Consider the following 57,671-nt stretch of genomic DNA (forward strand, 5'->3'; position numbering starts at 1 on the left):
GCCTATTCGATCTGGCAGCTGCTGCCCGCCCAGCGCCGGTCCGATCGGCAGCGGCTGCTGCGGCCGTGGGCCGTGGCCGCGATGCTGCTCAACGCCGCGTGGATCTGGGTGGTGCAGTTCGGCTGGCTGAACCTGAGCCTGGTGGTGATCGTGGCGTTGCTCGCCGTGCTCGGCCGCATCCTGATGCTGCTCGTCCGTACCGCGTCGGAGGGCAGGGCTGATGCCCTGATCACGGACGGGACCTTCGGCCTGTACCTGGGCTGGGTCACCATCGCCACCGTGGCGAACACTTCCGCCGTGCTGGGTGCCGCCGGCTTCGACGGCTTCGGGCTGCCGGTCACGCTGCTGTCCTCGGTGGTACTGGCCGTCGCTGCGATCATCGGGGTGGCCACCGCCTGGCGCAGCGGCGGGAAGATCGCACCCGCCCTCGCCCTGGCCTGGGGGCTCTCCTGGATCACCGTGGGCCGCCTGGACGGCGGGCTGGAATCGACCGGCACCGCGGTGGCAGCGGGAGTCGCGGCAGCCGTGGTGCTGATTGCGGCTGTGGTGTTCCGGGTGGCGGCGGAGCGGTGGGCGGAGCCAGCCGAACGGGCCGGCCGGCGTCGTCATGGCGGTTGAGGTGCGGGTCTGAAGGCCCCCGGCTGAGCTGGCGCCGGAACCTGCCGCACGGCTGCGCGGTACACCCGGCCGGGTCCGGCCCTACGATGGGGGACCACCGTCGGAGGGAGCCCGTCATGTCCGAGCAGTCCGCATCATCCGGGGCGGCCGGAACGGCCGGTGCACCGGCCCCCACCCACGGCAAGACCCCGAAGAAGGCGGCGCTGGCCGCGTGGATCGGCTCCGCCCTCGAGTACTATGATTTCGCCGTCTATGGCACCGCCGCGGCGCTGGTGCTCAACCACCTGTTCTTCGCCGAGAGCACGTCTCCGGGTATCGCGATCCTGCTGTCGTTGGGCACCGTGGGCGTGGCCTATGTGGTCCGCCCGCTGGGGGCCCTGGTGATGGGGCCGCTCGGGGACCGGATGGGCCGGAAGTTCGTGCTCATGCTGACCCTGTTCATGATGGGCGGGGCCACCTTTGCCGTCGGCTGCCTGCCGACCTACGAACAGGTCGGGCTCCTGGCACCGGCCCTGCTGGTGCTGTGCCGGGTCATCCAAGGGCTGTCCGCCTCGGGGGAGCAGGCCGGCGCCATCTCGGTGTCCCTGGAGCACGCCGAGGAGAACCATCGTGCCTTCACCACCAGCTGGACGCTGCAAGGCACGCAGTTCGGCACCCTGCTGGCCACGGCCGTGTTCATTCCCTTCACCTCCCTGCTCACCGAGGAATAGTTGTTCTCCTGGGGCTGGCGCGTCCCGTTCTGGCTCTCTGCCGTGGTGGTGGTCGTCGCCTGGCTGATCCGGCGCCGGCTGGAGGAACCGCCGGCCTTCGAGAAGGCCAAGGCGCAACTGCCGGAGGAGAAGCCGGCCACCCCGCTGAGGCTGATGGTCAAGTACCACAAGACGGCCGTGCTCCGGATCGCCTGCGCGGCCATGATCAACACCGTCAACGTGGTGTTCCTGGTCTGGTCGCTCTCCTTCGCCACCTCGGTGGTGGGCCTGGACCGGTCGACCATGCTGCTGGTCGCCGTGGTGGCCAATGCCGTGGCCCTGGCGGCCATCCCGCTGGGCGCACTGCTGGCAGACAAGATCGGCCGGAAGCCGGTCTTCATCGCCGGCGTGGTGGGACCCGCGGTGATGATGTACCCCTATCTGGGGGCCGTCGCGGCGGGGGACTGGACTCTGATCTTCGTCTACGGCGCCATCCTCTCGGGCTGTCTCTACTCGCTCTCGAACGGCATCTGGCCCTCGTTCTACGCCGAGATGTTCCCCACCCGGGTCCGCGTCACCGGCCTGGCCATGGGCACCCAGATCGGCTTCGCCGTCTCCGGTGGCCTCACCCCGGTCCTCGCCTCGGCCGTGGCCGGTGCCCAGGGCACCAACTGGCTCGCCGTCTCCCTCGTGGTCAGCGGTGCCTGCCTGATCTCCGTGGTGGCAGCGCTGACGGCCAAGGAGACCAAGGACAAGACGCTGGCGGGCATCGACGAGTTGCACACCACGCGCACCGAGGCCGCGGATCTGGCCAAGCTGGACCGCACCGCCTCGTAGCCCTGGCTCACGCGCCTCTGTCACATGTGACGTGCTCCAGGTCACATCCTTGGTACACTAAACATCACCCATTCGTGTTAACGGTCAAGCAGCGGCCGCGAACTCTTCGAACGACTCTCGAGGAGGCCTTCGTGCCCAACGCTGTTCCACTGACCACCACCTTTAGTGCTTCTTGCCATGGGACGGCTGGTCTCATCGAGCCCGCCCGGTTCCCATGGGCACGCGCACTGCCCGTGCTCATGGTGTCGTCCAGCCTGCGGGGGATGTGACGATGGGCATCGCCGGCGAAGTCTCCGTCCGCGGGGCGTGGGCCGATACCGCCAGTGTGGACAGGATGATCCAGGCCATGGACGCCGCGAGGGACGCGGGCGGACCAGCGGATCCGGGCATCTGTGACTGGGGTTGGGTGGCGGTGGGCCATCGCCCGACCGAGACCGGCGAGCAGGCCGGGGCCACGGCCCAGTCCATGCTCGATGAGCGGCTGGGCTGGTGCCTGATGTTCGACGGTCGGCTGGACAATGGACCGGACCTGCGTGACGACCTGGACGAGTGCTTCCCGTTCCGGTCGGGTTCGGACGCTGAGGTCGTGCTCGCGGCCTACCACCGGTGGGGTGAGCACTTCGTGGACCACCTGCAGGGGATCTTCGCCCTGGCCCTCGTGGACGCACCCCGTGAGAAGGTGCTGCTGGCCCGGGACCGGCAGGGAGCCCGGCTGCTGTACCTGAGCACCGGGGCCGGACGGCTGCGCTTCGCCTCCACCCTGCCCAGCCTGTTGGCGGCTGACGGTACCGACACCTCGGCCGGCCGGGCCGCGCTCGAACGCGATCCGGACCACCGCCGCATGGTTCCGCCCTCGCGGACGAGCCTCTCCGGCGTCACCTTGTTGCCGACCGCCACCCTCCGCGTGCTCGAGGCCCGCGGCCGCGCGCGGGACCGGGACTTCCACGACGACGAGGCCGTGCCGCGGCTCGGAGGCGTTGGAAGGAGTTGAGCCGGCCCCGCCGGACCGCATCGACGAGCTAGGAGAAAAGCTCCCGTGGTGGTGTGGAGGTCAATGAGGGTGAACCATCCGGTGTGAGCAGCCGGTCCGAGGCCGCGAAGGTGTGGTGGAGCACCAGGGGCGCCAGCTCGGGCTGGTGCCGTTCGATGATCTTCCGGACGGCGTTCTCCGCGGAGGGCCCCAGGCCGTCATAGAACAGGGCGGTCGCCGTGGCGGCGCGGCGCAGCGGCGGCTCATCGGGCAGCAGGGCGTTGGGAAGCCGGGGGTCCTGGTGGGCGAGCGGCCGCCATTCGGAGAGGACCTCCGTGCGCAGGCGCAGGGCCTCCACGCCGGTAGGCCACTGGTCTCCGAGGTCCCGGGCCCGGGCCTCCCACCGCAGGGCGAAGGACAGGTACTCCTCGTCCAGGGCGTCCGCATCGAAGGCACGCCTCAGCTCCAGGGGAGAGACGAAGTCCGGCAGCCGGGCCCCCTCGAACAGGGACACGAGTGTCAGCACGGGTTCGTCGCCCTGCTTCAGGTGGGCGAACGCCTCCTCGGCGTGGCTGCCCGGCTTGATCCAGACCCCGTCATTGAGGTGACCGAACCGCAGCTGGCGCAGGGTGTCCCGCACGGCCCGGCGCAGGGGGGCCGCGGTCTCCGGCACCCGGTAGGTGATGATGGTCCACGTCCCGTCCCAGGGGCGCTCGCGGTGCGCCTGGAAGATCCGCTCGACGCGCTGGGCCTGGGTCTTCCGGCTGCCGGCGTGGACGGAGTAAGAGGTGCGCCGGCCATCCTTGTGGGCCACGAGGAACCCCCGCTGGGCCAGCCGTTGGATGGCGGCCCGGGCGCTGGAGGGCGTGATCTCGAGGGCACCGAGCAGCTCCACCAGGGCGCTGGAGGGCAGGGGTTCGCTGCGGCCGAACCAGTAGTCGCCGAGCAGCACTGTGAGCATGCGCTGCGGTGCCACACCGGATTGGTAGCGGGGGAGGTTCCCGCGGCTCGGATCCGTGGGGCTCACGGCATCCCGTCAGCGGGGCGCAGGGTCAGCGGAACGGAGCGGGGGCCGTATTCGAGCCAGTTCATCATCACGATGTCCCCTGCCAATGAGAAGGTCTCCGTCCGGGCGAGTAGCTCCTCGAGGGCGATGAGCAACTCGAGTCGTCCCATCGTAGCGGCCGGGCACTTGTGGGAACCGCGCCCGAAGGCCAGGTGCGAGTTCTGCTTGCGCCGCAGGACGAAGGTGTCCGGGTCCTCGAAGCGGGTCTCGTCCCGGTTGGCGGAGGGGAAGATCAGGGCGATGGGCTCGTCCTGGGCCACCGCCCGACCGTGGATCACGGTGTCCCGCTTGGCGGTCCGCGCGAACACCCGGTACGGCGCATGCAGGCGGAGCATCTCCTCGATCGCCGAGGGCAGGTCCTCCGGATGGGCCCTCAAGTGCGCCTGGAGATCGAGGTCCGTGGCCAGGTGGGCGATGCAGCTGCCCAGCACGGCCTGGGGTGCTCCCATCCCGGCCACGATCAGCTGCCGGATGGTGGCGACGGCACTGGTCTCCGTGATGGCCGTGTCCGGGTCCAGGGCGGCGCGGTGAAGGCCGGCCACCAGGTCCCGGGACGGGTCCGGGTCCTCCGCCAGCCGCCGGTCGTAGATCTCGCGGGCGATCTCATAGAGCCGCTTGCTGCACTCCTCGATCACCGAGTTGTCCATGTCCTGGATGGCAAAGCCGTAGCGCACGCCGATCTCGCGGATCTCCCGGGTCTGGTCCCGGGCCAGTCCGAGCAGGGAGGCGAAGCAGTCCATGGCGAAGGGGGCCGCCAGATGCCGGACTCCGTCCGGGGAGGACTCCGTCAGCATCCCGTCCACCAGCCGGCGGGCGCTGTCCCGGAAGGCGCCGGCATGCTCGGTAACCACCGAGCGGCGGAACACCGGATCGATGGCGGTGCGGTAGTCGGTGTGCTCCGGCGGATCGAAGTGCAGCGGCGGCCGTCGGGACGCCCGGGGGACGTGCGGCACCACGTTCTGCTTGGCCGTGCTGAACAGTTCGTCGTCCTGGGTGATGGCCAGGATGTCCTCATAGGTGGTGGCCGCCCAGAACCCGCCGTAGTCCGCGCTCCAGGGGAACGGGTTCTGCTCGCGCAGGGCCGCATAGTCGGCGTGGGCGGAGCCGAACGTCTCGTTCCGGTCGGGGGACCACTCGGATTGGCGCGCCTCGCCAGAATCCTCGGGAGCTGAGTTTCCGGTGAACGGGCAGCGGCCGGTGCCGGCCGTCGTCGTGCTCGGGGGGTGTGGGGTTGTCATCTCAGATGACCTTCCTGCGCGCCCAGCGCGCCATTTGCTCGACCGCGACCACCACGACGATGAGGCCGATGAGGATCCCGGCGGTGGACTGGTAGTCGATCGAGGTGACGGATTCGTGGAGCAGGAAACCGATGCCGCCGGCGCCGACGATCCCGAGGACCGCCGATTCGCGCAGCGCCAGGTCCGCGGTGAACAGGCTGTTGCCGATGCAGGAGGGGACGAACTGGGGCCAGGCGCCGGACACGAAGGCCTGGAGCCGGCCGGCGCCCACGGCCTCGAGGGCGCGGATGGGGCTCGGGTCGATGTTCTGCAGCGCATCCGTGAAGAACTTGGAGGCCAGCGCCGTGCAGGAGATGGCTAGCGCCAGGAATCCGGCGAACGGTCCCAACCCCAGGGCGGCCACGAACACGATCGCGTAGACGATGTCCGGCACGCCGCGGACCACCACGATGACACCACGCAGCGCCCAGCCGAGCAACGGCACCTTCACGAGGTGATCCGTGGAGAACACCGCGATGACCAGTCCGATCAGCACGCCGAAGGTGGTGGCCGTCAAAGCCATCACGAGGCTCTCGAAGAGGCCCAGGGCGATCTCCGCGGTGAACACCGGCGGCACGAACCCGGTGAGCATGGCCACGGCGTTCTCCCAGCCCCGGGCCAGCCGGTCCGGGGAGATGCTCAGCGCGGACAGGGACAGGATGAAGAGCACGACGCCGGCCAGCAGCCCGGCGCTGCGGCCCACCCGGGGTGCGTTCCAGCCGGGGGAGGAGAGCTCCTTGCCCGGTGGGAACGTCATCGAGTGTTTGGTGTCCCCGGCATGCTCGGACACGACGCGCTGCACCAGGTTCGAGATGAGCTCGAGGACGAGCAGCAGGACGATGATGACGGCGATGATCCCGGCGGCGCGCGGGTAGTCCAGGCTGCCGATGGAGCGCTGCAGGGCCACGCCGATGCCGCCGGCGCCCACGAGGCCGAGTATGGAGGACGCGCGGATGTTGATGTCCAGGCGGTAGAGGACGAACGAGGTCATCTGCGGCAAGGCCTGGGTGAAGGTGGTGGCGACGAAGACCTGGAAGCGGTTCGCCCCGGTGGCGTTCACGGCCTCCCGGGGTGCGGCAGAGATCTCCTCGAAGACATCCGTCATCATCTTGCCGATCATGCCCACGGAGTGGAACGCGATGGCCAGGGCTCCGGCTGCCGGGCCGAGCCCGAAGATGCGCACGAAGATGATGGCGAAGACGAGGGAGGGCACGGCGCGGCTGACCACGATCAGCGTGCGGCAGAGCCACTGGACCCAGCGCGGCCCGGTGAAGGTGTTCGCCGCGCCGGCCGCCAGCGGGATGGAGACCAGGGCCGCGATGCCGGTGCCGGCGATCGCGATCTGCAGGGTCTCGAGGACGAGTGCGGCCAGTTCCGGCACGGGGCCTGTGGTCGCGGGGAACATCCGGCCCAGCAGCCGGGTGATGTCCTCGAAGCCGGCGGCGATGGCCGCGGGGCGGACGTCGATCCACCACAGTCCGAAGACCGTGACGGCCCCCAGGATCAGCGGGATCACCCAGGTGGCGGCGGGAGCCCGGGGCGGCCGGGCCAGCGCGGGCTCCGGAGTCCGGCCCCGGGTGCCCGGCGGCATGAGCGTGGTGGGCATGTCAGGCACCCCGGTGGGCTTGGTAGATGGCGCGAATCTCCGGCTCGTCCGTGGTGTGCGTGGGCTTGTCCAGGATGAACTGCCCGTCCCGCACCGCCACGATTCGGTCCGAGACCTCCAGGGCGAGGTCCACCTGGTGCAGGGAGCACACCACGGTGAAGCCGTCCTCGGCGCTGAGCTTCTTCAGGGTCTCCAGCACGGAGATGCTGGCCGCCGGGTCCAGGGAGGCCACGGGCTCGTCCGCGAGCACTAGCCGGGCGTCCTGCATCAGCATGCGGGCGATGGCCACGCGCTGCTGCTGGCCGCCGGAGAGGGTGTCACACCGCTGGAAGCGCTGGTCCACCAGGCCGACCCGCTCCAGGTTCTCCACGGCGCGTTCGCGCAACCGCTTCGGGTAGGTCGTGATCCCGTAACGGGGCATGCTCAGGGAGCCCAGGGCACCCATCAGCACGTTCTCCAGCGCAGTCAGCCGGCCGACCAGGCCGAACTGCTGGAACACGAAGCCGATCTCGGTGCGCAGGCGCCGAAGCTCGCGCCGGCTGCAGCGGGCCGGCTCCCGGCCGAGGACCTGGACGTGGCCCTCGGTCGGTGAGTGGCTGCCGTTCAGCAGGCGCAACAGGGTCGACTTGCCGGCACCGGAGGGGCCCACGAGGGCGATGAACTCGCCGGGGTGGATCTGCAGGTCCACCCCGTGCAGCACCGTGTTATCCCCGAACCGCTTGACGACCCCGTCCAGGGTGATGCTGGGGGAGTGTTGCGCGGTCTCGGCCGCGGGCTTCTCAAGCGTCATCACGGCAGACCTCCGCCTGGGTGGTCTCGCAGATCTCGCGGATCGGATCGTAGTCGGCGTCCGTAGCCGGCTCGAAGGCGAAGGCGCCCGTGCCGCCCCACTCGCAGGCGGGGCTGCCGGCCACGTCCTCGCCCCACGGGGCCGGGGCTTCACGCTGGGCGCCCTCCTCGCAGAAGCCGGCCTCCACGGCGGAGACGGCGTCGTACTTCTCCATGGCGCGGGCCACGCCGTCCTTGATGTCCTGGGAGAGCCAGGAGCCCACCACCATGGGCGTACCCGGGATGGGATCGGAGGTGAAGAACGTCTCCGTGTCCCCGTCCTGGATGATTCCGCGGGCCGGCAGGAGCTCCGTCACGAAGGTCTCGGCCACGAACGCCGCATCGCAGTCACCGGCGATCATCTGGGTGACCGCGACGTCATGGGAGCCGGCAAAGACGGGGTTCAGGTCCTCCTCCGGGTTGATGTCCGCTTCCATCAGGGCGGCCGCAGCGGCCAGGTACCCGGTGGTGGAGGCCGGGTCCGTGAAGCACACGTCCTTGCCTTTGAGGTCTTCCAGTGAGCTGATGCCGCTGCCGGGTGCGGTGACGCCGAGGGAACTGACCGAGCCGGAACCGGGCTCGGGGGAGAGCTGGTCCTTCGCCACCGGCTCGACCTCCGCCACGTCCGAGGCCAGGTAGTAGGAGAACGCTCCGTAGACCGCGATGTCCACGCGCTCAGAGACCTGGGCCTCGATGACGCCGGCGTTGTTGCTGACGGCCTGGATCTCCACCGGCAGGCCTGTCTCCTCCTCGATGGCCGCGACCACCGGTTCGAAGGAGGCCAGCAGTTCCTCGCTGTTGTCCGTGGGGACCACGGCGAAGACGAGTTCGGCGGGGGCATCACTCGTGGTGTCTGCCGGGCGGGCGTTGGGGCTCTCGCCGCAGGCTGTCAGGGCGATCGCGGCTGCGGCCAGGAGGCCCAGGGTCTTGAGATGGGTGCGCATGGTCTCTCCTCGGGAAAGTCCAGATGGGGGTCAGGGGTGGTTCCGGCGTGGTTCTGCTGTGGGCCAGGCGTGCGTTCAATGGAGGTCAGGTAAATGTCTGGTCGGTTGAATAAGTGTGGCCAATTGATGCGAGTGGCAGGAGGTGCAGGGTGAACGTGTTTGGTATCACACCAGAATCAGTTGTAGATGTCAATGGAAATCTCGGAGGAGTAGGCGTTGACAGCCGCGCAGAGGCGTGCCACGGTATGAGCCATCCCACGCATGTCCTCGACGACGATGGCGGTCACCAGCCGCAGTTAGTCATTGAAGCGGCACAAAATATGCAGTCTGTGTACCTCTGGCACCCCATGCGCGTCTCGTGGTCCTCATTCCTCGTATCTCCTGCACCGAAGGCGAGCCCGAAACATGTCCACTGCCCCTCCCCAGAACTCATCTGACCGAAATGACGACCACAGCCGTCGCCGGCCCCACGCCCGCACCTTCCTGACTCGCACGGATCAGACGCCGGGGAAGCCGCGCGGACGCGTTCTCGCCGGCGCCACCCTGGCCACCGCGCTCACCGCGTCACTGCTGGGTCCCGCACCCGCGCTGGCCGGGCCGGTGGGAGCGGTGGGTTCCGGGCCGACGTCGTCCACGGCCAGTGGACCGGGCGCCTCCGAAACCGTCCGCGGAGACCTGCCGAACGGCGGGCACTACGTGCTGATGACCCCGGAGCGATGGAACGGCACCGTGCTGATCTGGAACCCCGGCTACGGGGGCGGCGGATCCAACCCATCGGCCGGACCCAGTGAGGGACTCGTTGACTGGCTCGCGGACCGTGGATATGCGCTCGCGGGGACTTCCGCGGCCGAGGGCGGATGGGCCGTGGAGGGGCTGCTGGAGAACCAGCCGCTGGTGATGGACGCCGTCCGTGACCGGCTGGGGGAGCCCGAGGACGTCATCGCCTGGGGCTCGTCCATGGGCGGGCTGACCTCGGTGGCCGCCCTGGAGCAGCATGCGGATGTCATCGATGCGGCCTTGCCTCTGTGCGGTTCCGTGGCCGGGGCTATCCCCATGCTCAACGGCAGCCTGGATGGCACCTTCGCCCTGCGGACCCTGCTGGCTCCCGGGGACGAGCGCCTCCAGCTGGTCAACATCAGTGATGAGGCCGAACGCCAGGCAGCCTTCCGTGAGGTGCTGGATGCGGCGCAGGCGACGCCGGAGGGCCGCGCCCGCATCGCGCTCGCCGCGAGCCTGGCGCAGATCCCGACGTGGACGCAGGCGGAGGACGAGAAGCCCTCGGCGAGCGACTGGGCCGCCCAGCAGGACCAGCTCTACCAGGCGTTCATGTTCGGGGTGGTCTCGCCGCGGCAGCCCCTCGAGGACCGCGCTGGCGGCAACTTCTCCTGGAACACCGGAGTCGACTACACGAAGGCCCTGCAAGGCTCGGACCAGCAGCAGCTGGTGCGGAACCTGTACCGCCAGGCCGGCCTCTCTCTGGACCGGGACCTGGAGAACCTGGCGGACGCCGAGCGGATCTCCGCCGATCCGGAGGCGGTCGCCTACATGCAGCGGAACGCGACGCCGGCCGGCGAGATCGACGGCCCCGTCCTGTCCCTGCATGAGACCGGGGACACCGCCCCCACCGTCACCCAGGCCCGCACCTATGCGGACCGCGTGCGGGAGAACGGGGACCAGTCCCTGCTGCGGCAGGCCTTCGTGGACCGGCCCGGCCACTGCGACTACGCCGATGCGGAGATGGCCGCCCTTGTGGAGGCGCTGCAGCAGCGGTTGGACACCGGGCAATGGGGCTCCACCACGACGCCGTCACACCTGAACCGGTCCGCCGACCGCATCGCCAGCCGTGACGGACTGGACCGGGGTGGCTCGTTCGCCGCCGCCCGCCCTGACCCACAGAACCGCCCGGAACGGGGACCGGCTCCCGCGGCGGTGTCCCACCAAGGGACACTGGACGGGGACCGGGCCTACTCCCTGCACAAGCCGGCGGAATGGAACGGTGACCTGGTGGTGATGCCAGGCCGGGATGACCTCACGGGGACCACGGCTCAGTGGCTGGCCGAACAGGGATACGGGGCCATCGGCTATGAGTTGAGCGACGGCTGGGACCTCGTGCTGGACGAGTCCAATGCCGGGGCAGCCGTGGAGACCTTCGGGCGGCTGGCCGGTGACGCCGATGACGTGGTGGTGGCCGGCCGGTCCCAGGGCGGGCTGACCACCAGGATCGTGGCGGATGCCGCGCCGGAGTGGTTGGCCGGTTCCCTGCCGATGTGCGGTGGGGGTGCGGGAGCCATCAGCACGTGGAACTACAAGCTGGACACCGCCTTCGCCCTGCGCGAGCTGGTCGATCCCGACTCGGCCATGCAGATCCAGGGCATCGAGGACCGTGCGGCCGAGCTGCAGGCCATGAACGACCTGGTGGCACTGGCCGATTCCACCGAGCACGGCCGGGCCCGGGCCGCTCTGGCCGCTGCCCTGAGCAAGATCCCGGCCGTGGACCCGGAGACCGGGCAGGAGATCCGCCGCGTCCAGCTGGATAAGCGGATCGACCGGTACATCGAGCACCTGCCGTTCGCGATGGGCAGCCACGTGCGTGCCGGCTATGAACAGACCGTGGGCGGCACCTTCTCCTGGAACACGGGCGTGGACTACCGGCGCGAGCTCCAGCGCTCGGGTCGCTGGGCCGAGGTGAAGCAGGCCTACCGGGCGGCAGGGCTGTCGCTGACCGAGGACCTGGACACCCTGGACCGGGCCGAACGGCTCTCAGCCGATCCTGAGACGGTACGGCTCGTGGAGCAGACCGCCACCTTCACCGGACGACTGGACGCCCCGGTGCTGTCCCTGCACACCACCGGGGACGGGGCCGGGACCATCGCCGACGACGCCGCCTACCGGTCCACCGTGACCGCCGCCGGGTCCGCGCGCCAGCTGCGCCAGACCTTCGTGGCCTCCGAGGGGCACTGCACCTTCACCCCCGCGGAGGAGGCAGCGGCCCTGACCGCCCTGTTCGACCGGATCGAGACCGGCCGGTGGCAGTCCACCTCGCCGCGGCAGCTCGACCGCCTCGCCGCCCGTGTGGACGCCGGCTCGGACCTGGACCTGGGCGTCGCGCGGTTCACCTCGGGCGAGGCACCGGGCCAGCCGGCACGGATGTGGGATGTGCGGGACTGGGGTGACTACCGGGCGAAGTGATCGCTAGGAGAACCGCCGGAGGTGCCGCGCGGTGGCGTTGCACCTCAGGCGGGTCCCGTCCTAACCTGCCGGCAACATCTCTCTGTCACCGGGCAGAACCGGAGGCCAGCCGCCGTTCCATCTGATCTGCGTACGGCCTCAGGCGGTGAGCCAGGGAGCGAGCGTCGTCCGACCGGCTGAGCCGGAGGTACGGAACCATGACCGTCACCGCGGCCACCGTCTGGCCGAAGCCGTCCCGCAGTGGCATGGCCAGTGCGGCCACCCCCGGTTGTGCCTCGCCGACCTGGATAGCCCATCCCCGGTTCCGGACCTTCTTGATCTCGGCCTTGAGCTGGGTCCAGTCCTGGATGGTTCCCGGCTGGACCGTCTCCAAGGCGGCGCCCTCATACCGCGCCGCCAGGTCGTCGTCGGTCAGCCCCGCCAGCATCGCCCTCCCTGCCGCCGTGGCGTGAGCCGGGGTCACGGTCCGCACCGGACGGGCGATCCGCACCAGATGGGTGCCCTCCTCCGTCAGGATGAACCGGATGTTCCGGCCCTCCAGGACGGCGAGGCTGGTCGTCTCGAGCATTCCCTCGGCGACCTGCCGCAACACGCCTCCGAGCAGATCGGGCAACGTCGAGCCGCGGGCCACATCGGCGGTGATCTGCCGGAGTACGGGGCCGATCGTGTACGGGCCGTGGCGTAGTTCTTGATCGAGGTAGCCGGCCTCGGCGCATGTGCGCAAGAGCCGGTGCGCCATGGAGGCGCTGATCTGGAGGGCGCCGGCCGCCTCGGTGAGGGTCATCTCACCCCGCGAGGCGACGAGCCGGACGAGTCGGAGGGCGCGGTCAACGGTCTGGAGCATCCTTGCCACCTTTCCACATAGAGGAAAGAGTGCCAGGCGTCTGTGCCGCGATACAAGGGGTGATCTGGATCCATCCGCCGGCCCCGATTCTGGCTCTTTCCGCATGGAGGAAAAGGCCGTGCATTCCATTGTCGATTCCCCGGTTCCGGTCTTTACTTCAGGAATCACCCGCTCCCGTCCCTGACTAAGGAAGCACCATGACCTCCCACGCTGCATCCATCACCCCCACGATCCGCCGGGGCCTGGTCGCCGCCCTCGCCGCGGGCACCCTGGTCCTGGCGGGGTGCGGTTCCGGGTCACCGACGGGCGCCGAGGGGACCGCCTCAGAGGCCGGCTCGAGCCCCGTGGCGGCGACTTCCGGGGAGCTGACCAGCATCTCCGTGGGCACCATCGCCATCGCCTCCTCCACTGAGCTCCGCTACGGCGTGGCCGAGGGGATCTTCGAGGACCACGGCCTGGACGTGGAACTCATCGAGGGTCAGGGCGGCGCGGCGCTGTTGCCGGCGGTCCAGAACGGATCCATGCAGTTCGCTGTGGGCAATCCGATGTCCGTGCTGACCGCTGCGGACCAAGGCCTGCCCATGAAGGTGGTCTCCGGGTATTCCTGGTCCTCCGCCGAGGGCGATGACATCAATGCCGTGATCGCCCGCAAGGATTCCGGCATCACCGGCTTCGACGATCTGGAGGGTCAGACCGTGTCCGTCAACGCCGTCCACACCTTGGGCGACCTCTCGATCATGGAGGCCGCGGAGATGGCCGGGGCTGATCCGGAGAAGATCAACTTCAACGAGATGCCCTTCCCAGACATGCTGGCCCAGCTCGAACAGGGGAACGTGGACGCCGTGTGGCTGCCCGAACCCTTCATGGGCCGGGCCATGGCCGATCCCGAGAACGTGGTCGTCGGGTATCCGAACCAGGAGGTCATGGACGGTATGCCCTTGACCATCCCCTTCACCAGCGCATCGATCGCCGAGGAGAGCCCGGAACTCGTGACCGCCTTCCAGGAGGCGCTGACGGAATCGGCCGAGCGTGCCGCCCAGGATGAGGAGGGCGTCCGGGCCATGCTGCCCGAGTTCCTGAAGATGGACGAGGAGACGGCCCAGTCGATCCGTCTGGAGCCGGCGCACACGGATCTGCCGGTCGAGAAGATGCAGACCATCTATGACCTGATGCTCAAGTACGGCATGGCCGAGAACCCGCTGGATGTCGAATCCCTGTACGTCCAGCCGTAGGGCTCTTGCTGTCCGGACCACCGTTGTCACCTTGGAGGAGTAGGAATGAAAGTTGCTGTGATCGGAGCAGGCATCGGGGGGTTGGCTGCGGTGGCCGCCCTGCGGCGGCGCGGTATCGACGCCGAGGTGTTCGAGCAGGCCCGGGCGCTCGGGGAGATCGGAGCGGGCATCTCGCTCGCGTCCAACGGCTGGCGGCTGCTGGAGCGCCTCGGTCTGCTGGAGGAGATCGAGCGGGTCGGCTCGCACCTGGACCAGGGGTATTTCCAGCTGCGGGAGGACGGCACGTTCATCTCCACGCTCCGTGAGCCCGGTGCCGCGTGGGACCGCCGGGTCTTCGGGGTGCATCGTGCCGACCTGATCGAAGTGCTCGCCTCCACGCTGCCGGGCTCCGCGATCCATACCGGCCATCGGCTGCTCGATCTTGAGCAGGACGACTCGGGGGTACGCCTGCGTTTTGAGAACGGTGAGACCGCCCGAGCCGATGTGGTGATCGGCGCAGACGGCATCCATTCCGTCGTCCGCCGCAACGTCATCGGGGAGGTCGCCGCCCCGCGATCCTCCGGGACCGCGGCATACCGGGCTCTCGTGCCCGTCACGGGGGCGGAGGACTGGGAATGGGGCACCTCGAAGATGTGGATCGGCCCGGGGAAGCACTTCCTGGTGTATCCCATCCGGGCGGACCGGCTGATCAACATCGTCGCGGTGGTTCCCGCCCACGGGGGCGAGCGGGACTCCTGGACAGCGCCCGGCGATCCAGAGCAGCTCGCCGCGGAGTTCGCCGGCTGGGATCCCGTGGTCACCGGGCTGATCGAACGCGTCACGGACACGTTCCAGTGGGGGCTGTTCGATAGGCCGCCGCTGACCAGTTGGACCAGCGGACGGCTCGCTCTGCTCGGCGACGCCGCCCACGCCATGCTGCCCCACCTCGGCCAGGGTGGCAGCCAGACCATCGAGGACGCCTTCGCCCTGGCCGCCGCGCTCGAAGGGTCCTCCGTGGCGGACGCCCCCGCCGCCCTGACGCAGTATCAGGCGTTGCGCCTGGAGCGGGCGAATGCCGTGCAACTGGCGTCCCTGGAGGCAGGACATCTCTACGATTCGGTGGTCGAGGAAGAGTACGACGCGCGGGATGAGAGGATCCGGCGCATGGCGCCGTTCTACGGGTGGCTGGGCAGCCATGATGCCGATTCACTCGTGGCGCCGCCCCTGGCGCCCTCGCGCTGACGGGCGGTGGGACCTACACCCCGACGTCAAAGATCATCCGGCCCAGCGCGCTCAGCAATCCGGCGACCGCCACCAGCGAGACCACCGTGGCCAGCGACCACTCGCGCCGTGACCCGGTAGGCCCGAGGAGCGGCAGCTTCATCCGGCCGCCAGTACTCCACAGCGTCTTAAGGAGTGGAAGCCTCGAGACCAATCGCGGCGGCCTCAAGGAAGCAGGCCAGAGCAGATTGCACCCGCCGTCCGTGAGCATGTCACCGGCAATATGGACGATGACGCCGGTGGCCACGGCCACCACGAAGAGCTGACCTTGGTTGCCCAGTCCGACCGTCACCAGGGCGCCCAGGGGGATGGCCACCAACCAGGGGATCCTCTGGGCCCGGTCCGGCATGAACTTCAGTGCCTTGACGGCGAAGGACGCCAGCAGGACCGTCCCCAGCCCAGCTCCCACCGGCAGCAGGCCGAGGGTGGTGGGCAGGGCCACCGTGGAGAGCAGCCAGGCCAGCAGTGTGAAGGCAGCCAAGCCGAGCAGTGAGTGGGTGCCGTTGCGGTGCCCGCCGGCGATCTTGCCGACGGCCGCACAGATCCACTCGGACACCGGGGGCAGCGAATGGGCGATCGACGCCCTGCGATGATCGGCGTCCGGCAGGAGTGCGGCCCCGGCGGCCACGATCGCGCCGGTCAGGACGCCGAGGTCCGTGATTCCCGGGAACAGTCCAAAGCCCAGTGGGACCGCATCGGGCAACACCAGCCCGGACCCAGCGCCGAATATCCCGACGCCGGATAGCGGCCCCAGCGGGACCGTATAGTCCGCGGCGATCAACACCCAGGCCGCGGCTCCGCAGGCGGCATGGTGCGGTCCCATCATCGGTGGAGGATCCTTCCGGTCAGGCGTGTTGGTGAACGACTGGCCATCAGACCACGAGCCGCAGACGGATTAAGGACAGGCATCACGCGAAGTCCGTGGATACCCGGACATTAAGTACGTGGGCAGGGGATGGTGGTACTGATCCGCGTGATTCAGGGGCGAGCCAGGCATGGCCATTAAGTACTGCGGTGAGACGCCATTAAGTCCATCGAACCTCAGCGGAACAGGTGATACACATGAGCAGAGCGGCGCACCGGCTTGACGATGCCGCATTCTCTAGGCTGATCGGTCCTCGCGTGACCGTTGAACCGACGAGTCGTTCGGAGATTCGCCGACGATTTCTAGCACACGTTCGGGTACTGCCTGCTTCTGCTTCTTGGCAATGGCAATGTAGGCATATGCGGCCGCTCGCCTGTTCCGCAGGTAGCGGCTCCGGAGCGCCTCCTGAGAGATCTTCTTAGCCACGAGAGGTCCTGTTCGATTGACGATTGGCGACGTTGCTAGCCGAGTTACTGTCTACATTGTCTACCTCGGAGGGTACTCCAAGCACGGTTCCGAGGGCATCCAACGCGAAGGATCTCGCCTTTTCGCTCGGTGCATTCTCCCCGAGGTAATCCAGCATGATGATGGCTGCGTATGCGTCTTCATCAACCAGCAGGCTGGTATTGGCGTCGATGACGTCGACATCCAGTTCGACAGATTCTTTGCCTGCATCTTCAGAGACTCCTGAACCCGAGAGAAGTCGGTCGACTGCCCATCGCGCGTTCTCCCACCACTGGGCTTCTAACGCCGTGTTGCGGGCCATATTGGAAGCTTCGAGTGCCGTCTGTCGGGCTGTGTCTGCTGAACGTGTGACTCCTCGATAGGCGATCATGGCGGCGACAAGAGCGGCAACACCGCCAAGGCCGGCGCTCGTGGAGAACGCGTAGCCCCAAGCAAGAAGTGCATGCAGGGGGATTGGCCAGGCTGAATGCGCCATCATCCCAATGACGCAGCCAGCCGCGAACGCCATGACGACCCAGAGCAGGAAAAGCCACGATGCCTTTCGGCGACGTCCATTAGTTGCTGCCAACTCGACCCCCTGCTGAGGCTCAGCCATGCGCTGAGCTGTGGGCTACCTTGCCTCATGGCACGGACGCGATAAGGGTGACTGGGGCATGCCATCATCGAAGGACTGTTGCCGGAGCTCGGACACCGGGCCGGCCCGCCACCCCAAGGAGTCGCGCCATGGCCCAGGACATCGCCGTCGAACTGCACGATGCCGTCCTCACCGTCACCCTGAATCGTCCCGCGAAGAAGAACGCGCTGACCGAGGAGATGTACGGCGCGCTGGCCGACGCGATCGTCCGCGCGGAGACCGATCCGCAGGTCAGGGTGGTCCTGCTCCGTGCCGAAGGTGACCTCTTCAGCGCCGGCAACGACATCGCGGACTTCTCCCGGCTGGCTGCCAGGATCGCCGACCAGACGGCCGACCAGACGGCCACCGAGACCTCGGGCACCCCGGCGGACGGGCCGGCGTCGGGCGTCACCGAGCAGATGAAGGTGTGGCGCTTCCTCCGCGCTTTGGCGACCAGCACCACGCCGATCGTCGCCGCGGTCCAGGGTCAGGCCGTCGGGGTGGGGACCACCATGCTCCTGCACTGCGACTATGTGATCCTGGCTGAGGGAGCCACGCTTATCACCCCGTTCGTGGACCTGGCGCTGGTGCCGGAGGCCGCCTCGACCGTGCTGTTGCCCCAGCGGATCGGCCACGCCCGCGCGTTCGGCATGTTCGCGCTCGCAGAGCCCCTCACCGCGGAGGATGCCGTGGCTTACGGGCTGGCGAACCGGGTGGTCCGGGCGGAGGCTCTCCACGAGACGGCGCAGGGGGTGGCTGCCGCGCTGGCCGCCAGGCCGCCGGGGGCGCTCGCCGCCACCAAGCGACTCATGCGGGACGCGGACGGATTGACCGCCATCATGGACCGCGAGGTCGCCGAGTTCACCGGGCGACTGGCCAGCCCGGAGGCCCGCGAGGCCTTCACCGCCTTCGCCGAACGCCGGAAGCCGGATTACTCCCGGTTCTCCTGAGCCGGGACTGAGACCGGCGCGGCGGCCCGCTGGCCGTCAGGATGGGTCAGACCGGTGTGGTTGGGTGGGGGGCCTGGTTCCGCCTTCCGTTGAGACCGCGGGGATGGGAAGGCGGGCCAGAGCTGTCGGTAAGGGGCACGGCGGTACAGGGCCGCCTGCTGGACCTTTTGGGCGATCCCCTTCAGGACCGGCAGGTGACGATCCGCGGCCGCTTTGGCACGTGCCGCCGTCAGAACCAAACCCAGGGCCACCACCACGTGGCCATCGTCGTTGAACACCGGCACCGCCACGGCGCCGGCGCCTGGGCGAACGGATTCGACCGTCCGTGCATAGCCTCGCTGCTTGATGCGCTCTAATTCACGGGCCAGCTGGCCCGCGTCCGCCAAGGTCCGATCGGTGAAGGACTCCAATGTCCGTTGCAGATAGGTCTGCTGGAACCAGTCGTCCTCGTAGGCAAGCAGAACGAGCCCCACAGCCGTGGCGTGCAGCGGCAGGCGGCTGCCCACGGGTGAGGTCTTCGGTAGCTTGCCCGAACCGTAAACGCGATCCAGCGTGAGCGCCGTATACCCTTCGCGCATCCCGATGATCGCGGTCTCCTGTGTGAGCATGTAGAGGTCCTGCAGGTAGGGCCGTGCCGTATCCCGCAGCTGTCTTCCGGCGTTCTGGCTCAGCTCCCACAGCCGGATTCCGATCTGATACCGCCCGTTGTGGTCCCGGCTCAGTGCGCCCCACTCCGTCAGTTCGCGGATCAACCGGTGCGCGGTACTGGTTGGTAGTCCCGAGGCGGCGGCGATCTGAGACATACTCAGCGAGCGGGGCTCATCCTCGAAAGCCTCCAGGATCGCCATGACCTTGGACGTGACGGATCGGGAGTCGCTCTGGCCGTCCAATCGTGGACGTTCAGCGGACGGCATCGACTTCGGCGGTGGATGCCATGGACTCCAGTGCCGTGAACCCCATCGCCATGGCCCGGCCGGCGTCCGTGAAGAGGTGGCCGTGCACGCGTGAGGCACACAGGGTGAGGGTCTCGGACCGGCTCAGGCCGAACCAGTCGGTGATCACGTCCAGACCCCACGGGGTGACGCGCCAGATCTTGTCAGCGTCCTTGACGATCGAGTCATTGACGGACAATGACTCTTGACGGCTGTCATGGCCGTCGATGATGTCCTGGATCTCGGAGATGAACTCGGCGGGGTGTCCGACCTCCTCGAGGATCTCGCCGGCGATGCGTGCTCCTTCCACCTCGTGCAGGCGCACCAGGTCCGGGCGTCCACCGCCGGGGGCGATGGCCTCCAGCACCTCGTCTGCGGGGACCTGGGACCACCCGGTGTCATGCAGCAGGATGGCCGGCAGCACGACCTCGAGCCGCGCCTCAGGATGGAACTCCAGCATGGCGGCGGCCAGTGAGAACGCAAAGAGCGAGTGGATGTCATTGCGGCGGGTGCGTAGGTAGGGGGTCGCCAGGGCCCAGATCTGTTGATGGTGCCGGTCCAAGGTGGGCATGCCGGGGAGGGTGGCGGCGTCAGGCAGGTGAGACCGAACATCGCGGCCCAATTGGTTGGCGCTGGCGCGCGTTGTGGAGCTCATGCCTTGATCGTCGCTCATCTCCCGTTGGATCTCCACGTATTTTCCCGCTGGTTGGGAATCGGGGCTGATGGAGGGGGCAGTTCGGGGCGCATCTGTGCGGGAATCGAACCCGTTTCCATCCAATGGGAAACTCGACTTGGTGGTCAGAGTGTTCCCGGTCACACTCGAAGCCAAGAGCAGCCGACTTCATCTGATGGAGGAACCACATGAGCACCGCCATTCCCACCGGACAGCAGGGCCGTTGCCCCGTGGCCCACGGATCCGAAGCCGCCCCCGGCTCTGCCCACGGGCCGCTCCACAGCCAGAGCGCCGACCGCGGTGGCGTGGGCCTGGCTGCCGGTGGTGCAGAGGGGCACCACGGTTACCTGCCCTTCGACCTGAGCAGTCCCTTTGGCTCCTACGCCCGCATGCGCCAAGAGGAGCCGGTGATGTATGACGAACGCATCGACTACTGGGTCATCACCAAGTATGAGGACATCAAGGCTGTCTTCGACAACTGGGAGGTCTTCAGCTCCGAGAACACCGCGGCTCCCGTGCGCGGGTACGGCGACCCGGCCAAGAGGGTCTTCCAGGAGGGAGACCACACCGTCTACTCGGGTCTCTCCAGCCGCCGGCCCCCGGAGCACACCCGTATCCGCGCGATCGTACAGAAGGCCTTCACCCCGCGCCGGTTCAAGGTCATGGAGCCGATGATCCGCCAGAACGTGCAGGACCGCGTGGACGCCATCCTGGCCCGCCCGGACCGGCAGGCCGACCTGCTGCGGGACCTGGCCTATGACATCCCCACGATCACCATCCTGACCCTCGTGGGGGCGGACCCGAAACAGGTGGACCAGTTCAAGCAGTGGTCCGATTCCCGGTCGGCGCTGACCTGGGTGGATCTGAGTGACGAGGACCAGGTCCCGCATGCCCACAACCTGGTGGCCTACTGGAAGGAATGCCGGCGCCTCGTGGCCCATGCCCACGAGCACGGCGGTGACAACCTCGTGGCGGACATCGTCCGCGCCCAACAGGACGGCGCCGAGATCTCAGACCACGAGATCGCCTCGGTCTGCTATTCGCTGCTTTTCGCCGGCCACGAGACCACCACCACGCTGATCTCCAACACCTTCCGCGAGCTGCTGGCCCGCCGGGACGTGTGGCAACAGCTGGTGGACAATCCGAAGCTCATCCCGAGTGCCCTGGATGAGGTGCTGCGCTTCAGCCCGTCGATCGTCGGCTGGCGCCGCCGCGCCCTGGAGGACACCGAGGTGGGTGGGGTCGCCATCCCGAAGGGTGCCAACATGCTGCTGCTGTTGGGGTCGGCCAATCGGGACGAGGACCGGTTCGAGGACGGTGAGACCTTCGACATCTCGCGGCCGAATGCCCGCGAGCACCTCTCCTTCGGCTTCGGGATCCATTACTGCCTCGGCAACATGCTGGCCAAGCTACAGGCCAAGATCTGCGTTGAGGAGGTCGCGGACCGTGCCCCGCAGCTCCAACTGGACGAGTCGCAGCACATCGACTTCCGCGAGAACCTCTCCTTCCGCACCCCCTTCACCGTTCCCGTCCGCTGGGACGCCTGAGGGCGAGCGGCTACCCGTCACCGAGGACACCATGAGCACCACGATTTCCCAGACCACCCCGTACATCTACGACTTCGACGAGCCCGGAGAGTCCCGGCTGGAGATGCTCGGAGGAAAGTGCGCCTCCCTGGTATCACTGACCGCCGCCGGGATGCCCGTGCCTCCCGGGTTCACCGTGACGACGTCCAGTTATGACGCGTTCGTGGCCGAGACCGGGATCAGCGAGCAGATCCGTTCCCTGCTGGACGGCCTCGACCCGGCGGACACGGACCGCGTGGAGGAGGTCTCCGCACAGATCCGCGAGGCGATCTGCTCCCGGCCGGTCCCGGACGCTGTCCGCCAGGAGACCCGGACCGCATATGAGCGGCTGCAGTCCCGGTTCGAGGAGCCCGTCCCCGTGGCGGTGCGCTCCTCGGCCACGGCGGAGGACCTGCCCGGGGCGAGCTTCGCCGGCCAGCAGGACACCTACCTGGGGCTACAGGGGATCGAGGCCGTCACGGAGCACATCCGCCAGTGCTGGGCCTCGCTCTACACAGCCAGGGCGATCACCTACCGCATGCGCAACGGCATCCCGGATGAGGGTCTGTCCATGGCCGTGGCCGTGCAGAAGATGGTCAACGCCCGCGTGGCGGGGGTCGCGATCACCATGAACCCGACCACGGGGGACCGGTCCCAGATCACGGTGGACTCCTCCTGGGGGGTGGGCGAAATGGTGGTCTCCGGCGAGGTCACCCCGGACAATTTCGTCCTGGACAAGGTCACCCTTGTCACGGTGGGCCAGACGATCGGTGACAAGCACGCCGAGCTCCAGAAGGATCCGGAGACTGGAGACCTGATCGAGGTCCCTGTAGACGAGCAGCGCCGGAAAGCACCCAGCCTCACCGAGCAGCAGCTCATGGCCCTCGGGGCGCTCGCCAAACGCGCCGAGAGACACTACGGCTGCCCGCAGGACATCGAGTGGGCTCTGGACGCGGACCTGCCGGAGGGCGAGGACCTGCTGTTGCTGCAGTCCCGGCCGGAGACGGTCTTCTCCGGGAGCACGACGCCGGCCGGGGACTCCCAGCCCGGCACCCAGTCCCAGCCGGCGGGCTCCACCGCTGGAGCCGCCACAGGATTCAGTATGAGCGGCATCACCTCATCCATGCTCAACGGACGCAGTGGCTGAGCGCCACTACCCGATTCGGCTTGCCCCGCGTATCCCGCCCGTCTCGTCTGTCCCGCCCGAAAGGAACACCGTCATGACCGATGTTGCGCAGAAGACCTTCAAGTCCTTCCCCAAGCCCTCCGATCTCAGCGTCCCCGCAGGGGCCGAGGGCTGGGAGGAGATCTACCCCTACTACCTGCTGTTCCAGGGCAACCGGATGGAGGAGGACGACGCCAAGTTCTGGTTCTGTGACTCCCAGCACTGGCCCACCGTGTTCCGGCCCTTCGAGACAATCACCGGGGAGTATGCGGTGAAGTGCCTGGGTCAGTACAACGCCCGTCACCTCCTGATTCCCAACGCCAACGGGATCGAGTTCAAGATCCACCTGGGCTACCTGTACATGTCACCGGTGACTGTGCCGGAGGACCAGATCGCTGCGCGGGTGCCGCACTTCGAGGAACGGGCCGGCTACTACTTCGAGAACTGGGACCGGCTGCTGGAGGGCTGGCACGGCAAAATCCGTGCCACCATCGCCGAGCTGGAATCCCTGGAGTTCAAGCGCCTGCCGGACATGGTCCCGCTGGAGGACATCCACTCCGGCAAGGCCAAGGACGGCTCCGAGGTGCTGATGGAGAACTACGACCGGCTGATCCAGCTCTGCTATCAGACGTACCAGTACCACTTCGAGTTCCTGAACCTGGGCTACATCGCGTACCTGGACTTCTTCAACTTCTGCAAGCAGTCCTTCCCGAACATCCCCGAGCAGAGCATCGCGGCCATGGTCCAGGGTGTGGACATGGACCTGTTCCGGCCTGACGACGAGCTGAAGAAGCTGGCCCAGCTCGGGGTGGAGCTAGGCCTGCAGGACGCCTTCGCCGACACGGACGATGTGGCGGGCACGCTGGAACGGGTGGGCCAGACCGGGCAGGGCGAGCAGTGGCTGGAGGCCTACCGCGAGGCACAGCACCCCTGGTTCAACTTCACCGTCGGCAACGGCATGTACGGCCATGATAAGTACTGGATCGAGCACCAGGAGATCCCGCTGGGCTACATCAAGGACTACATGCGTCGGCTGGATGGCGGCCAGCAGATCATGCGCCCCATGGAAGAGCTCATCACGGAGCGCGAGCGGATCATCTCCGAATACCGGGAGTTGTTCTCTGATGACGACCAGCGCGCCACCTTCGACGCCAAGCGTCAGTTGGCCGCCACGGCCTACCCGTACGTGGAGAACCACAACTTCTACATCGAGCACTGGTCCATGAGCGTCTTCTGGCGCAAGTGCCGCGAACTGTCCCGGATGCTGTTCGAGGAGGGCTTCTTCGAGGAGCCCGAGGACATGTTCTACCTGGGCCGCAACGAGGTCCGGGACGTGCTGTTCGACCTCGTGACCGGCTGGGGCGTGGGTGCCACCCCCACCGGACCGTCCTACTGGCCGCAGGAGATCCGCCGTCGCCGGGGGATCGTCGACGCGCTGCAGACCCAGCGGCCGCAGATGGCGCTGAATACCCCGCCGGTGGAGATCACCGAGCCGTTCACCTCCATGCTGTACGGCATCACCACCGAACAGGTGAACACCTGGCTGGACGTGGACGGAGACAGCGACCCCAATGTCATCAGGGGCATGGCGGCCTCCCCCGGCACCGTCGAGGGGCGCGTGCGGGTGGTCACCCGCGCCGACCAGCTCGGCGAGGTCCAGGAGGGCGAGATCCTGGTGGCCTCCGTGACCGCCCCGAGCTGGGGGCCGATCTTCGGCAAGATCAAGGCAACCGTCACGGACATCGGCGGCATGATGAGCCACGCGGCCATCGTCTGCCGCGAGTACGCCCTGCCCGCCGTCACCGGCACCGGCACCGCCTCCACCACCCTGCAGACGGGCCAGCTGGTCCGTGTGGACGGCCAGCAGGGCACCGTCACCATCCTCGAGGACTGAGCGCCCACATGATGAACACCAACCCCACCCCGACGCCGGCCAGGGCACCGGCCGGCGCCGGGTCCCGAACGGTGGTGGTCACCGGCGCCGCCGGCGGCCTTGGCCGTGCCTTCGCACTCGGATTCCAGGCGGCCGGAGACCGGGTGGTCGTGGCCGACGTCGACCAGTCCGGTGCCGAGGAGACCGCGGCGATGGTGCGGGAAGCCGGCGGCGAGGCGCTCGCCGTCCCCGCCGACGTCACCTCGGTGGAGTCCACCGAGACGCTGGCCGTCCGGGCCGCGGAGTTCGGCGGGGGCGGCGTGGACGTCCTGGTGAACAACGCCGCCGTCTACGCCGGGATCACGCGGGCGCCCTTCGAGGAACTGGACCCCGCCGAATGGGACCGAGTCATGGCGGTGAACCTCAAGGGACCGTGGTTGTGCACCAAGGCCCTCAGTCCCTACCTGCGGCCGCGGGCGCACGTGGTGAACCTGGCCTCGGCCACCGTGTTCAGCGGCTCCGCCCAGTGGGCGCACTATGTGGCCTCCAAGTCCGGGGTCATCGGCCTGACCCGCGTGCTCGCCAAGGAGCTCGGTCCACGGGGGATCACCGTCAATGCGATCGCCCCGGGGTTCACACTCACCGAGGCCAGCCACGCGCTGATCGAGAACGCGGCCGAGTACGGGGTGGAGCGCTCCAGCCTGAAACGCGCCAGTGAACCGGAGGACATCGTGGGGGCGGCCCTGTTCCTGGCCGGAGCCGGCAGCGAGTACATCTCCGGGCAGACCCTGGTGGTGGACGGTGGCCGGCAGTTCATCTGAGGTTGCCGGCCGCCTGAGCCCGACCATCTGAGACCGACTACTGAAGACCGAAAACACCGAGCGAGAGGAGTGGCCATGGCCACCGTCGTCTACACCGACCACGAGGGCAGCACCACCACCGTGGAGGCTTCCGAGGGAGATTCCGTGATGGAAACGGCTGTGCGCAACGGCGTCTCCGGGATCGTGGGGGAATGCGGCGGATCGCTATCCTGCGCCACCTGCCACGTCTTCCTCACGGAGGGGGATGACCGTCTGCCGGAGATGTCTGAGATGGAAGACGAGATGCTCTACGGATCCGCCGTGGACCGGGAGGACAACTCCCGACTGTCCTGCCAGCTGAAACTCTGCGGAGACATGGACGTCCACGTGACGACCCCCGAGACGCAGGTGTGACCATGTCCGCCGCCTCATCCTCCGTTCGCGCACAGCCCGGTGCCACGACGCCGGCCGATGGAGCGGCCTCAGGCCCCGGCATGCTGATCGTGGGGGCCTCCCAGTCCGGAGTTCAACTGGCAGGCTCCCTGCGGGCGCTCGGGTACGAAGGACGCCTGACCCTGCTGGGGGACGAAGACCACCGTCCCTACCAGCGGCCCCCGTTGTCCAAGGCGTTCCTGCATGGGGATATGACGCGTGACCAGATGGTGCTGCGCAATGCCGACTACTGGTCCGAGCACCGCATCAACCTGGTGCGTAACGAACGGATCGAGCGGGTGGAACGGTCCGCAGGCGGCTCCGGTACCGCCTTCGCCGCCTCTGGCGCCAGCTGGGACTTCGACCGTCTGGTCCTGGCCGTGGGTGCCCGCGCCCGCCGTCTCGACGTCCCCGGCGAGGACCTGCCCGGGACCCTCTACCTGCGCAACGCGGATGACGCGCTTGCCCTCCGGGCCCAGGTGCCCCAGGCCCAACAGATCGTGATCGTCGGAGGCGGGTTCGTGGGCCTGGAGGCGGCCCTGAGTCTGCGCAAGCTCGGTAAGGAGGTCACCGTGTTGGCCCACGGGGAACGGCTCATCGGCCGGGCCGTGGGGCGGGAGACCTCGGCCTACTTCCTGCGGGCCCACCGGGAACGTGGCGTGCAGATTCGGCTGAACACCGGTGTCAGGCGCATCCTCGGCACCGAAGACGGGGACGGGGCGGATCGCGTCAGCGGGGTGGAGACGACCGGCGGCGAGGTGATCCCGGCCCAGATCGTCCTGCTGGGCATCGGGGCCGTTCCCAACACCGAACTGGCCGAGTCCATGGGCCTGCTGTGCGACGACGGGGTGGTGGTGGATGACCAGGCTGTGGCTTCGGACGGCACCACCCTGGCCGTAGGAGACTGCGCCAACCTGCCCAATCCCCTGCCCGGGGCGGAACCCGGGGACCGGGTGCGGCTGGAGAGCGTCAACAACGCCATCGAGCACGCCAAGGTGGCTGCCTACAGCCTGACCGGCCGTCAGGGGGAGTACGCCGGCATCCCGTGGTTCTGGTCCGATCAGGGCGACTTGAAGCTGCAGATCGCCGGATTGTCCCGCGGATATGACCGGACACTGTTACGCCACGATGGCACGGGGGATCGGTTCAGCATGCTCTACTACGCCGGTGACCAGGTGGTGGCCGCCGACTGTGTCAACGTCCCGCTGGACTTCATGGCCGTCCGCTCCGCCCTCGCCCAGGGGGCCACCATCCCGTATGAGCAGGCCACCGACACGTCCGTCCGGCTCAAGACCCTCATCACCACACAGACCTGACCCTCGCCGGCCACCGCCGGCGGCCCCGCACCACCCCAGACTGAGGAGCGATCATGACGCAGTCCACTGCAGATCAGCAGGCCACCGCGGCACACCGCTTGCCGACCATCCACGACATCGATACCCGGCCCATCGCCGTGACACCGGCGCAGGGCACGGACCTGGACCCCATCTGGGCAGCCGTGGTCCCCGAGACCCGCGCCCGCGGCAATGACATCCACCTGCCGATCTCCCTGGCCTACGCTGAACGGCTCTGTGCCGCCTACCCGGGGGCCAACTCCCTGCTGGTCCGCGTGTCGATCCTGCTGCATGACACCGGGTGGGCCCACGTGGACGAGGAACGCATCTACTCCGAGGGCTTCACCGGCAACTGGCGGACCGCCGAGATCCGCTTCGAGCACGAACGCCAGGGCTGCGAGGTTGCGCGCCGGGTGCTGCCAGGACTGGGGTACGACGCCGAATTCATCGAGCGCGTGGTCGCCATCATCGACGGGCACGACACCCGGATCGAGTCGAACTCCCTGGAGGACTCCCTGGTCCGGGACGCCGACCGCCTGTGGCGCTTCGACCACGTGGGCATCGCCACCGCCTCCACCTGGTTCGGCCTGGACCCCGCCACCTACTGTGACCGGCTGGCCCGCGAGATCGTCCCCGAGCTGCTCACCGAGGCCGGCTACCGGATGGCGCTGGCGGACCTGGAGCGCTCCAACGCCCTGCTGAAGACGGCCGTGCTGCGATGACCACACACACGGCAAGCACACACACGGCGCAGCCTGCACAGCTGCCCCGCACGGTTGCGGGGGCCCTGGACGCGATCCCGTGGGCCGAGGTGGACGACCATTTCATCGACGGTGACTGGGTCCGGTCCACCGGCGGCGCCCGGAACCCCGTGTACCACCCGGCGACCGGGGAGCAGTGGGGCGCTGTGCCGGACGCCACCGAGGATGACCTCGAACGGGCCGTCCGCGCTGCGCACCAGGCCTTCCGCAGCAGCGGCTGGGCGCAGCTCCCGGCAACCGAACGGGCCCGCATGATGCTGGTCATGGCCGAGAAGGTGGAGCAGAAGGCCGAGCTGCTGGCCCTGACCAGCACCCTCGAGAACGGTTCCCCGATCACGGAGACCACGGGGGTTGCCGCCAACGCGGCCAGCATCCTCCGCTACTTCGCCACGCTGGCTGGCCACCTGGACTCTGAGGATCTCCGGCCCTTCCCGAACGGGGCCGGAAAGACCCTGGTCAGTCACGATCCGGTGGGCGTCTGCACGCTGATCGCACCGTGGAACTTCCCCATCAACCTGATGGTCGCCAAGCTGGCGCCGGCCCTGTTGGCCGGCTGCACCGTGGTGATGAAGCCGGCTTCTCCCACGCCGCTGTCCATCCGCTTCATCGTGGAGGCCGCAGCCGAGGCGGGCATCCCGGCCGGCGTGGTGAACCTGGTGACCGGATCCGGGCGGCGCGGGGACACGTTGGTGCGTCACCCGCTGGTCTCCAAGGTCGCGTTCACCGGCTCCACCCCGGTGGGCCGGCACATCGCGGCGGCCTGCGGCGAGCTGCTGCGGCCGGTGACACTCGAGCTGGGAGGCAAATCGTCTGCCGTCGTGCTTCCGGATGCGGACCTTGAGGTCATGTCCGCCGTCCTGTTACGCAGCTGCCTGCGCAACACCGGGCAGACCTGCTACATCTCCACGCGCATCCTCGCCCCGGCCAAGCGCTACGACGAGGTGGTGGACATGGTCACTGCCACGGTGGCCGCCGCCCCGCAAGGCAATCCGCTGGACCCCCAGACGGTGTTCGGTCCCAGCGCCACGCGCTCACAGTTCGAGACCGTTCAGGAGTACCTGGACTCGGCCGCACAGGAGGGGGCCGTGGCCACCACCGGCGGCCGGGCTGTGGACGGGCCCGGCTGGTTCGTGGAGCCCACGGTGTTGCGAGACGTGCAACCGTGGATGCGGGTGGCCCGTGAGGAGATCTTCGGACCCGTCCTCACCGTGCTCCCCTATCAGGAGGTGGATGAGGCCGTGGAGTTGGCCAATGACACCGAGTTCGGCCTGGGCGGCGTGGTGTTCTCCGCTGACGAGGACGCCGCACTGGATGTGGCCCGGCGCATGGACACCGGCAGCGTAGGAGTCAACTTCTTCGCCTCCAACCACTCCGCCCCCTTCGGTGGCCGGAAGGCGTCCGGGCTGGGCGTGGAATTCGGATTGGAGGGGTTGTCTGCCTACCTGTCATATCAATCGGTGCACCGGCGCTGACAGAGAAGAGGGCTTGAAACGTGGAGACCGTGCTCGGCCGGTCAGAACATCCCGGCGACCCGGCCGATGATGCCCAGGACCACGAAGACCAGGACCAATGCCAGGATGACCACCAGCCAGGTCTTGTTCTTGGCCCCGGCGCCGGGCTGGTCCACGTCGAGTTCGTTGTTGGTGGGGCCCACGCTGGCGCCCTCGGCGGGCGGCGTGTCGCCGTCGATGCTGTGGCCTGACGTCTCTCGGGTGGCGTCGGCCGCCCTCTCCCGCTGATCTCGGGTCTCTTCGGGATCGATGTTTGCCACGGATGCCTGCCTTCTACCGTCGGTCGTGCGGGGCGTGCGTACGGCCAGCGTAGCAAGGTGGCCTCGGCCCTGACTGCCGGGAACGAGGGTGCGGTGGGCGACGGCATGACGCCCGCCCTATCGCCTGAAGTCCATCTCCTCCAGCCGGGTCTGGAAGGTCCGGCCGCCCTCCCAGGGGTTGGCGCCCGGGGCGACCTCCGGCGTCGGGATGTCCGCGCGCGAGGCGCGCTGGTGGGCGGTGGAGAGGCCGAGTCGGCTGTCCCGCCGGCGGATGAGTTCCTGGTCGGCCTGCCCGTCGGAGGTCAGCCCCATCATGAGCTGGGGGATGCCGTAGGGGAAGTCGTCGCGGTCGTACTGCCAGGTGTGGAAGGTCTTGCCGTAGGTGGTCACGAGGTCCATGAAGTAGGCGTGTTCGGCCAGCTCAGGGACCCCCGGGGCGGCCAGGATTCCGGACTTCACCTCGTAGTGGTGACTGTGCCAGAGCCGCTTCTCCTCTTCCGGCAGGCTGAGGAAGCGCTCCTCGCTGATGATGTACTCGATGCCGATCAGGCGGGCGTCGGGCGCGTTCCGGTCAAAGATCACACACTGGTGCAGGTCATGGCGCAGATGGATGCAGAAGTGCGAGGCCTCCACCTGCCGGCCCATCTCATCGGCATACATGTGGAGGCCGTTGAGGTAGGTGCTCATCGCCTCCAGCGGATACTTCCGCTGGATGAGGCCGGAGGCCAGGTCCAGCGCGCGGTGCTTCAGCGGGTGCCCCCGGCCCACCTTGGCGGCGGTGGCCACCTTGCGGCCGACGGCGGCACTGGCCGCGGCTCCCAGCCCGAGGACGACGCCGATGCCCATGGATTTCAGCTCTGTGGGTCCCATGGGGCCGCCGTAGTCATCTGGGCGGCGGAGCACACGGGTTGGGCGGTGGGCGGTCGCGGAAGAGGCCAGCAGGTCGCCGGCCAGTTCCCGTCACCGCGCGGAGAGCGCCGCCTCGATTGCCGGGCGCATCTTCTCGGGTTCGGTGGTCGGGGCGAAGCGCTCGAGGACCTGCCCGTCCCGGCCCACGAGGAACTTGGTGAAGTTCCACTTGATGGCCCCGCCGAGCAACCCCGAGGTCTCCTGGCGCAGCCAAGCGAACAGGGGGTGGGCGCCGGAGCCGTTGACGTCCACCTTGGCGAACATGGGGAACTCGACCCCGTAGTTCAGCTGGCAGAACTCACTGGCCTCGGCGTCCGTGCCGGGTTCCTGGTTCGCGAACTGGTTGCAGGGGAAGCCCAGCACCACCAGCCCCTGGTCCTTGTACGCGGCATAGAGCTCCTGCAGGCCCTCGTACTGGGGCGTCAGCCCACATTTGCTGGCGGTGTTGACCACCACGGCGACCTGGCCGGCGTAGTCGGAGAGCGGCTGCGCCTGGCCGGCCACGGTGCGGGCCGTGAAATCGTGCAGGGTGGGCATCAGTCCTGCACCACGTTCACGTGCACGTCGATGTTGCCGCGCGTGGCGTTGGAGTACGGGCAGACCTGGTGGGCCTGGTCGGCGAGCTCCTGGGCCTGAGCGGCGGGGAGGTTCGGCACGACCACCTCGAGGGTGACCTCGAGGCCGAACCCGCCGGCGTCGTTGGGGCCGATGCCCACCCGCGCGCCGACGCTGGACTCGCCCAGGTCCGCCTTGGCCTTGCGGGCCACCATCTGCAGGGCGGAGTGGAAGCAGGCCGCGTAGCCGGCGGCGAAGAGCTGCTCGGGGTTGGCGCCGTCACCGGAGCCGCCCATCTCCTGCGGGACGGCCAGGTCCAGGCTGATGGTGCCGTCCGCGGTGCGGGTGTGACCGTCGCGGCCACCTCCGGTGGCCAGGGCCTCGGCGGTGTAGATCGTCTGCATGGTGTTCTCCTTGCGGTGGGCGGGATGGGGTTGGTGTGCGGGGATGGGTCAGCCGGCGGCCACGAAGCGCCGGGAGAGGTCGCGCAGCGCGAGCAGGTCCGCGGGGGAAAGCCCGACGGCGTCCAGCAGGCACCGCTGGACGCCCACCGCGCGCTCGCGCAGGGCCTCGCCGGCGGCGGTCAGGCGGACGGTCACCCGGCGGGAGTCGGTGGCCTGGCGCTCGCGGGCGATGAACCCGTGCTCGTCCAGGCGGCGCAGTAACGGCGAGAGCGTGCCGCTGTCCAGGTGCAGCCGTTCACCCAGGGCCGAGACGGTCTGGCCATCCCGCTCCCAGAGCACGAGCAGCACCAGGTACTGCGGGTAGGTCAGCCCCAGTTCGTCCAACAGCGGCCGGTAGGCCTGCTGCGCTGCGCGGGCCGCTGAATACAGGGCGAAGCAGACCTGGTCCTCCAGATGGAGGTTCGGGGCGGTGGTGGTGCTCATGCAAGAAGTATTGCGCACAACTCAATTGGGCACAATAGGAAATCTTCGGCGCGCCCGCGGTCGGCACCGTGGCGAGTTTCAGCGCGGGACCCGGACGGTGCTGGTCAACGCCGTCAGGCTTGGGAACCGCGGAGCGGAACTGAAGCCGAAGTCCGCCGGTGGATCCAAGTCCGCGAGGGCGCCCAGGTCCTCCCCGTCCCACGACGCTCGCGAAGAGGCGAGGCGATGCAGGTCCCGGGCCGCATACCACTCGGTGCGGTCGTTGCCGGCGGTGCCCACGGTCCGCACGCCCGGCATCACCACGCGGGCCACCCGGTCCGTGAGTCTCGCCATAGTCAGGCTCGATCCCACCGGTCCGGGCACCGCGCGCAGCAGGTGCCCCAGTGGCACGCGCCGGCCCACGTCGAAGGTCCAGTCCAGCGGGCCCGCGGTGACGTGCCAGCTCGAGCCGGCGGCAGCGCCGGCGTCGGGCCCCTGCACCCGGACCGGCACCTGCCGGACCTCGTCAAAGGTGTACGTGGTGGAGACGAAGTCCGCCACCCACGGGTCCGGGGCCAGCAGGATGCGGTGCCCGTCCGGGCGTTGGACCATGACGTCCGCGAAGGGCCCGTGCGGGGATGAGCTCCAGCACCCGAGCACCAGCCGGGTCCCGCCCGTGGTGCCGGCGCCGGCGATGTGACCGGTGAAGCGCAGCCGCGTCCATCGACGGTTTTCGCCGCGCTCCTGCCGACTCATCAGGCCCATCCCCCGATGCTCGCCGTCCGACGTCCGGAGCACAAGACCGGAGGCCGATCGCCGGGACGCGCGGGGATTCGTGGGAGAATCACCACCATGGGGGACCGAGACACGAGGATGCTACTAGCCGAGGCGATGCAGATCCTCAAGGGCACGGACGCCGATGACAGCAGGGTCAAGGCGAGGGAACGCCGCGCCCACGCCCGCGTCCTGGCGATGATCAACTTCGCCGACGAGACGGCGCGGCTCAGCAACGAGCAGCGCATCGCCAACCTGCTGATGCTGGCCCAGATGGACCACGAGGACTCGGCCTGGGCCTTGGACGAGGCCCGCAGCATGCTGCACCAGAAGAAGCGCTAACCCACGACGGCGGCCGGTCGCCTTGCGCGGCCCGGTACCGGCACCGGCCCCGCCTCAGGCCGGCTTGGTGGCCTTGCCATCCAGCCAGAGGGTGTCCGATGCATCGCTGTGGCTGCCCGTGGTCCCCACGTGCTTCGCATCGATCTGCGGACCCTTCTTCATGACGTGGACCAGGGCCATGCCGTGGCCCCGGCCCAGCCCGTAGTCGGCCTTGAGCCACTCGAGGATTTCGCCCGCCTTCACCGAATCGTCGTCAGATCCCCTGCTCCGCGCGATCTCCAGCAGCTGCCGCGGCGTGAGACCGGTCTTGACCTCGATGGTGTCGAGGTAGGCCTGGAAGGACATGGGGGCTCCTGAGGGGTTCGTGCGTTGGGTGGCGGCTCCCATTGTCTGTGGGGGACCGGGGAGAGCACCAGGCCTCCGGCCTGCAGAGGGGAAAGGCCTGCAGGCCGGAGGTCTTTGGTGTCCCGGGCGGATCACAGTCCGGTCTGGCTCACTCCATACTCGGCCTGCTCAGGGGTGAATCCCTCGAAGATGAGCTGGTCGACCAGCCCGGAGCGGGAGAACGAGGTGAAGTCGAGGTAGTTGGCGGCCGACTTGGAGGCCTGCTCGTTCCAGTCGACCTCCACCCGGTCCACCGCCCAGGTGGCGTCCTCGGTGGAGTACTCCTCGAACTCCAGCTGGCCGATCAGCCCGGTGCGGGAGAACGCCGTGAAGTCCAGGTAGTTCTGCGCGGACCGCAGGGCGTTCTGCTGGCTCAGGGTGCCGCGCTCGGCCTCCTCCTGGGCAGCCTCCTCCGCAGCACGGGCCTCTTCCGCGGCCCGGGCCTCAGCCTCTGCCTTCGCCTCCTCGGATGCCTGGGCTTCGGCTTCCGCCTGGGCCTCGGCTTCCCTCGAGGCCTCAGCCTCGGCGGACTCTTCGGCGGCCTGAGCGGCAGCGGACTCGGCGTCCTCGGTGGCCTCGGTTAGCACGGCGCCGGCGCTCTCGGACGCGGACGCGGAGGGCGTGGCCGACGAGGCGGCCGGCTGTGCGGCCTCCGGGTCCTGCTCGCCCCCGCCACCGGCGATGCCGATGGCGATGAACAGGGCGAGGAGACCACCGGGGATGATGAAGCGCTTCTTCTTGAACCACGGGCGGGACGCCTTCGTGGGCTGGCCGTCCGGGGACGGTGCGCCGCTGAAGAGCTGGTCCTGCTGGTACGGGGTGGGTGATGACGGGTGCCGGTTCATGGGGTGTCCTTCATGAGGATCGCGGGGAAGCGATAGACGGTGAACGACCCTGGGCGGCTGCTCCGGGGCCGGCGGTCCAGTGATGCGACTGGAGCGATGACCGATGGGAATGCCCCACCGTGTGGCGGGACCGGTCATGGGTCGGACACTACGGATGGGGGCGGACGCGATAAGGAGTCGCTCACACAGTCTGGTTGGTTGGCTGCTTAATTCCAGAGTGGGACGTGATTAATTACTGCCGCAGATCGAGCGTCCATAAAGCCCGAAAAATCACCCATGGCGATCGATCCGGATTAATTACGGTGTCACGGGTTGCTAAACTTGGTTGCGTGTCGCTACACATTCCTGACTTCCCCTTCGACTCGCCCCTCACGGAAGCGGTCTTTGAGCTTGAGCGTCTCCGGGGTGACCTGGCCATGACGGACACGGATCCGGAACTACTCGGGCAGATCCATCAGGTGTTGCAGTTGCTCACCAGCATGACGAGCGCTCGCATCGAGGGGAACCGCACCACCGTCCTGGACGTCGTGACGGAAAAGGAGCAGTCGGACGGATTCCGGCATTCGGATGCGGTGCAGGAGATCGTCAACCTGGAGAAGGCCTCCGAGTTCATCGATGCGCACGTCCGGCCGGGGACGCCGATCTCGCAGGTGTTCATCCGCGAGTTGCACCGGATCGCGGTTGAGGGGCTGGATGCCGAAGGTGACCGCACGCCGGGTTCGTACCGTACCCGCCCGGTGGCCATCTCCGGTGCTCGGCACGTCCCGCCCGGTCCGGACCTGATCCCCTCCCTGATGGGCGAGCTCGCTGACTTCATCAATGCGGGCCGACCGGGCAGCCTGGACCTCGTGGCGACGGCCGTCTCGCATCACCGATTCCTCTGGATCCACCCCTTCGGCAACGGCAACGGCCGAGTGGCGCGATTGCTGACGTACGCCGTGCTGGTGCAACAAGGATTCACGCAGATCACCAGCTTCCGGGCCCTCAACCCCACCGCAGTCTTCGGTGCCGACCGTGAGCGCTACTACGAGCGCCTGGCGGATGCGGACACCTACCGGGACAGCGGCTTGGTGCGCTGGTGCGAATATGTGTTGCTCGGTCTCCGTGATGACCTGGAGCGCGTGAAGTCCCTGGGGGAGGCGAGCTTCGTCCGCGCCCGGGTGCTGATTCCGGCGATCGACAGACTTCTACGGTCCTCCCAGGTGACGGCCTCTGAGGCGGCAGCCCTGCGTACCGTAGTTGACCGCGGGATCATCAAGGCCAATGACCTCGCCGGAGTGTTCCCCGGGTCCTCATCGACTCGAAGCCAGCAGATCCGAGGGCTCGTGGACAGACATCTGCTGGCCCGGCTCCCGGAGGCTCCGCGGTCCTACCGGCTGCAATTGGGCGCCGGGCCGCTGGTTCCCGCCGTGATCGGTCAACTGGAGGAGCTGGACTTCGTCCCCGCCATCATGCGCGGGGCGATCTGACGCTGTCCTCCGGCGGCTTGTCGGATACTTGCCTGCGCAGGCGGCTCTGCAAGTCAGGTCCTGGTTCTCGCTCCAGGTCAACGGATATGAGATCAGCGCGGGTGAGGGGAGGCCCCAAGCCGGGTCTTCAGGCCCTGCGGTCCACGGAGCGCCGCGAGGGCCAAGGAGGTATTGCTGAGGTCTAAGCGGACAAACCCTTGTTGGATTTGGTGCGGTTGCATTTCCAGCACAGTGTCTGCAGATTCTGAGGCGTGGACAGTCCGCCCTTTGAGACTGGAATGATGTGGTCCACTTCGAGAAGGAGATGGGCTCCTCCTTGGGTGATACCAAGCAGTACCGGCAGGAGTGGTTGTCGCGCTTCTTGTTGAAAGAGCCTTCTGTCTGTGGTGGCTCCCCCAAGAGTTGCTAAACCTCGTCAGTGATGTCGAACTCCCACGTCCAGCCGGTTCCATCCATGAACCACGGACGGTGCGCTATTTCACCCTTGGTGTCGCTGACTTCGATGATCACGCTACCCAGAGCCTTCTCGGCGGAGCCGATCTCGTACGGAATCTGGTCGCTCTCATCAAGGCACATTTGGGTCGCGTCTGGATCAATGGAGTTCATGGTCGTTCCATTGCTGTCGAACCCACGCCAGTCGTTGTGGAACATCAAGCTGGCCGGTGAGACTCCTGAATCCGCGAAGGCCTCACGCATCTCTTTGCTGGTCTCCACCTCGAGGTCGACTTGGAGATAGTGATTCCCTTCAGCTGGGGGGTCCGCGAACTCATACGTACAGGTTCCTGCATTTATGCCTGTCACCTTGAACTGGAAGATGTTCGGCGCATCAGGATCGTCTGGGTTCTGCATTGCTGCAACTTCACCCAACTCCTTGATGAGATCACCTCGGTCATTCTCGTTCCGCGTGGCTGAGGGCCTGGCGCTTACGGATGAAGTGGCATCATCGCCGGCAGGCTCGACGCTGAAAGAGGTCGGACCGGACTGAGGCTCCGCATTAGCACAGGAGGAGAGTAGAACGGTGGCGCTGGCCGCCAAAGACAGTGCGAGGGCGCGGCGAAGTCGACGCATGGGATACCCCTTTGAGACGAGTGGCGTTGGGAACTCCGGTGGAGACGCGTCAAGCTTAGGGAGGCAAGCGGACAGGATAAGGACGCGTCACGGAATGCGTCATAAAGAAGCGCACAGGCGGCAGGCAGTCGAACCACGCCATGTCAGGAGGTAGCCATCAGCCACAATGGATAGCATGACCATCTCCTCGGACACCGTTGTCCCGGCCGGCGCCGATCATCACCCCGTTACGTTTGCCGAATTGCTGGACAGGCTGGTGTATTCGGGGCTGAGCGAGCAGGAGCAGGGCAGGCGGTTCGAGCGGCTCGCCAAGCGCTTTCTTGAGGTGGAACCCAAGTACGCCGACCAGTTCTCAGACGTATGGCTGTGGAACGAATGGCCCGGCCGGAACGGGAAGGCGGATACCGGCGTCGACATCGTCGCGAAGGACCGCTATACCGGCGAACTGACGGGCATCCAGGCGAAGTTCTATCCGCCGGAGAAGAAGCTGCAGAAGGGGCAGATCGATTCCTTCTTCACCCAGTTGGGCAAGGTGGACTTTGCGCAGGGGATGGTGGTCAACACATCCATCGAGTGGTCTAAACATGCCGAGGGCGCCCTCCAAGACCAGTCCAAGCCGGTAACGACCCTCGGGATCAATGAGTTGACTGATTCGACGGTCGATTGGTCTAGGTTCTCTTTCGAGAACCCCGAGGAACTGATCCAGAGTCCGAAGAAGGAACCGCGCAAGTACCAGCGGGAAGCGATCGACGACGTAATCGAGGGGTTCCAGACCAACGACCGTGGCCGGCTGATCATGGCCTGCGGCACGGGTAAGACCTTCACCTCGCTGAAGCTGGTGGAGCAGATGGTGCCCTTGGGCGGCTCAGTACTATTCCTGGTCCCATCGATCGCCCTGCTGCAGCAGACCCTCAATGAGTGGACTGCCCAGGCGGAGACTCGGCTCCGGGCCTTCGCGGTGTGTTCGGATGCCTCGGTGGGCAAGAGCGTCAGCGAGGACATCTCTGCGGTGGAGATCGGTTTCCCGGCCACGACGGACCCGATGAAGCTGGCGAATCGTTCCAAGATCAGCTCAGGCCAGGACGCCATCACGGTGGTGTTCTCCACCTATCAGTCCATCGATGTCATCTCCCAGGCCCAGCAGTTGGGTCTGGCCGATTTTGATCTGGTCATCAGCGATGAGGCCCATCGCACCACGGGCATCACCGAGCCGGGCCAGGATGGGTCGGCCTTTACGGCGGTCCACGATCCGGCAAAGTTCAAGGCCACCAAGCGCCTCTACATGACTGCCACCCCACGCCTCTACGTCCAGGAGGCCAAAGCGAAAGCGGCCCAAGACGACGTCACGGTCTACTCCATGGACGACGAGGCCACGTATGGGCCCGAGTTCCACCGTCTTGGTTTCGGCAAAGCCGTGGAAATGGGTCACCTGACTGACTACAAGGTCCTGGTCCTGGCGGTGAACGAGGACGCGGTGTCTTCCTCGTTCCAGTCGCTGTTCGCCGAGGACTCCGGGCTGAAGCTGGATGACGCGGCCCGTATCGTCGGCTGCTGGAACGGGCTGTCCAAGCGCAGCATCAACGGGCAGAAGCTGGATATCCAAGACACCCGGCCGATGCGGCGGGCGGTGGCCTTCGCCCGCAATATCAAGGAATCCAAGCGGCTTGCCGAGCAGTTCGAATCCATTGGCCGCCAGCTACTCGCCAACCAGTCCGACCGTGAAAAGCCGGGCTTGATGATGGAGGCCGACCACGTGGACGGTACCCATTCCATGCTCGAGCGCACTAAGAAGCTGGATTGGCTGAAGGAACCCACGGACGGCAACACCGTGCGGATTCTTTCCAACGCCAAGTGCCTTTCCGAGGGCGTGGACGTCCCCACGCTGGACTCGGTGCTGTTCCTGAATCCCCGCAACTCACAGGTGGACGTGGTCCAATCCGTGGGCCGGGTGATGCGCAAGGCCGAGGGCAAGGAGTACGGCTACATCATCCTGCCGATCGCGGTGCCGGCCGACCAAGACCCCGAGACGGCGCTGAATGACAACGCCCGGTACAAGGTGGTCTGGGACGTGCTTCAGGCCCTGCGCGCCCACGATGACCGCTTCGAGGCCATGGTCAACAAGATAGACCTCGGTGGTACCACGGACCGCCTGGACGTCATCACCGTCAATGACCCCTTCAATGCTGACGACGGCGGCGCCCCCACCGAGGGCGACGACGCATCGCAGCGCGGCAGCGCCGAGGCGTTGTTCCATCTGGCCAACGCCGCGGACTGGAAGGATGCGATCTACGCGCGGATGGTCCGCAAGGTCGGGGACCGGCGGTACTGGGAGGACTGGGCCGCCGACGTCAAGGACATCGCCGACCGCCACATCAGCAGAATCCGCGGCATCCTTGACGGCGAGGATCCCCGACCCCGGGAGGAGTTCGCCGGGTTCCTAACCGGGCTGCAAGGGAACCTGAACGAGTCCATCACTGAGGCCGGGGCGATCGAGATGCTCTCCCAGCACCTAATCACCAAGCCCATCTTCGACTCCCTCTTCCAGGACTACGACTTCACCGCGCACAACCCGGTCTCCCAGGTCATGGAGTCCATGGTCGAGGTGCTGGAGTCCTACCACCTGGACTCCGAGGTCGACACCCTCGAGGATTTCTACCGGGGCGTGCGGATCCGCGCCGAGGGCATTACCAGCGCCGAGGGCAAGCAGAAGATCATCACCGAGCTCTACGAACGGTTCTTCAAGCTCGCCTTCCCTCGCACGGCCGAGTCCTTGGGCATCGTCTACACCCCTCTGGAGGTCGTGGACTTCATCATCCGCGCCGTGGATGACGTGCTGCTCAAGGACTTCGGCGTCGGGATCACTGACGAGGGCGTGCACGTGCTCGACCCCTTCACCGGGACCGGCACCTTCATTGTGCGGTTGCTGCAGTCCGGGCGCATCCGCCGCGAGGACCTGCTGCGCAAGTACACGCAGGAGCTGCACGCCAACGAGATCCTGTTGATGGCCTACTACATCGCTGCCCTGAACATCGAGGCCACCTTCCACGGCCTGCAACTTGAGCAGCAGAACCCCAATACCCCAGCGCGCGACGCGGGCCCGGTCGCCTCCCCGGACGGCGCTGCCGGCGCCGAGGTGGTCGGCTCGGCCGACGGGGTTGGCTACGTCCCTTTCGACGGCATCGTCCTCACGGACACCTTCCAGATGACCGAGGACGGGGACACCCTCGACGACCACGTCTTCACCTCGAACAACGAGCGCGTCGTCGCTCAGAACCAGCTCGACATCCGCGTCATCATCGGCAACCCGCCCTATTCAGTGGGCCAGACCTCGGGCAACGACAACAATGCCAACTTGAAGTACACGACACTGGACGAGTCCATCCGGTCCACCTACGACGCGCGTTCACAGGCAAGCCTGAAGAAATCGCTGTATGACTCATATATCCGAGCCATCCGCTGGGCCTCCAACCGCATCCTCACCTCGGAGCAGGGCGGGGTAGTCTGCTACGTCTCCAACGGCGGGTATATCGACTCGAATTCGGCTGATGGTCTCCGCCTCTCATTGGCCGATGAATTCCACGACATCTACGTCTACAACCTCCGCGGCAACCAACGCACCGCCGGGGAACAGAGCCGCAAGGAAGGCGGCAAGGTCTTCGACGCCGGCTCCCGGGCCACCGTGGCCATCCTCCTTCTCGTCAAGCGTCCGGGACCGGTCGAGCAGGGGCGACTGCACTACAAGGACATCGGCGACTACCTCAGCCGCGACGAGAAACTGCAGCTCGTCGATGAGGCCACTTTCACCACCCTCGACTGGCAGACCATCACCCCCAACGCCGAAGGCGACTGGATCAACCAACGCGATGCCAGTTACGAGCAGTACCCGTGGATTGCGGACAAGAGAGCAACCAAGGCGATTTTCGCTGTTCAATCCGGTGGCCTCAAGACGAACCGAGATGCGTGGGTTTACAATGCGTCCCGAGAGAGACTGACCAGTAACGTTCGGCATTTCGTCTCGACTTATGAGAAGGAACTCATTGACCATGGGCGGAGTGTGAATTCGGTACAGGAACTACGCAACACCGTGAGTCTCGATGCGACGATGATCAAATGGGACGGAAACCTCGAATACCGATTCCTCAAAGGTGTCGCAATCGACTGGATCCCAGAGTCTCTGCGGGTGGGAACCTATCGGGCTTTCAATAAGCAGAACGTCTACTTCAATCGTGCTCTGAACAACAGCGTCTACCGCCTCAACGAGCTCTTCCCGGACACCGATCACGGCAACGTCGGGTTCTACAACGTCGGAAGTGGATCTGCAGTGCCATTCAGCGTACTGATGACCGACGCTCAGCCAGACCTGCATGTCACCGGCGCGGGGAGCGGCGGCCAGTTTTTCGCTCGCTACTCCTACGTCGAAGCCCCAGCTCAGAGAACCGGCACCCAAGGCGACTTGTTCGTGGGGGAGGAAGGGCCGGCGTCGGGCTTCAAGCGGGTGGACAACATCACCGACTGGGCGCAGGGGGAGTACCGCGCGGCCTATGGGCCGCAGGTGAGCAAGGACGAGATCTTCTTCTACGTCTACGGGTTGCTGCACTCTCCCGAATACCGGAAACGGTATGCGGCGGATCTGAAGAAATCGCTCCCGCGCATTCCGCAGGTGCCCGGCCGGGACCGCTTCGAGGCCTTCTTCGACGCCGGCCGCAGGCTCTCCGAACTGCACATCGGCTACGAGGAGGTCGAGCCGTATCCGCTCACCGAGGTGGTCTCCCCGGTCGCGCCGGAGGACGAGTACGAGCGCTTCGCCGTGCAGAAGATGAAGTACGGCGGCAAGCCCGGGGCCTGGGACAAGTCCCGAATCCGATACAACGCCTATGTCGACCTGGAGGGCATCCCGGAGGAGGCACACCGGTACCTGCTCGGATCTCGCTCCGGGCTGGACTGGATCCTGGAGCGCTACCAAGTCAAGACGGACAAGGCCTCCGGGATCGTGAACGACCCCAACGACTGGTCACGCGAGCACGAGCAGCCGCGGTACATCGTCGACCTGATCGCGCGGATCGTGACGGTGTCCCTTGAGACGATGAGGATCGTGGATGATTTGCCCGATCTCAGCCTCTAGGTGCATCTGGTGGCCATTGAGCTTTCGGTGGATTAATAGGAGAACGTCGGCGTGGCAATAATGAGGCCCCCAGAACGCACAACAAGTTGGGAGTCAGTCTGTCCATGAATCAACCACTCTGGACTGATGTGTTAAGTACGTGGGCGTCGGTCGTTTCCGCCGTAGTCGCCATCGTTGCAGTGGTCGGCGTCTTCATGGTCAGGCGGCAGATCATGTTGCAACGGCGGCAGATGCACCATGACCTGGAGAATCTATACGTCGCCAGATACTGGGATGTGATGGATCGCCTGGCGGAGTCGCGGTCGGCTGACTCCTCCGCCAATAGAGCCAAACGGCGCCTTGCACTTGAGGCGTATCTGCGTCTGAGCGAGGACGAATGCGATCTCAGGGCTCATGACCGGATTACCGATGAGACGTGGTCATTCTGGAAGGACGGAATCCTCGCGAGCTTGGCAAAGTCCGAGATTTCAGATCTCCTGAGTGAATCGGAACCTACGGAGCTGACACATTTGAGGGAACTGCAACGTGACCCTGGCTACGAGCCTTCCCCCACCACGATAAAGAAGAGACAAAAACTTGGACTGCGTACATAGCGGTCGGTCCGAGAGGGGTGCCCCTGGAAGACCGTTGAGGATGTTGAGCTTGCCACCTTGGGATGGATCTACTGGCACAGTCACACTCATATGCACGGCCACCTGAATGACGCGTCCCAGTAGAGTTTTAGGAAGCAGTCACTCTGCAAACCTGACCGACCAGACCCGGGTCGGGATCCGATGGAATGACTCTCCATTAGACCCGTGGTTGCCTAGGATTTTGTATGCACAGTCTTCTCGTCTCCGTCGGGGCACCTGTCGACATCGGTGCCGTCGACCGTGATCGCTGCGGACCATGTGAACTCCTCACCAAGTCCTTCTAGATCCTTGAGTGGGTAGCGCGCGTTGATTTCTCCAGCTACGGCGATAGTTCCGTTGTCGAGGTTCTTTTGTGAAGATGATCCAAAGCTGAAGATGTAATTGGCAATCTCGACATCCCCTTGGAACTTCGTCCCGATCTGATATCCAGTGTCCCAGTCTGGACTCCGCGCGGTGACGGAGTAGAGCACTGTCCCTGTGGAGGGCAGGTCCTCGGGAACCTCGTAGGTAATGGACAGCAGATCCTCATCGCTGAGGAGCGTGACCGTTTCCAGGTCGGCCGCCCCATCGCCGTCACCCGCTGCATCCTCGCAAACGGATTCGACGATCTGCGACACCGATGGCGTCGAGGAATTGGGGGTCGTTTTTGGTGTCGGTGTCGGTCTGTCCTCCGTTGCCGAGACTGGCTCCGACGATGCGGTGTCCCCGACGGTCGAGCTAGTGGGCCCCGTTGAATCGCCTGCGGAACAGCCGACAAGTGCCAATGCCGCAACAGTTGCGATTCCCCCTATCCGCTTCATGCTCGGAGTCAAGCACATCTACTGACGGCCGCTGATCGGATTACTCCAATGCCCCTCATCCACCCTGGTTACTGCGTGAGGCGGCTTCACCGCTCCCAGAGCCGAGGACCGTGGCGCGTCAGACGGCATTTATCGGGGGTGGCGATGATCTAGAAACTCTCCTGCAGAGTGTAGGACTCCTAAGCATCCAGGGGCGGGGGGACTGGAGCTTGTTGTTGGGCGACGTACTCGGCCCGGACATCCCTCAACCGACGGCCGTCGGGTACGGCCCAGAAGTACCAGCCGTTCGTCGCGTGCTGGCGCAGGCTCTTGGCGGCAGCGGAGGGCGATGCGTACGTCTTGCCTTTCACCTTCAGTTCTCCGCGAGGAAGGACCGTGGCCGTGGCCCCGGTGAAGTCGCGATGGGTGGAATGCAGCACCTCGCCCACGGAAACCAGCCCTGCATCGATGAGTCGTCCGAGGTCGATGCCCTCGACCGACTTGGCTTGGGGATCCACCACTGTCCCCTGGTGCCCGTCGGGCGTGGGCCACACGTGGAGCAATGTAGCAATCAGTTCCTCGGTCCGGCGGTCGATGAGAATCTCGCCCCAATCGCTGCTCTCCGTGTCGCCGAGGATGCGGCCGGTCAGGGTTAGGGTGTTGTGCTTGAGCAGCGCCTGACGTTTGATCTCCCACGATGCATTGGAGACCTTGGAGTTCAGGGACTGCGTCAGCAGGGTGAGATTGCCCAAACGGTGCACCCGCGAAGCGCGGGCCTCCATTTCCTCAGGCGATGCCACCGGCCAGGACTCCTGCCATGCCTGGGGCAGCACGTGCTCGATGGGTAGCCGGCCCCGCTCCACCTGGGGCTGCTTGGTTTCCCAGCGGAAGTGGTTCTCGGCGGCCTCGAGGAACATGCGCATCCTTCCGCGGGGCAAACGTCGGTACATGGGTTCCGTCGCCAGCACCGCACGAACCTCCGCGTCTGCCGGCCAATAGGTGCTCGTGACGTTCAACCGGGTCAGGTGGGCCGTGACCCGGTCCACGAGCTCGGCGGTCGGGGTGTTCCTGATGCTACGGATGATCTCGGCGACGATGCGGCCTAGATCGGAGTTGGACAGGCGAAGGAGCTGTCGGCGGTAGAGCCAGCTCTCCGTACTGCGGATGATCTCTGCGGTGATGGCCGGCGGGATGTTCCGTGACGGATCGGTCAGGAACAGCAGGAGCGGTTTGAGCAGTTCGATGCCGCTGGCCTTCATGCGGTAGACCGCCATCTCCACTGCCGAGAGGTTCCCACCATTCCTGGCGGCTGCTTCGGTCCAGGCCTGGTACATGTCGGCTTGGCGCCGGATCCGGGGCAGCAAATCCTTCATGGGCACGTCCGCGTTGTTGTCGACGTACCTCTTGAATGCGCTGAAGGTGTTGTGCGGGCTGATCTCATCGCCCAGCCGGGAAATGAGCCACTGGTTCAAGAATAACGAGCTGCGCCCGACCGATTGGCGGCCTACGCTGACCGTGGTTTCCCAGAACCTGGTCTCGAAGGGCCAGTCTCGCTCGTACGCACCCCTGCTGTCCGCACCCTCGGCCTCGAGGCGTTGGAAGACGAAGTTGCGGACCAGGTCGGCCGCGGTCAGCGGGGTACCGCGCGCATTGAGCGTCTCGAAGATCTCCTGGGAATCCTCATCCGGGGTCAGGTCGATCGAGACCAGCTGAAGTCCGCCCTGAAGCACGTCGGTGAGATGATCGGCGCGTATCGGAAACGAGGAGTCCTCGCGCGACCCGAGCCATTCCCCGGCAACCCGCCGGAAGTACTGGTGCGCCCGGGCGAGCCGCGATCCGTGGTTGTCCAACTCCTCGTACGACAAGGACGGATCGGCATTCATGACCTCATCGAAGGCAGCCCGGTCTCTATTGAGATGCCTGACCTTCAGCGGGCTCTCACCCTCGGCAATGTAGTGGGACGGGTTGTGGGTCAACCCCTCCAACTGCCGGGCCGGGCTCTCCAGCCCGGCCTCGTGAAGCAGTGCGTGGGTTGCGTCCATGAGCAGTTGCAGGGTCGTGAGGCGCTGCTGGCCATCGACGACGTTCCACACCCCCATGTTGCCCGAGACCGGTTCGGCCGCCTGGAGCACCACGGCCCCCAGGAAATGAGACACAGGATTGAAGGGGGACTCCATGCGGGTCTCGACAGTGCGACGGATGTCCTGCCAGAGCGGAGCCCACTGCTCTTCTTCTTCCCAGACGTAAGGACGTTGGAACAACGGAATGGTGAAGTGCTGGGGGAGATTGAATAGCTCCAGTGGCGTGCGTTTTCTCGTCTCCATCTCTTGATTCTGGCACGACACATCACCTTGTCAGCGGACGCTTCTCGATCGGCTCGGTGTCGTCCGGCACGAAATCACCGCACCGTTCCTCCGTTCTTCCCGTCAGTTTTTCAGTTCGCACGGGTTGTTCACAGTGGTCGGCGACGGAGGGGCTTGCGAGCACACCGAACGGCGCGGGTGGCCGGCCGTGGAGCGGCGCCCGCTCGCTTAGGCTTCTGGCATGCAACTGAGCAGAGCATTAGAACAGCACATTGCGGTGTTCGGCGAGGCCGGGAGCGGTAAGACGGTGATGCTCTCCTCCTTCTACGGGGCGACGCAGGAGCCGCAGTACCTGCAGAAGAGCCTGTTCCACGTCGTGGCGGACGATCTCGGAGATGGCGCTCGGCTACATCGCAACTACCTCGGCATGAGGGACTCGGCGCGCGTTCCCGTGGTCACCCGCTTCGCCGCCACCTCCTACTCCTTCAAGATCAAGATGAAAGACGGCCCCAAGGCCAGGGCGACGAACACCAAACCCTTCGAGGCCCTGCGCCTGGTGTGGCATGACTACCCGGGGGATTGGTTCGAGGACGCTGTGAGCGGGCCGGAGGAAGCCCAGCGCAGAGTCGACGCGTTCCGATCCCTGCTGGGTTCCGATGTCGCCCTGTTGCTGGTGGATGGCCAGCGGTTGCTGGACAACGCCGGACAGGAGGAGCGGTACCTGAAGTCGCTGCTCGCCAACTTCCGAAACGGGCTGCTGTCGCTCAAGGACGACCTCCTAGCGGACGGCAAGCCCCTCGTGGATTTTCCGCGCATCTGGTTGATGGCACTATCGAAGGCCGATCTGCTGCCGGACTTCGATGTGTTCAAGTTCAGGGACCTGCTCATCGACAAGGCCGGCGATGACCTCATCGAACTGCGCACAGTGATCGCTGGATTCGTTGAAGCCAGCGACGCACTGTCGGTGGGGGAGGATTTCGTTCTGCTGTCCTCGGCGAAGTTCAGTGCGGACAAGATCGAGGTGACCAAGCGCGTCGGCCTGGAACTGGTCTTGCCGTTGGCCGCCATGCTCCCCTTCGAACGCCACGCCCGGTGGGCCCAGACGATGCAAGTCCCCAGGAAGGTGGCCGAGAACCTGCTGGACGGCACCGGAGCCCTGGCCGCCGTGTTGCTCCACACCAAGGTCAAGCTGCCCGGCCCCCTAGGTCGGCTGGTGAATCTTGTCGCTCCCAACGTCGTGCAGGCCGCGGTCGAGTTGGTCGGGGACAAGCTCAAGGAGACCAACGCCGAGGCCCTGGCCAGGCACGACCACCTGACCGCCACATTAACGGGCTTTCGGATGGACCTGGACAAGGGCGAGGAGCAGCAGATCCTGCTCAGGAGCCAAAGATGAGCCTCATCTGGGCCACCCGCGGACGGACCTGGGGCATCCGGTTCCTCCTGGATGGGGGATTCGACGATCCGCTCCCGGAATACGACACCGTCTTCTCGGACGTCGGCGACGAACCGGCAACCTGCCACCGCGTCGGCCGGAAGGTGGCGTTGAGATTCCCCGACCCCCTGGGGCGCATCGACAGGTCCGGCAGGGTCATCATCCACGAGTTTGTGGTGTCCGGGCCTACGGCCGACGGGATCCACACTGTCGACGACGGCCTTCGGTTGGTTTGGAACCAACCCCAGATCGCAGACGAATACGCCCGGGTCTGGGACCAGCCCACGCCCGTCTCGGCCAGCGGATGACTTCTGTCGCCGAAGTCTCAAGAAGTGCATTTGCCGCGCCCCAGGCTTCGCCCTCGATTAGGAATCGATCGCTGGGCATCGGATCAGCGTGTGCGAGGAACTCGCGCACCTAGCCTGATGTCAACGCGATTCGCAGCGCAGCAGATCGACGTCCTTATCGTGTCCCTCGACGTCACTACGCTTGCGGTCATGAGCATCTGCACAGCCCCGGTCCAGGGGCATCGAACATCCAGCGGAGCAGCGGCGTGCCCTGCATGCAGCGACCGCGGCTATGGTTTCTATACGCCGCCTCGGTCAACCTATTCGCCGCCCCCTTACACATCAATCTCGAGCAGTGGGGGTGCCACGAGTGGTCGGAGTGGGGCTAGAAGCGGCACTCGTCCGAGCTGGTCGCCCAGCAGCTCGACCGTAAGCTACACGCCTGCTCAGGTGAGGGCGCTGACGCCCGTCCGTCGTGAGGTCGAGGTACGCGCCCGACAGGTGCCGGACCTTCGTGACGTCTTCCTCTGTCACGCCTGGGACGACCGCCGAGGCATCGCTACAGAGCTGTGCGACCTGCTCGAATCAAAGGGGGTGTCGGTTTGGTTCAGCGAGAAGGACATTGTGTTCGGCACGCCTTTCCTCCGTGAGATCGACAGGGGGTTGGCGAAGTCGCGTACCGGTCTCGTTCTCGTCACCCCAGCGTTGCTGAAGCGCATCGATGGCCGCGGAATCTCCGACAAGGAACTTTCGGAGCTCCTGTCTCGCGATCAGCTGACCCCAGTCGTGCACGAGACGACTTACGAGGAACTCCGAAGCGTTAGCCCTTTGCTTGCTTCGCGGCACGGGTTCGACACGGCAGAGGACTCAATGGAAGACATTGCCACGAAGATCGCCGAGCTGGTCACCGTGGAGGATATGTAGGACGATGCCGCGTTGACATCGCTTACACTACTTTCTTGAGGCGTGATTCGGCGCCACATAACGCAGGAAATCTGGGTGTGACGGGCTCCTGCATCCAGCAGCGGTCACAACTGTTGGTAGCTCTGGCCGCGGCGCTCCACGGCCAGAGCTACGGGGAAACCCTGCACCGCCAAGATCGTCCGTCCATTAACGGGCTTGTCGACTCGTGCTGTGACGCTTGCAGCCCCCGGCGACTTCGTAGCTGATCTCGGCGAGGTCGCTGGGTTGTGCCATCTGACGGGCGAAGGCCTCGACATCTATCCATCTACCGACGCGGCGACGTTGGCGGCACCACCACACTTTCCCAAGGCCCCTGCGGCCTCCAGTGCTCCAAGCTGCAGACGCCGTCATGAGCCCACGCTCCAGAGAGCAGCATAGAATGGTGTTTGAAGTCCCCGGAACCGCCTCACTTGCCTTGAGCAATGATGCGGCCGGTTTCTTGCATGTTCATGAGTTGAGGCCAGCGGAGGAAACTTCCAACAACCGCTCATGCTCCACTTTGATAACTTCCCTGGCCAGCACCGCCTCAGACACGTCCACCGCCTCCGGCGCGGCCTCGGCCACATCGGACTCCCGGGCGAACCGTTCGAACAACTCCGCTTTGACCGCCAGCATCTCGGTCAGCCGTTGGTCCACGCCGTCCTCGCTGAGCAACCGGTGCACCTGGACGGTCTCCAGCTGCCCCATCCGCCGGGCCCGGGCGATGGCCTGCCACTCCACGGCCGGGTTCAGCTGCGGCTCGCAGAGCACCACCACCGAGGCGGCCTGGATGTTCAGCCCGACCCCGCCCGCGGTGACCTGCGCCACCAATGCGGCCCCACCCGGGGCGGCAGAGAACTCGTCCACCATGAATTGCCGCTGCGCAGCCGGCACAGAGCCGGTCAGCGGCCCGAACACTGGCCCGTCCAGGGCGGTCGCTACGGCATCCAGCACGTCCCGGAAGAAGGAGAACACGATCACCCGCCGCCCGTTCTCCTCGGCCTCGGTCACGATCTCCACGAGCCGCTGCATCTTCTCGGACGCACCCCCAGATGCAAACCCGGCGGTCCGCATAGCCATGAAGTTCCCCTCGGCTACGGCGGTCCGGTAGGCCCGCGCATCCGCCGCGTTCATCGGCAGCAGTTCCTCGACCTCCACCAGCTCCGGCAGCTCGGTGAGCACGTCCTCCTGGTTGCGACGCAGATAGGCAGGGGCCACCTGCTGACGGAACCGCGCCGGCGCCAGGGCGTGTGAGTCCAGCACCAGATCCGGACGGAGATAGCCAATGAGCACCCGGAACTCCTCGAGCCGATTCATCAGCGGAGTGCCGGTCAGTAGGATGGCCCGTTCGGTTCGGCCGATGACCTCCGCCACCGCCTGGGACCGCAGCGCCTCCGGATTCTTGATGTACTGCGCCTCGTCCACTACCAGGCACCCCAGCGGCACCGGCTCTGTACCCTCATCGCCGAAGGCCGCACGGCGCAGTGTCGCGAAGGTGGTCACCGCGATCCCGCCGGTGCGCCGCCAGGCGCTGGCCGCGGCCTCCCGATTCGGGCCGTGCAGCCGATGCGAGGTCAAGGTGGTCATCTTCTCGATCTCGCGCATCCAGTTCGTCACCACGGCCGCCGGGCACACCACCAGGAAGTGCACCGGCCTCTTCGCCTCGCCGGTCGCGGCCAGATGCGTCAGCACGGCCAGCGCCTCCACGGTCTTGCCCAGGCCCATCTCGTCGCCGATGACCACCTTGCCCTGCACCAGTGCGAACTTCGCCCCGAAGCTCTGGTACCCGCGCAGTGACGCAGTCAGGTGCGTGGTGTCCAGGCGGAAGGCCCGCACCGCCTCCACGATCTCCGCCGGCAGGTCGCCCTGCGTCTTCTCCGGGTCCTCCGTGGTGAATCCGAGCTCGGCGAACAGGGCGTAGTAGTCGCCAGGTCTCGCGAGAAAGTCGTCCCAGACCTCGTGCCCGGAACCATCGGCACCTGGGTGCGGGCCGGCGTCGGGCCCGGTGTGCTTTTCGGTGGGCACCGTTCTGGCCAGTTGGAGCACGGCGGCCACCGCCTCCCGGAATTGCGCGGCGGTCCGCGCCCGCGGCGCCAGCAGCACGGGATGTCCCGGTGCCTGCGCGTGGGCCAGCGGGGCGAGGGCCTCGGCCAGCGCGACCCCGGCCGTGGCCCGACGCAGCGGCAGTAATTGCTCCCAGGCTTTGGTCCGGCGCAGCAGTTCGGTGGCAGCCTCGGTGCGGTCGGCGGGGTCCAGCCGCAGGCCCGTGCCGTCCACGGCGAGGTCCCACAGCGTGCGGGCGGCGCCGCGCAGGCGGGTGGCGGTGGTCTTGCCGACGCCGTCCAGGGCCTCGAGCTCGGCGCCGCGGTCCCAGACCTGCAGCACCGTGGTGATGCCCGCCTCGAGCAGCGGGCCGATGGGCAGCCGGTCGGCGGTGGCGTCCTTGAGCCGCTCCACGTCCATGGTGTCCAGCAGGGCGCGTGCCTCGCCGTCCCGGATCACGACGCCGGCCCGGTGGGCTGCCGCGCGGCGCTCGGCTTCGCGGCGCAGCGCTTCCTCGAGGGGCGCGATGGCCTGGGGGAGCAGGGCGATGTCCTCGGCCGGAATCAGCTCAGGGGCGATCCCGAGTTCGGGTAGGCGGCGGAGCAGGCCGATGCTCGGATGGAGGGCGTCCTCGGTGGGGATGGACGCGGTGATGGTGGGGTGCTGTTCGAGCCGGTCCAGCAGCTGCGGCAGGCCCTGGGTGTGCGCCCAGAGGCGGTAGTGGTTCAGTTGTTGGGCGGCCTGCTCGGCCTGTTGGCGGGCCTCGCCCAGGGTGATGAAGCGCCGTAGTCCGAGGAGCTTCTGTGCCCGGTTCATCTCGCACTCACGGCCACCGGCCAGGGTGGCCAGCGCCTCCTCCTCGTGCGCCGCGATGGGCGGGAGGGATCGTTGGCGAGCAAGGGCAGCGAGGTGTGTGCCGTCGTCGGGCCGCAGGGGGAGGGCGCGCCAGTCTTCGGTGGGTTGGTGCTGGGGCTCTTGAGGATGGAGATCGAGGACGGCGGAACTGAGCCGACGGCTGGCCTCATTGCTGTCCATCATGATCTGGGTGCGTCGCCCGAGCAGGGCCGCGGCGCGCTGCATCCAGGAAGCCACCTCGTCGATGGTGCGCTGGAGGGTGGCGCGGTCGGTGCCCATCACTGAACAGACCTGTAGACGGTGTTCCGATTGCCCTGGCCACCGTGGCGGGTGACCAAGCCGGCCTCCGTCAGTAGCTTGAGGGCATAGCGGACTTGTTGGAGCGAGAGGTCGGTCCGTTCACTCAGAGCCTGAGCGTTGAGCTCGCTAGAGGACAGGGCGGCTATGAGGGCCGGCCCATGACGGGTGACGGCGGACCATCCTGCGTCTGACGCCGTGCGGATGCCGGTGGTTGGTATGTCCGGAGAGGCGATCTTGCGGGGTCCTTCTGCTTCGGGCATTGAGCCGTCTGAGTCGCTGAAGAGGTCGATCTGGGCGGGCCCCTTGAGGTGAGTTGACTCGTACGGCGAGATGCCATATCGAGTGCCGCCCCGCTCGCCGTGGGCCTCGGCGAGGCCGAGGCCTACCAGTCCCTGCAGAGCGCTTCGCACTTGGGTGGAGTCCACCGGCCCGAACTCCTGACGCACCTGCTGATTGGTCCATTGCTGTCCGTAGCGCATGGCGACGAGGAGCTGGCGTTGGAAATCGTCCAATTTGTCGTGGTGGGGGACGCCGGCCAGCCACTCGAGATCGCGCTCGTCAAACAACGAATGACGGGGGACCAGCGCGGTGAATCGAACGCCGTTGTCATAGAATCGCGGTTCGGCCATGCCGGCTTGCCGCAGTGCCCTGCGGACTTCACGTAGACCACCACCCTCCCCTTCGATGACGCGTACACCTTGAGGTGTCCTGACGTGCTGGGCGATCTCATACAGGAACTCGTTGACGGCGGACTTCTCATTGCCCAGTCCCAGTTGACCGGCGGTGAGTCCCCAGAGTCCCCCGGGGTTGGTGATCACCAGTTGGTCGGCGTCGATGGTGAGCTGGACGTCCTTGCCACTGGTGTGCTGGCTCAGATCCCGGTGCACCAGGGCATTACTCACCAGTTCCCGAACGGCCACGGCCGGAAGTTCGCTGACGTCCCGTCCGTGGCCATCCGGACTAAACCGAATGCTGGTCCGCACGTTGCGAAGGACCCAATCGACGGCATCATCGAGGATGACCGGCAGGGGTCCGTCGAACGACCTCCGGTCGACATTGCGGATCCCCGTTGATTCGTCGGTGGGCTTGAGGACGGCGGTCAGGGAGAGACTCGGCAGGAATTGCTGCGGGTAGGCGCCCAGGGCATAGAGGCCGGCCACCGTCAGCCGGGACCCGACTGGCTCGATGATCCTCTTGAAACGAAGGATGTCCTCGATCGAGGCGTCGGCCAGTCGCCGGGAGGAGGACCGGACGGCGTCCGTGAACCGGGCCTTGAGGTCCTGGTCCAGATCACTCTCGCTGGTGTCGTCAACGGCAATCCCGTCATGGCGTGGGCGTTCCCTGCGGGCCAGGATTTGCTGGACCTCGGCATCCGACAACGGGTAGTCCCCGTCGGCAAAGCGCAGGTAGGCGCGGCCTGTCGACCGGAGGACACAGGGGCGGAGGTGTGAGAGCAGTGGTTGAACGTTCGCGATGACAACGGTTTTGCCGTCAATGATGGCGCGGCCGAACTCGACGTTCACTTCTGGCCGGACAGCCTGCCGCGCCTGTGAGGCAACCTTCTGTTGCAGGATGGCTGGATCCTCTGCGCCCGCAGCGGCGAAGTCTGGTTCGGCGAGGCCGAAGAGAATGGTGCCGCCTTCAGGCATGTTGGCAAAGGCGCAGAGGGTCTCCTTGACATCGGGGACGCCTCCGGATGCGCGCTTGACCTCTACATCCCACAGATCGTTTCCGTCCTGACGGAGGAGTTCGAGGACCTCGGCGAGCTGTAACTCATCCTGAATCATGAGTTCAGTCTAGAAGTGAGGCGCCAGACATTCAATGTCTAATAGTCATGGTTCGAAGTGAACACGAGTTCGCCATCAGCAGTGTGCAAGTGTGGTTCATGGTGAAGACGACACACTTTCATGCATTCGTTCAGGAGGATCACGGGTGAGCGAACAATCCGAGAAGACCGCCGGCTGGCTGGACTGGGTGAAGGATCGCGGGGAACCCGCCTTCGCTCTCCCGGAGGGGGCCGTGGACGCCCATTGCCATGTCTTCGGCCCGGCCGCGGAGTTCCCGTTCTCACCGACGCGGACGTACACGCCCTGCGATGCGGGCAAGGCCGACCTGCGGGACCTGAGAGAGCACCTGGGCGTCTCTCGGAACGTCATCGTCCAGGCAACCTGCCACGGGCGGGACAACGCCGCGCTGCTGGACGCCCTGGACGACTTCGGGGACACCGCGCGCGGTGTGGTCTCCGTCAGTGCCGACGCGACGCTCGAAGAGCTGACCAGCATGCATGAACGCGGTGTGCGCGGGGTGCGCTTCAACTTCGTCAAGCGACTGGTACAGAGCCAGCCGTTCGAGGAGCTCGCACTGGTGGCAGACAAGATCCGCGACGTCGGCTGGCACCTCGTCCTGTACTTCGAGCCCGAGGATCTCCCCGGACTCGAGGACAGGTTCGCCGGCCTCGGGGTCCCGCTCGTCATCGACCACATGGGCCGGCCGGACGTGCGGAAGGGGGCGGACTCGGAGGAGTTCTCCTCCTTCCTCCGCTTCGTTGAGCGGACCGACGCCTGGGTCAAGGTCAGCTGTCCCGAACGGCTCACGGAAGCCGGCCCCTACGCGGTGGAAGGGCAGCGTGAGGTCTACGCCGACGTCGTCCCCTTCGCCCGCCGGGTGATGGAGGAATTTCCCGAGCGGACCCTGTGGGGCACGGACTGGCCGCACCCGAACCTGCGCTCGCACATGCCGGATGACGCGCTGCTGCTGGGATACATCCCGCAGATCGCCCCGACTGCGGCGGAACAGCAAGCGCTGCTGGTGACCAACCCGATGTCCCTGTACTGGCCCTAGAGATTCGACCGCGCTGGCGAGACACGAGAAGCTGCGGCGCGATGAAAACTGCAGCACCACGAAAACAGGCCGGGGCATTCGCTGACAACAGTCAACGAACGCCCCGGCCTCATCGTCACGCGCACGCTGGTGGGTGGTTACTCCGGCGAGTTTCGACGCGCGGCGTGATCGTAACTCACGTCCTCAGTGGCTCACGCTCTCAGCCATTCATACCCTCAACCACTCAGGCCGCCAGCGCCTCCGGCACGTGGGCGGCCCGCACCGGGTGCACCACCAGCTGCCCGTCGGCCACGGTCACCCGCACCGCATCACCGTCCTTCACCGCCTCGGAGACCAGCAGGTCGGCCACCCGGTCATCGAGTTCGCGCTGGATGACCCGGCGCAGCGGGCGGGCGCCGTAGGCCGGTTCGTAGCCGGCCTCGGCGATCCAGTCCCGGGCCGCGTCATCCACCTCGAGGATGATGCCCTGGGCGGCGAGCCGCTGCTCGGAATCGCTCAACTGCAGGCCGACGATCTGACGCAGTTCCGCAGCGGACAGCGGCGAGAACAGCACGGTGTCGTCGATCCGGTTGAGGAACTCCGGCCGCATGAACTCCTTGACCCGTCCCATCACCTTCTGACGGAGGTCCCGCTGCGCGGCCTCGGCATCCGCCGAGACGAAGCCCAGCGGGGCGCCGCCGGAGGACATGAACTCAGAGCCGAGGTTCGAGGTCATGATCAGCACCGTGTTCCGGAAGTCCACGGTGCGGCCCTGGCCGTCGGTGAGGCGGCCGTCGTCGAGCACCTGCAGCAGCAGGTTGAACACGTCCGGGTGGGCCTTCTCGATCTCGTCCAGCAGGATCACCGAGTATGGGCGGCGGCGCACCCGCTCGGTCAGCTGCCCGGCCTCGTCATAGCCCACGTAGCCCGGAGGGGCACCGACCAGGCGGGAGACCGTGTGACGCTCGCCGAACTCGGACATGTCGAACCGGACCATCGCGTCCTCGTCGTCGAACAGCGACCCCGCCAGTGCCTTGGCCAACTCGGTCTTGCCGACGCCGGTGGGGCCCAGGAACAGGAAGCTGCCGACCGGGCGGGACGGATCGGCCATCCCGGTCCGGGAGCGGCGAATGGATTTCGCGATCGCGGCGACCGCATCGTCCTGGCCGACCACCCGGGCGTGGAGCTCGTCCTCCAGCCGCGCCAGGCGGGACTTCTCGGCCTCCGTCATCCGGGCGGCCGGGATGCCGGTGGCACGGGAGACCATCTCGGCGATCGCGTCCGCATCCACCACGGCCTCCGCGCGGGAAGCCGCGCCTTGCTCCTGCATGGCAGTGGCCTCGGCCAGCTGCTCGCTGATCCGGGCGACCTCGTCCCGCAGCTCGGTGGCACGCTCGTAGTCCTCCGCGTTGACCGCCGAGTTCTTCTCGGCCTCCAACTCGGCGAGCTGGAACCGCAGCGCGTCCGTGTCCACGGCCGGGCCGGCGTCGTGCTTCGGGCCGCGCTTCAGGGACAGCCGCGCCCCGGCCTGGTCGATGAGATCAATGGCCTTGTCCGGCAGGAACCGGTCGGTGATGTACCGGTCCGAGAGCACGACGGCGGCGCGCAGCGCCTCGTCCGTGTACGTCACCTGGTGGTGTTCCGCGTAGCGATCGGCCAGGCCGGTCAGGATCTGCACGGCGTCCTCCACGGAGGGCTCGCCGACGGTGACCGGCTGGAAGCGCCGCTCCAGGGCGGCGTCCTTCTCGATGGTGCGGTACTCCTTCAGCGTGGTGGCGCCGACCATGTGCAGGTCGCCGCGGGCCAGGCGGGGCTTGAGGATGTTGCCGGCGTCCATGCCGCCGGACTCCCCGGAGCCGCCGGTGCCGACGATGGTGTGCAGTTCGTCGATGAAGACGATGGTGCTGCTGTCCTCGGCGAGCTCGTCCATGGCGCCCGTGAGCCGTTCCTCGAAGTCACCGCGGTAACGGGTGCCCGCGACCATGCCGGCCAGGTCCAGGGCGATGACGCGGCGGTCCTGCAGTTGGGCGGGCACCTCGCCGTCGGCGATGGCCTGGGCCAGGCCCTCCACGATGGCGGTCTTGCCGACGCCGGCCTCACCGATCAGCACCGGGTTGTTCTTGGTGCGGCGGGCCAGCACCTCGATGGTCTGCTCGACCTCGTCGGTCCGCCCGATCACCGGATCCAGCCGGCCGGCCCTCGCCTCAGCGGTCAGGTCCCGGCCGAACTTCTCGAGGACGGAGCCCTCGGAATCCTGGCCCGACGGCTGCTGGCTGGCGTGGCCTTGTTGTTGCTGCTGCTGTTGCTGCTGAGCGGCGGATTGCAGGGACTGCGGGGTGACGCCCGACTGGTTAAGGAGCTGGCCGGCGGGGGAGTCATGGTTCAGCACGAACGCGAAGAACACGTGCTCCGGATCGATGTAGGTGGAACCGAACCCGCGGGCCACCTGGTAGCCGTCCAGCAGCACCTTCTGGGCCGAGGCGTTCAGGGACGCGGTGGAGCTCGCGTCCTTCGCCTCGCTCGGGGCCGGCAGGCGGTCGTCGATGGCGGCGATGAGGGCCTGCGGGTCGGCGCCGGACAGGCGCACAGCAGTGTTGGCCGGGTCCTCGCCCAGCATGGTGCGCAGGATGTGCAGCGCGTCGACGTCGGTCTGGCCGCGTTCGGCGGCGAAGGTTGCGGCGGCGGCCAGCACGTCATGGGTCCGCTTGCTCAGCAGGCGGGTGAGGTCGACGGGGCGTCCCGGCCGACCGGCCCGCTGACCCTGGAGGTAGCGGGTGACAAAGTCGTCAAAGGAGTCGCCGTTGGAACCGGCGGGGCCGAAGAATGCGGGCAAAGTGTCCTCCCAGGGGTGTGTTTCCAGCGATAGTTGAGTGTGTTCAACTCAAGTAACGACGATTGACGTCAGAATGTTCCCAAGATCAGGCTCGGGATTCAGCAAACATGAGCAGAGTTCGCTCAGGGTGTATTCCAGGGTGAACCTCCCGGGTACCAGAGGGGCTCGTTCTGCGGGGCAGAGAGGGGCAGCGGGGCCTGTGGTTCACAGAAGAGCTTTGATGCCGTACAGTTGCTTGCAGAAGTAGTTGTAGTAGATGCAGTAAGTCCGTCACCACTGCGGACCGGACGGCCTTCGGGTCGGATGGGGCGCTGGGGAAGCGGTATGTACACACCGCTTCGCCCCCCGCTGGAAAAACTGGCGGGTATAGCACCCTAAAGAAAAGAGGCCACCATGGCCACCGGTACAGTCAAGTGGTTCAACGCTGAAAAGGGCTTTGGTTTCATTGCCCCGGACGACAACTCCGCTGACATCTTCGTGCACTTCTCCGCCATCGACGGCGGCGGCTTCCGCGAACTTCAGGAGAACCAGAAGGTCGAGTTCGAGGCGACT

At 66.7% G+C, this 57,671-nt stretch carries 48 protein-coding genes and 1 pseudogene (2 of these 49 cut by a window edge); 24 read left to right on the top strand and 25 right to left on the bottom strand.

Features of this window, described 5'->3' with window-relative positions; translation table 11 throughout:
- The 3 genes and pseudogenes from AB0333_RS09690 to AB0333_RS09700 all read left to right on the top strand — a co-directional run.
- Positions 1–618 carry the 3' portion of a tryptophan-rich sensory protein gene (locus AB0333_RS09690; protein ID WP_366218485.1) on the top strand. The gene continues 219 nt to the left of window position 1, outside the view, so the window shows 618 of its 837 coding nt (coding positions 220–837); the start codon falls outside the window, past its left edge; its stop codon occupies positions 616–618.
- Positions 619–734: 116 nt separating this feature from the next.
- Positions 735–2,144: pseudogene (locus AB0333_RS09695) on the top strand (MFS transporter).
- A gap of 271 nt (positions 2,145–2,415) precedes the next feature.
- Positions 2,416–3,135, top strand: coding sequence for a hypothetical protein (locus AB0333_RS09700; protein ID WP_366218486.1), 720 nt, complete (start codon positions 2,416–2,418; stop codon positions 3,133–3,135).
- A 28-nt stretch (positions 3,136–3,163) separates the two neighbouring features.
- Here AB0333_RS09700 and AB0333_RS09705 read toward each other — a convergent pair whose 3' ends face one another.
- Genes AB0333_RS09705 through AB0333_RS09725 form a run of 5 tightly spaced genes read right to left on the bottom strand, consistent with a single transcriptional unit; the run spans position 3,164 to position 8,835 of the window.
- A complete protein-coding gene (locus AB0333_RS09705) occupies positions 3,164–4,090 on the bottom strand; it encodes a PaaX family transcriptional regulator C-terminal domain-containing protein (protein ID WP_366218487.1) in 927 nt (308 codons plus the stop codon).
- A 47-nt stretch (positions 4,091–4,137) separates the two neighbouring features.
- Positions 4,138–5,418, bottom strand: coding sequence for a cytochrome P450 (locus AB0333_RS09710; protein ID WP_366218488.1), 1,281 nt, complete (start codon positions 5,416–5,418; stop codon positions 4,138–4,140).
- 1 nt (position 5,419) lies between these two features.
- Positions 5,420–7,063 carry a phosphonate ABC transporter, permease protein PhnE gene (phnE, locus tag AB0333_RS09715; RefSeq protein ID WP_366218489.1) on the bottom strand — a complete coding sequence of 548 codons (1,644 nt, stop codon included), beginning with the start codon at positions 7,061–7,063 and terminating at the stop codon, positions 5,420–5,422.
- 1 nt (position 7,064) lies between these two features.
- Entirely contained in the window at positions 7,065–7,853 is a 789-nt protein-coding gene (phnC, locus tag AB0333_RS09720) for a phosphonate ABC transporter ATP-binding protein (RefSeq protein WP_366218490.1), read from the bottom strand.
- Positions 7,843–8,835, bottom strand: coding sequence for a phosphate/phosphite/phosphonate ABC transporter substrate-binding protein (locus AB0333_RS09725; protein ID WP_366218491.1), 993 nt, complete (start codon positions 8,833–8,835; stop codon positions 7,843–7,845). Before AB0333_RS09725 ends, phnC begins: the two co-directional genes overlap by 11 nt.
- Before the next feature lie 405 nt (positions 8,836–9,240).
- On the opposite strand from AB0333_RS09725, the gene AB0333_RS09730 reads away from it, so the two are divergent.
- Positions 9,241–12,024 (top strand): hypothetical protein, encoded by a 2,784-nt coding sequence (locus tag AB0333_RS09730; RefSeq protein WP_366218492.1) that lies wholly within the window; start codon positions 9,241–9,243, stop codon positions 12,022–12,024.
- 85 nt (positions 12,025–12,109) lie between these two features.
- Here the strand turns inward: AB0333_RS09730 and AB0333_RS09735 are convergent, their stop codons facing one another.
- Positions 12,110–12,868: an IclR family transcriptional regulator gene (locus tag AB0333_RS09735; protein WP_366218493.1), complete on the bottom strand. Its 759-nt coding sequence runs from the start codon at positions 12,866–12,868 to the stop codon at positions 12,110–12,112.
- Between the two features lie 197 nt (positions 12,869–13,065).
- Between AB0333_RS09735 and AB0333_RS09740 the strand changes: the two genes are divergently transcribed.
- Both AB0333_RS09740 and AB0333_RS09745 read left to right on the top strand, forming a co-directional pair.
- A complete protein-coding gene (locus AB0333_RS09740) occupies positions 13,066–14,100 on the top strand; it encodes an ABC transporter substrate-binding protein (RefSeq protein WP_366218494.1) in 1,035 nt (344 codons plus the stop codon).
- 45 nt (positions 14,101–14,145) lie between these two features.
- On the top strand, positions 14,146–15,321 hold the full coding sequence (locus AB0333_RS09745; RefSeq protein WP_366218495.1) for an FAD-dependent monooxygenase: 1,176 nt from the start codon (positions 14,146–14,148) through the stop codon (positions 15,319–15,321).
- Between the two features lie 13 nt (positions 15,322–15,334).
- On the opposite strand, the gene AB0333_RS09750 is transcribed toward AB0333_RS09745, so the two are convergent.
- Together AB0333_RS09750 and AB0333_RS09755 are read right to left on the bottom strand one after the other, a co-directional pair.
- On the bottom strand, positions 15,335–16,186 hold the full coding sequence (locus AB0333_RS09750; protein WP_366218496.1) for a metal-dependent hydrolase: 852 nt from the start codon (positions 16,184–16,186) through the stop codon (positions 15,335–15,337).
- A 457-nt stretch (positions 16,187–16,643) separates the two neighbouring features.
- A complete protein-coding gene (locus tag AB0333_RS09755) occupies positions 16,644–17,285 on the bottom strand; it encodes a hypothetical protein (RefSeq protein ID WP_366218497.1) in 642 nt (213 codons plus the stop codon).
- A 128-nt stretch (positions 17,286–17,413) separates the two neighbouring features.
- Here AB0333_RS09755 and AB0333_RS09760 point away from each other — a divergent pair, with 128 nt between their 5' ends.
- Positions 17,414–18,253: an enoyl-CoA hydratase-related protein gene (locus tag AB0333_RS09760; RefSeq protein ID WP_366218498.1), complete on the top strand. Its 840-nt coding sequence runs from the start codon at positions 17,414–17,416 to the stop codon at positions 18,251–18,253.
- Here the strand turns inward: AB0333_RS09760 and AB0333_RS09765 are convergent.
- Both AB0333_RS09765 and AB0333_RS09770 read right to left on the bottom strand, forming a co-directional pair.
- Positions 18,235–19,143 carry an IclR family transcriptional regulator gene (locus AB0333_RS09765; protein WP_366218499.1) on the bottom strand — a complete coding sequence of 303 codons (909 nt, stop codon included), beginning with the start codon at positions 19,141–19,143 and terminating at the stop codon, positions 18,235–18,237. The genes AB0333_RS09760 and AB0333_RS09765 overlap by 19 nt on opposite strands.
- 10 nt (positions 19,144–19,153) lie before the next feature.
- Complete coding sequence (locus AB0333_RS09770; protein WP_366218500.1) at positions 19,154–19,840, bottom strand: HD domain-containing protein; 687 nt, start codon at positions 19,838–19,840, stop codon at positions 19,154–19,156.
- A 206-nt stretch (positions 19,841–20,046) separates the two neighbouring features.
- Between AB0333_RS09770 and AB0333_RS09775 the strand changes: the two genes are divergently transcribed.
- The 8 genes from AB0333_RS09775 (at position 20,047) to AB0333_RS09810 (ending at position 29,260) form a co-directional block, all read left to right on the top strand.
- A complete protein-coding gene (locus AB0333_RS09775; RefSeq protein WP_366218501.1) occupies positions 20,047–21,405 on the top strand; it encodes a cytochrome P450 in 1,359 nt (452 codons plus the stop codon).
- Positions 21,406–21,436: 31 nt separating this feature from the next.
- Positions 21,437–22,570, top strand: a complete 1,134-nt coding sequence (locus AB0333_RS09780) for a PEP/pyruvate-binding domain-containing protein (protein ID WP_366218502.1) — start codon at positions 21,437–21,439, stop codon at positions 22,568–22,570.
- Between the two features lie 73 nt (positions 22,571–22,643).
- Positions 22,644–24,482 carry a PEP-utilizing enzyme gene (locus AB0333_RS09785; protein WP_366218503.1) on the top strand — a complete coding sequence of 613 codons (1,839 nt, stop codon included), beginning with the start codon at positions 22,644–22,646 and terminating at the stop codon, positions 24,480–24,482.
- A gap of 8 nt (positions 24,483–24,490) precedes the next feature.
- Complete coding sequence (locus tag AB0333_RS09790; protein ID WP_347920661.1) at positions 24,491–25,282, top strand: SDR family oxidoreductase; 792 nt, start codon at positions 24,491–24,493, stop codon at positions 25,280–25,282.
- 75 nt (positions 25,283–25,357) lie between these two features.
- Entirely contained in the window at positions 25,358–25,675 is a 318-nt protein-coding gene (locus tag AB0333_RS09795; RefSeq protein WP_347920659.1) for a 2Fe-2S iron-sulfur cluster-binding protein, read from the top strand.
- A gap of 2 nt (positions 25,676–25,677) precedes the next feature.
- Entirely contained in the window at positions 25,678–27,009 is a 1,332-nt protein-coding gene (locus AB0333_RS09800; RefSeq protein ID WP_366218504.1) for an FAD-dependent oxidoreductase, read from the top strand.
- A gap of 53 nt (positions 27,010–27,062) precedes the next feature.
- Entirely contained in the window at positions 27,063–27,749 is a 687-nt protein-coding gene (locus AB0333_RS09805) for an HD domain-containing protein (RefSeq protein ID WP_366218505.1), read from the top strand.
- Positions 27,746–29,260, top strand: a complete 1,515-nt coding sequence (locus AB0333_RS09810) for an aldehyde dehydrogenase family protein (RefSeq protein ID WP_366218506.1) — start codon at positions 27,746–27,748, stop codon at positions 29,258–29,260. The genes AB0333_RS09805 and AB0333_RS09810 overlap by 4 nt, the downstream gene beginning before the upstream one ends.
- A 41-nt stretch (positions 29,261–29,301) precedes the next feature.
- Here AB0333_RS09810 and AB0333_RS09815 read toward each other — a convergent pair whose 3' ends face one another.
- The 6 genes from AB0333_RS09815 to AB0333_RS09840 all read right to left on the bottom strand — a co-directional run bounded on the left by AB0333_RS09815 (position 29,302) and on the right by AB0333_RS09840 (position 32,645).
- Positions 29,302–29,559, bottom strand: coding sequence for a DUF6480 family protein (locus AB0333_RS09815; RefSeq protein ID WP_366218507.1), 258 nt, complete (start codon positions 29,557–29,559; stop codon positions 29,302–29,304).
- Between the two features lie 117 nt (positions 29,560–29,676).
- Positions 29,677–30,429 carry an OBAP family protein gene (locus AB0333_RS09820; RefSeq protein ID WP_366218508.1) on the bottom strand — a complete coding sequence of 251 codons (753 nt, stop codon included), beginning with the start codon at positions 30,427–30,429 and terminating at the stop codon, positions 29,677–29,679.
- 90 nt (positions 30,430–30,519) lie between these two features.
- Complete coding sequence (locus AB0333_RS09825) at positions 30,520–31,005, bottom strand: glutathione peroxidase (RefSeq protein WP_366218509.1); 486 nt, start codon at positions 31,003–31,005, stop codon at positions 30,520–30,522.
- Positions 31,005–31,427 (bottom strand): organic hydroperoxide resistance protein, encoded by a 423-nt coding sequence (locus tag AB0333_RS09830; protein WP_366218510.1) that lies wholly within the window; start codon positions 31,425–31,427, stop codon positions 31,005–31,007. The genes AB0333_RS09825 and AB0333_RS09830 overlap by 1 nt, the downstream gene beginning before the upstream one ends.
- A gap of 48 nt (positions 31,428–31,475) precedes the next feature.
- Positions 31,476–31,910, bottom strand: coding sequence for a MarR family transcriptional regulator (locus tag AB0333_RS09835; protein WP_366218512.1), 435 nt, complete (start codon positions 31,908–31,910; stop codon positions 31,476–31,478).
- A 78-nt stretch (positions 31,911–31,988) separates the two neighbouring features.
- Positions 31,989–32,645 (bottom strand): hypothetical protein, encoded by a 657-nt coding sequence (locus AB0333_RS09840; protein WP_366218513.1) that lies wholly within the window; start codon positions 32,643–32,645, stop codon positions 31,989–31,991.
- 96 nt (positions 32,646–32,741) lie between these two features.
- Here AB0333_RS09840 and AB0333_RS09845 point away from each other — a divergent pair, with 96 nt between their 5' ends.
- Positions 32,742–33,005: a hypothetical protein gene (locus AB0333_RS09845; protein ID WP_366218514.1), complete on the top strand. Its 264-nt coding sequence runs from the start codon at positions 32,742–32,744 to the stop codon at positions 33,003–33,005.
- Between the two features lie 54 nt (positions 33,006–33,059).
- Here AB0333_RS09845 and AB0333_RS09850 read toward each other — a convergent pair whose 3' ends face one another.
- A complete protein-coding gene (locus tag AB0333_RS09850; RefSeq protein WP_366218515.1) occupies positions 33,060–33,350 on the bottom strand; it encodes a DUF4287 domain-containing protein in 291 nt (96 codons plus the stop codon).
- 131 nt (positions 33,351–33,481) lie between these two features.
- On the bottom strand, positions 33,482–34,234 hold the full coding sequence (locus AB0333_RS09855; RefSeq protein WP_366218516.1) for an Ltp family lipoprotein: 753 nt from the start codon (positions 34,232–34,234) through the stop codon (positions 33,482–33,484).
- Between the two features lie 329 nt (positions 34,235–34,563).
- On the opposite strand from AB0333_RS09855, the gene AB0333_RS09860 reads away from it, so the two are divergent.
- Positions 34,564–35,703, top strand: coding sequence for a Fic family protein (locus AB0333_RS09860; RefSeq protein ID WP_366218517.1), 1,140 nt, complete (start codon positions 34,564–34,566; stop codon positions 35,701–35,703).
- A gap of 181 nt (positions 35,704–35,884) precedes the next feature.
- Here the strand turns inward: AB0333_RS09860 and AB0333_RS09865 are convergent, their stop codons facing one another.
- The gene (locus AB0333_RS09865; RefSeq protein ID WP_366218518.1) at positions 35,885–35,995 is read right to left on the bottom strand and encodes an HNH endonuclease signature motif containing protein; all 111 of its coding nucleotides are present in this window, start codon (positions 35,993–35,995) and stop codon (positions 35,885–35,887) included.
- A 113-nt stretch (positions 35,996–36,108) separates the two neighbouring features.
- Positions 36,109–36,552 (bottom strand): hypothetical protein, encoded by a 444-nt coding sequence (locus AB0333_RS09870; protein WP_366218519.1) that lies wholly within the window; start codon positions 36,550–36,552, stop codon positions 36,109–36,111.
- A gap of 394 nt (positions 36,553–36,946) precedes the next feature.
- On the opposite strand from AB0333_RS09870, the gene AB0333_RS09875 reads away from it, so the two are divergent.
- A complete protein-coding gene (locus tag AB0333_RS09875; protein ID WP_366218520.1) occupies positions 36,947–41,893 on the top strand; it encodes a type ISP restriction/modification enzyme in 4,947 nt (1,648 codons plus the stop codon).
- A 104-nt stretch (positions 41,894–41,997) separates the two neighbouring features.
- Entirely contained in the window at positions 41,998–42,486 is a 489-nt protein-coding gene (locus AB0333_RS09880) for a hypothetical protein (protein ID WP_366218521.1), read from the top strand.
- 212 nt (positions 42,487–42,698) lie between these two features.
- Here AB0333_RS09880 and AB0333_RS09885 read toward each other — a convergent pair whose 3' ends face one another.
- Together AB0333_RS09885 and AB0333_RS09890 are read right to left on the bottom strand one after the other, a co-directional pair.
- On the bottom strand, positions 42,699–43,142 hold the full coding sequence (locus AB0333_RS09885) for a hypothetical protein (protein ID WP_366218522.1): 444 nt from the start codon (positions 43,140–43,142) through the stop codon (positions 42,699–42,701).
- Between the two features lie 362 nt (positions 43,143–43,504).
- The gene (locus tag AB0333_RS09890; protein WP_366218523.1) at positions 43,505–45,628 is read right to left on the bottom strand and encodes a DUF262 domain-containing protein; all 2,124 of its coding nucleotides are present in this window, start codon (positions 45,626–45,628) and stop codon (positions 43,505–43,507) included.
- Positions 45,629–45,848: 220 nt separating this feature from the next.
- On the opposite strand from AB0333_RS09890, the gene AB0333_RS09895 reads away from it, so the two are divergent.
- From AB0333_RS09895 to AB0333_RS09905, 3 genes are all read left to right on the top strand, one after another.
- Positions 45,849–47,000 carry an ATP/GTP-binding protein gene (locus tag AB0333_RS09895; protein WP_366218524.1) on the top strand — a complete coding sequence of 384 codons (1,152 nt, stop codon included), beginning with the start codon at positions 45,849–45,851 and terminating at the stop codon, positions 46,998–47,000.
- On the top strand, positions 46,997–47,347 hold the full coding sequence (locus AB0333_RS09900) for a hypothetical protein (protein WP_366218525.1): 351 nt from the start codon (positions 46,997–46,999) through the stop codon (positions 47,345–47,347). Before AB0333_RS09895 ends, AB0333_RS09900 begins: the two co-directional genes overlap by 4 nt.
- 429 nt (positions 47,348–47,776) lie before the next feature.
- Positions 47,777–48,250 (top strand): toll/interleukin-1 receptor domain-containing protein, encoded by a 474-nt coding sequence (locus AB0333_RS09905; protein ID WP_366218526.1) that lies wholly within the window; start codon positions 47,777–47,779, stop codon positions 48,248–48,250.
- A 486-nt stretch (positions 48,251–48,736) separates the two neighbouring features.
- On the opposite strand, the gene AB0333_RS09910 is transcribed toward AB0333_RS09905, so the two are convergent.
- Positions 48,737–51,445, bottom strand: a complete 2,709-nt coding sequence (locus AB0333_RS09910; protein ID WP_366218527.1) for a DEAD/DEAH box helicase — start codon at positions 51,443–51,445, stop codon at positions 48,737–48,739.
- Entirely contained in the window at positions 51,445–53,253 is a 1,809-nt protein-coding gene (locus tag AB0333_RS09915) for an ATP-binding protein (RefSeq protein WP_366218528.1), read from the bottom strand. Before AB0333_RS09915 ends, AB0333_RS09910 begins: the two co-directional genes overlap by 1 nt.
- Positions 53,254–53,398: 145 nt before the next feature.
- Between AB0333_RS09915 and AB0333_RS09920 the strand changes: the two genes are divergently transcribed.
- The gene (locus AB0333_RS09920; protein ID WP_366218529.1) at positions 53,399–54,307 is read left to right on the top strand and encodes an amidohydrolase family protein; all 909 of its coding nucleotides are present in this window, start codon (positions 53,399–53,401) and stop codon (positions 54,305–54,307) included.
- A 223-nt stretch (positions 54,308–54,530) separates the two neighbouring features.
- On the opposite strand, the gene AB0333_RS09925 is transcribed toward AB0333_RS09920, so the two are convergent.
- A complete protein-coding gene (locus tag AB0333_RS09925) occupies positions 54,531–57,119 on the bottom strand; it encodes an ATP-dependent Clp protease ATP-binding subunit (RefSeq protein WP_366218530.1) in 2,589 nt (862 codons plus the stop codon).
- A 393-nt stretch (positions 57,120–57,512) separates the two neighbouring features.
- Here AB0333_RS09925 and AB0333_RS09930 point away from each other — a divergent pair, with 393 nt between their 5' ends.
- Positions 57,513–57,671, top strand: the 5' portion of a protein-coding gene (locus tag AB0333_RS09930; protein ID WP_115932196.1) for a cold-shock protein. 45 nt of this gene lie beyond the right edge of the window; the window shows 159 of its 204 coding nt (coding positions 1–159); its start codon is at positions 57,513–57,515; its stop codon lies off the right edge, out of view.

This window comes from Citricoccus sp. NPDC079358, assembly GCF_040702545.1.
In the GTDB taxonomy this organism is placed as follows: Bacteria; Actinomycetota; Actinomycetes; order Actinomycetales; family Micrococcaceae; genus Citricoccus.

Bases quoted from the DNA above. Each gene is read 5' to 3' on its own strand.
- AB0333_RS09755 (WP_366218497.1), bottom strand. From the start codon at position 17,285: ATGGCTGAGCCTCAGCAGGGGGTCGAGTTGGCAGCAACTAATGGACGT.
- AB0333_RS09760 (WP_366218498.1), top strand. From the start codon at position 17,414: ATGGCCCAGGACATCGCCGTCGAACTGCACGATGCCGTCCTCACCGTC.
- AB0333_RS09745 (WP_366218495.1), top strand. From the start codon at position 14,146: ATGAAAGTTGCTGTGATCGGAGCAGGCATCGGGGGGTTGGCTGCGGTG.
- AB0333_RS09820 (WP_366218508.1), bottom strand. From the start codon at position 30,429: ATGGGACCCACAGAGCTGAAATCCATGGGCATCGGCGTCGTCCTCGGG.
- AB0333_RS09830 (WP_366218510.1), bottom strand. From the start codon at position 31,427: ATGCAGACGATCTACACCGCCGAGGCCCTGGCCACCGGAGGTGGCCGC.
- AB0333_RS09825 (WP_366218509.1), bottom strand. From the start codon at position 31,005: ATGCCCACCCTGCACGATTTCACGGCCCGCACCGTGGCCGGCCAGGCG.
- AB0333_RS09750 (WP_366218496.1), bottom strand. From the start codon at position 16,186: ATGATGGGACCGCACCATGCCGCCTGCGGAGCCGCGGCCTGGGTGTTG.
- AB0333_RS09845 (WP_366218514.1), top strand. From the start codon at position 32,742: ATGGGGGACCGAGACACGAGGATGCTACTAGCCGAGGCGATGCAGATC.
- AB0333_RS09710 (WP_366218488.1), bottom strand. From the start codon at position 5,418: ATGACAACCCCACACCCCCCGAGCACGACGACGGCCGGCACCGGCCGC.
- AB0333_RS09855 (WP_366218516.1), bottom strand. From the start codon at position 34,234: ATGAACCGGCACCCGTCATCACCCACCCCGTACCAGCAGGACCAGCTC.
- AB0333_RS09895 (WP_366218524.1), top strand. From the start codon at position 45,849: ATGCAACTGAGCAGAGCATTAGAACAGCACATTGCGGTGTTCGGCGAG.
- AB0333_RS09735 (WP_366218493.1), bottom strand. From the start codon at position 12,868: ATGCTCCAGACCGTTGACCGCGCCCTCCGACTCGTCCGGCTCGTCGCC.
- AB0333_RS09740 (WP_366218494.1), top strand. From the start codon at position 13,066: ATGACCTCCCACGCTGCATCCATCACCCCCACGATCCGCCGGGGCCTG.
- AB0333_RS09770 (WP_366218500.1), bottom strand. From the start codon at position 19,840: ATGAGCTCCACAACGCGCGCCAGCGCCAACCAATTGGGCCGCGATGTT.
- AB0333_RS09900 (WP_366218525.1), top strand. From the start codon at position 46,997: ATGAGCCTCATCTGGGCCACCCGCGGACGGACCTGGGGCATCCGGTTC.
- AB0333_RS09725 (WP_366218491.1), bottom strand. From the start codon at position 8,835: ATGCGCACCCATCTCAAGACCCTGGGCCTCCTGGCCGCAGCCGCGATC.
- AB0333_RS09775 (WP_366218501.1), top strand. From the start codon at position 20,047: ATGAGCACCGCCATTCCCACCGGACAGCAGGGCCGTTGCCCCGTGGCC.
- AB0333_RS09805 (WP_366218505.1), top strand. From the start codon at position 27,063: ATGACGCAGTCCACTGCAGATCAGCAGGCCACCGCGGCACACCGCTTG.
- AB0333_RS09790 (WP_347920661.1), top strand. From the start codon at position 24,491: ATGATGAACACCAACCCCACCCCGACGCCGGCCAGGGCACCGGCCGGC.
- AB0333_RS09835 (WP_366218512.1), bottom strand. From the start codon at position 31,910: ATGAGCACCACCACCGCCCCGAACCTCCATCTGGAGGACCAGGTCTGC.
- AB0333_RS09730 (WP_366218492.1), top strand. From the start codon at position 9,241: ATGTCCACTGCCCCTCCCCAGAACTCATCTGACCGAAATGACGACCAC.
- AB0333_RS09795 (WP_347920659.1), top strand. From the start codon at position 25,358: ATGGCCACCGTCGTCTACACCGACCACGAGGGCAGCACCACCACCGTG.
- AB0333_RS09800 (WP_366218504.1), top strand. From the start codon at position 25,678: ATGTCCGCCGCCTCATCCTCCGTTCGCGCACAGCCCGGTGCCACGACG.
- AB0333_RS09910 (WP_366218527.1), bottom strand. From the start codon at position 51,445: ATGGGCACCGACCGCGCCACCCTCCAGCGCACCATCGACGAGGTGGCT.
- AB0333_RS09700 (WP_366218486.1), top strand. From the start codon at position 2,416: ATGGGCATCGCCGGCGAAGTCTCCGTCCGCGGGGCGTGGGCCGATACC.
- AB0333_RS09850 (WP_366218515.1), bottom strand. From the start codon at position 33,350: ATGTCCTTCCAGGCCTACCTCGACACCATCGAGGTCAAGACCGGTCTC.
- AB0333_RS09890 (WP_366218523.1), bottom strand. From the start codon at position 45,628: ATGGAGACGAGAAAACGCACGCCACTGGAGCTATTCAATCTCCCCCAG.
- AB0333_RS09875 (WP_366218520.1), top strand. From the start codon at position 36,947: ATGACCATCTCCTCGGACACCGTTGTCCCGGCCGGCGCCGATCATCAC.
- phnE (WP_366218489.1), bottom strand. From the start codon at position 7,063: ATGCCCACCACGCTCATGCCGCCGGGCACCCGGGGCCGGACTCCGGAG.
- phnC (WP_366218490.1), bottom strand. From the start codon at position 7,853: ATGACGCTTGAGAAGCCCGCGGCCGAGACCGCGCAACACTCCCCCAGC.
- AB0333_RS09870 (WP_366218519.1), bottom strand. From the start codon at position 36,552: ATGCAGAACCCAGACGATCCTGATGCGCCGAACATCTTCCAGTTCAAG.
- AB0333_RS09915 (WP_366218528.1), bottom strand. From the start codon at position 53,253: ATGATTCAGGATGAGTTACAGCTCGCCGAGGTCCTCGAACTCCTCCGT.
- AB0333_RS09810 (WP_366218506.1), top strand. From the start codon at position 27,746: ATGACCACACACACGGCAAGCACACACACGGCGCAGCCTGCACAGCTG.
- AB0333_RS09880 (WP_366218521.1), top strand. From the start codon at position 41,998: ATGAATCAACCACTCTGGACTGATGTGTTAAGTACGTGGGCGTCGGTC.
- AB0333_RS09785 (WP_366218503.1), top strand. From the start codon at position 22,644: ATGACCGATGTTGCGCAGAAGACCTTCAAGTCCTTCCCCAAGCCCTCC.
- AB0333_RS09840 (WP_366218513.1), bottom strand. From the start codon at position 32,645: ATGAGTCGGCAGGAGCGCGGCGAAAACCGTCGATGGACGCGGCTGCGC.
- AB0333_RS09780 (WP_366218502.1), top strand. From the start codon at position 21,437: ATGAGCACCACGATTTCCCAGACCACCCCGTACATCTACGACTTCGAC.